The sequence below is a fragment of the Bradyrhizobium sp. JYMT SZCCT0428 genome, from assembly GCF_018131075.1.
Classification (GTDB): Bacteria; Pseudomonadota; Alphaproteobacteria; order Rhizobiales; family Xanthobacteraceae; genus Bradyrhizobium.
Genome location: NZ_JAFCLS010000015.1, coordinates 1 through 56,460, shown reverse-complemented (window position 1 = coordinate 56,460; position 56,460 = coordinate 1). Strand labels below are relative to the sequence as shown.

Annotated in this window: 57 protein-coding genes (1 of these 57 only partly in view); 35 read left to right on the top strand and 22 right to left on the bottom strand. The window is 61.7% G+C overall.

Annotated features, from left to right (window positions below):
• Positions 1-854, top strand: the 3' portion of a protein-coding gene (locus tag JQ575_RS17275) for an ABC transporter substrate-binding protein (RefSeq protein ID WP_212034430.1). The gene continues 175 nt to the left of window position 1, outside the view; the window shows 854 of its 1,029 coding nt (coding positions 176-1,029); the start codon falls outside the window, past its left edge; it ends in the stop codon at positions 852-854.
• A 43-nt stretch (positions 855-897) separates the two neighbouring features.
• Positions 898-1,608, top strand: coding sequence for an NUDIX hydrolase (locus tag JQ575_RS17270; RefSeq protein ID WP_212034429.1), 711 nt, complete (start codon positions 898-900; stop codon positions 1,606-1,608).
• A gap of 26 nt (positions 1,609-1,634) precedes the next feature.
• Here JQ575_RS17270 and JQ575_RS17265 read toward each other — a convergent pair whose 3' ends face one another.
• The gene (locus tag JQ575_RS17265) at positions 1,635-2,462 is read right to left on the bottom strand and encodes a FadR/GntR family transcriptional regulator (protein ID WP_212034428.1); all 828 of its coding nucleotides are present in this window, start codon (positions 2,460-2,462) and stop codon (positions 1,635-1,637) included.
• Positions 2,463-2,732: 270 nt separating this feature from the next.
• Between JQ575_RS17265 and JQ575_RS17260 the strand changes: the two genes are divergently transcribed.
• From JQ575_RS17260 to JQ575_RS17235, 6 genes are read left to right on the top strand one after another with little or no spacing between them, the layout of a single operon-like run.
• Complete coding sequence (locus JQ575_RS17260; RefSeq protein ID WP_212034427.1) at positions 2,733-4,043, top strand: ABC transporter substrate-binding protein; 1,311 nt, start codon at positions 2,733-2,735, stop codon at positions 4,041-4,043.
• Between the two features lie 18 nt (positions 4,044-4,061).
• Positions 4,062-4,829, top strand: coding sequence for an ABC transporter ATP-binding protein (locus tag JQ575_RS17255; protein ID WP_212034426.1), 768 nt, complete (start codon positions 4,062-4,064; stop codon positions 4,827-4,829).
• Between the two features lie 2 nt (positions 4,830-4,831).
• Positions 4,832-5,536, top strand: coding sequence for an ABC transporter ATP-binding protein (locus JQ575_RS17250; protein ID WP_212034425.1), 705 nt, complete (start codon positions 4,832-4,834; stop codon positions 5,534-5,536).
• Between the two features lie 12 nt (positions 5,537-5,548).
• Positions 5,549-6,430, top strand: coding sequence for a branched-chain amino acid ABC transporter permease (locus JQ575_RS17245; protein WP_192737948.1), 882 nt, complete (start codon positions 5,549-5,551; stop codon positions 6,428-6,430).
• Positions 6,427-7,419, top strand: a complete 993-nt coding sequence (locus tag JQ575_RS17240) for a branched-chain amino acid ABC transporter permease (RefSeq protein WP_312015950.1) — start codon at positions 6,427-6,429, stop codon at positions 7,417-7,419. Before JQ575_RS17245 ends, JQ575_RS17240 begins: the two co-directional genes overlap by 4 nt.
• Complete coding sequence (locus JQ575_RS17235) at positions 7,416-8,342, top strand: polyphosphate kinase 2 family protein (protein ID WP_212034423.1); 927 nt, start codon at positions 7,416-7,418, stop codon at positions 8,340-8,342. The genes JQ575_RS17240 and JQ575_RS17235 overlap by 4 nt, the downstream gene beginning before the upstream one ends.
• Positions 8,343-8,430: 88 nt before the next feature.
• Here JQ575_RS17235 and JQ575_RS17230 read toward each other — a convergent pair whose 3' ends face one another.
• The 3 genes from JQ575_RS17230 to JQ575_RS45710 all read right to left on the bottom strand — a co-directional run bounded on the left by JQ575_RS17230 (position 8,431) and on the right by JQ575_RS45710 (position 9,505).
• Positions 8,431-8,688 (bottom strand): hypothetical protein, encoded by a 258-nt coding sequence (locus JQ575_RS17230; RefSeq protein WP_192737945.1) that lies wholly within the window; start codon positions 8,686-8,688, stop codon positions 8,431-8,433.
• 110 nt (positions 8,689-8,798) lie between these two features.
• Positions 8,799-9,248 (bottom strand): MgtC/SapB family protein, encoded by a 450-nt coding sequence (locus JQ575_RS17225; protein WP_212034422.1) that lies wholly within the window; start codon positions 9,246-9,248, stop codon positions 8,799-8,801.
• Between the two features lie 125 nt (positions 9,249-9,373).
• Positions 9,374-9,505 (bottom strand): hypothetical protein, encoded by a 132-nt coding sequence (locus tag JQ575_RS45710; protein ID WP_283842621.1) that lies wholly within the window; start codon positions 9,503-9,505, stop codon positions 9,374-9,376.
• Between the two features lie 527 nt (positions 9,506-10,032).
• Between JQ575_RS45710 and JQ575_RS17220 the strand changes: the two genes are divergently transcribed.
• Positions 10,033-11,595 (top strand): 2-isopropylmalate synthase, encoded by a 1,563-nt coding sequence (locus tag JQ575_RS17220; protein ID WP_192737943.1) that lies wholly within the window; start codon positions 10,033-10,035, stop codon positions 11,593-11,595.
• Between the two features lie 215 nt (positions 11,596-11,810).
• The gene (locus tag JQ575_RS17215) at positions 11,811-12,014 is read left to right on the top strand and encodes a hypothetical protein (protein ID WP_212034421.1); all 204 of its coding nucleotides are present in this window, start codon (positions 11,811-11,813) and stop codon (positions 12,012-12,014) included.
• Positions 12,015-12,111: 97 nt separating this feature from the next.
• On the opposite strand, the gene JQ575_RS17210 is transcribed toward JQ575_RS17215, so the two are convergent.
• Positions 12,112-12,426 carry a hypothetical protein gene (locus tag JQ575_RS17210; RefSeq protein ID WP_212034420.1) on the bottom strand — a complete coding sequence of 105 codons (315 nt, stop codon included), beginning with the start codon at positions 12,424-12,426 and terminating at the stop codon, positions 12,112-12,114.
• Between the two features lie 49 nt (positions 12,427-12,475).
• Entirely contained in the window at positions 12,476-14,005 is a 1,530-nt protein-coding gene (locus JQ575_RS17205; RefSeq protein ID WP_212034419.1) for a DHA2 family efflux MFS transporter permease subunit, read from the bottom strand.
• A 74-nt stretch (positions 14,006-14,079) separates the two neighbouring features.
• On the opposite strand from JQ575_RS17205, the gene JQ575_RS17200 reads away from it, so the two are divergent.
• From JQ575_RS17200 to JQ575_RS17190, 3 genes are all read left to right on the top strand, one after another.
• The gene (locus JQ575_RS17200; RefSeq protein ID WP_212034418.1) at positions 14,080-14,601 is read left to right on the top strand and encodes a MarR family winged helix-turn-helix transcriptional regulator; all 522 of its coding nucleotides are present in this window, start codon (positions 14,080-14,082) and stop codon (positions 14,599-14,601) included.
• Positions 14,598-15,674 (top strand): HlyD family secretion protein, encoded by a 1,077-nt coding sequence (locus JQ575_RS17195; RefSeq protein WP_212034417.1) that lies wholly within the window; start codon positions 14,598-14,600, stop codon positions 15,672-15,674. The genes JQ575_RS17200 and JQ575_RS17195 overlap by 4 nt, the downstream gene beginning before the upstream one ends.
• A gap of 142 nt (positions 15,675-15,816) precedes the next feature.
• Positions 15,817-16,020, top strand: coding sequence for a hypothetical protein (locus JQ575_RS17190; protein ID WP_212034416.1), 204 nt, complete (start codon positions 15,817-15,819; stop codon positions 16,018-16,020).
• Positions 16,021-16,070: 50 nt separating this feature from the next.
• On the opposite strand, the gene JQ575_RS17185 is transcribed toward JQ575_RS17190, so the two are convergent.
• Positions 16,071-17,057, bottom strand: a complete 987-nt coding sequence (locus tag JQ575_RS17185; protein ID WP_212034415.1) for a DUF808 domain-containing protein — start codon at positions 17,055-17,057, stop codon at positions 16,071-16,073.
• A gap of 311 nt (positions 17,058-17,368) precedes the next feature.
• On the opposite strand from JQ575_RS17185, the gene JQ575_RS17180 reads away from it, so the two are divergent.
• From JQ575_RS17180 to JQ575_RS17160, 5 genes are all read left to right on the top strand, one after another.
• The gene (locus JQ575_RS17180; protein ID WP_212034414.1) at positions 17,369-18,673 is read left to right on the top strand and encodes a sorbosone dehydrogenase family protein; all 1,305 of its coding nucleotides are present in this window, start codon (positions 17,369-17,371) and stop codon (positions 18,671-18,673) included.
• Positions 18,674-18,835: 162 nt separating this feature from the next.
• A complete protein-coding gene (locus JQ575_RS17175) occupies positions 18,836-19,591 on the top strand; it encodes a hypothetical protein (RefSeq protein WP_212034413.1) in 756 nt (251 codons plus the stop codon).
• Positions 19,592-19,713: 122 nt separating this feature from the next.
• A complete protein-coding gene (locus JQ575_RS17170; protein ID WP_212034412.1) occupies positions 19,714-19,902 on the top strand; it encodes a hypothetical protein in 189 nt (62 codons plus the stop codon).
• A gap of 267 nt (positions 19,903-20,169) precedes the next feature.
• Positions 20,170-21,453: a cystathionine gamma-synthase family protein gene (locus JQ575_RS17165; protein WP_212034411.1), complete on the top strand. Its 1,284-nt coding sequence runs from the start codon at positions 20,170-20,172 to the stop codon at positions 21,451-21,453.
• A 231-nt stretch (positions 21,454-21,684) separates the two neighbouring features.
• Positions 21,685-23,598, top strand: a complete 1,914-nt coding sequence (locus JQ575_RS17160; protein WP_212034410.1) for a diguanylate cyclase — start codon at positions 21,685-21,687, stop codon at positions 23,596-23,598.
• Positions 23,599-23,655: 57 nt separating this feature from the next.
• On the opposite strand, the gene JQ575_RS17155 is transcribed toward JQ575_RS17160, so the two are convergent.
• The gene (locus tag JQ575_RS17155) at positions 23,656-24,471 is read right to left on the bottom strand and encodes a bifunctional 2-polyprenyl-6-hydroxyphenol methylase/3-demethylubiquinol 3-O-methyltransferase UbiG (RefSeq protein ID WP_212034409.1); all 816 of its coding nucleotides are present in this window, start codon (positions 24,469-24,471) and stop codon (positions 23,656-23,658) included.
• A 107-nt stretch (positions 24,472-24,578) separates the two neighbouring features.
• Between JQ575_RS17155 and JQ575_RS17150 the strand changes: the two genes are divergently transcribed.
• From JQ575_RS17150 to JQ575_RS17140, 3 genes are all read left to right on the top strand, one after another.
• Positions 24,579-26,246 carry a sulfatase-like hydrolase/transferase gene (locus JQ575_RS17150; RefSeq protein ID WP_212034408.1) on the top strand — a complete coding sequence of 556 codons (1,668 nt, stop codon included), beginning with the start codon at positions 24,579-24,581 and terminating at the stop codon, positions 26,244-26,246.
• Positions 26,247-26,457: 211 nt separating this feature from the next.
• Positions 26,458-27,612: a hypothetical protein gene (locus JQ575_RS17145; protein WP_212034407.1), complete on the top strand. Its 1,155-nt coding sequence runs from the start codon at positions 26,458-26,460 to the stop codon at positions 27,610-27,612.
• On the top strand, positions 27,582-27,815 hold the full coding sequence (locus JQ575_RS17140; protein WP_192737929.1) for a hypothetical protein: 234 nt from the start codon (positions 27,582-27,584) through the stop codon (positions 27,813-27,815). The genes JQ575_RS17145 and JQ575_RS17140 overlap by 31 nt, the downstream gene beginning before the upstream one ends.
• Before the next feature lie 257 nt (positions 27,816-28,072).
• Here JQ575_RS17140 and JQ575_RS17135 read toward each other — a convergent pair whose 3' ends face one another.
• Both JQ575_RS17135 and JQ575_RS17130 read right to left on the bottom strand, forming a co-directional pair.
• Entirely contained in the window at positions 28,073-28,351 is a 279-nt protein-coding gene (locus JQ575_RS17135; protein WP_212034406.1) for a hypothetical protein, read from the bottom strand.
• A gap of 236 nt (positions 28,352-28,587) precedes the next feature.
• The gene (locus JQ575_RS17130; RefSeq protein WP_212034405.1) at positions 28,588-32,040 is read right to left on the bottom strand and encodes an AAA family ATPase; all 3,453 of its coding nucleotides are present in this window, start codon (positions 32,038-32,040) and stop codon (positions 28,588-28,590) included.
• Positions 32,041-32,123: 83 nt separating this feature from the next.
• Here JQ575_RS17130 and JQ575_RS17125 point away from each other — a divergent pair, with 83 nt between their 5' ends.
• On the top strand, positions 32,124-33,053 hold the full coding sequence (locus JQ575_RS17125; RefSeq protein WP_212034404.1) for an NAD(P)-dependent oxidoreductase: 930 nt from the start codon (positions 32,124-32,126) through the stop codon (positions 33,051-33,053).
• Positions 33,054-33,186: 133 nt separating this feature from the next.
• Here JQ575_RS17125 and JQ575_RS17120 read toward each other — a convergent pair whose 3' ends face one another.
• Positions 33,187-33,807, bottom strand: coding sequence for a nuclear transport factor 2 family protein (locus JQ575_RS17120; RefSeq protein ID WP_212034403.1), 621 nt, complete (start codon positions 33,805-33,807; stop codon positions 33,187-33,189).
• Positions 33,808-33,889: 82 nt separating this feature from the next.
• Between JQ575_RS17120 and JQ575_RS17115 the strand changes: the two genes are divergently transcribed.
• Positions 33,890-34,705, top strand: coding sequence for a sugar phosphate isomerase/epimerase (locus JQ575_RS17115; protein WP_212034402.1), 816 nt, complete (start codon positions 33,890-33,892; stop codon positions 34,703-34,705).
• A complete protein-coding gene (locus JQ575_RS17110; protein ID WP_212034401.1) occupies positions 34,702-35,478 on the top strand; it encodes an IclR family transcriptional regulator in 777 nt (258 codons plus the stop codon). Before JQ575_RS17115 ends, JQ575_RS17110 begins: the two co-directional genes overlap by 4 nt.
• Positions 35,479-35,617: 139 nt before the next feature.
• Here JQ575_RS17110 and JQ575_RS17105 read toward each other — a convergent pair whose 3' ends face one another.
• Entirely contained in the window at positions 35,618-35,839 is a 222-nt protein-coding gene (locus JQ575_RS17105) for a hypothetical protein (protein WP_212034400.1), read from the bottom strand.
• Between the two features lie 158 nt (positions 35,840-35,997).
• Between JQ575_RS17105 and glgC the strand changes: the two genes are divergently transcribed.
• The 3 genes from glgC to JQ575_RS17090 all read left to right on the top strand — a co-directional run bounded on the left by glgC (position 35,998) and on the right by JQ575_RS17090 (position 39,915).
• Complete coding sequence (gene glgC, locus JQ575_RS17100) at positions 35,998-37,257, top strand: glucose-1-phosphate adenylyltransferase (RefSeq protein WP_212034399.1); 1,260 nt, start codon at positions 35,998-36,000, stop codon at positions 37,255-37,257.
• On the top strand, positions 37,254-38,705 hold the full coding sequence (gene glgA, locus JQ575_RS17095; RefSeq protein ID WP_212034398.1) for a glycogen synthase GlgA: 1,452 nt from the start codon (positions 37,254-37,256) through the stop codon (positions 38,703-38,705). The genes glgC and glgA overlap by 4 nt, the downstream gene beginning before the upstream one ends.
• 217 nt (positions 38,706-38,922) lie before the next feature.
• Positions 38,923-39,915, top strand: coding sequence for an LLM class flavin-dependent oxidoreductase (locus JQ575_RS17090; RefSeq protein ID WP_212034397.1), 993 nt, complete (start codon positions 38,923-38,925; stop codon positions 39,913-39,915).
• A 1-nt stretch (position 39,916) separates the two neighbouring features.
• Here the strand turns inward: JQ575_RS17090 and JQ575_RS17085 are convergent, their stop codons facing one another.
• Positions 39,917-40,420 (bottom strand): hypothetical protein, encoded by a 504-nt coding sequence (locus tag JQ575_RS17085; RefSeq protein ID WP_212034396.1) that lies wholly within the window; start codon positions 40,418-40,420, stop codon positions 39,917-39,919.
• Between the two features lie 160 nt (positions 40,421-40,580).
• Positions 40,581-40,898: an antibiotic biosynthesis monooxygenase gene (locus JQ575_RS17080; protein ID WP_212034395.1), complete on the bottom strand. Its 318-nt coding sequence runs from the start codon at positions 40,896-40,898 to the stop codon at positions 40,581-40,583.
• Between the two features lie 270 nt (positions 40,899-41,168).
• On the opposite strand from JQ575_RS17080, the gene JQ575_RS46435 reads away from it, so the two are divergent.
• The 4 genes from JQ575_RS46435 to JQ575_RS17060 all read left to right on the top strand — a co-directional run bounded on the left by JQ575_RS46435 (position 41,169) and on the right by JQ575_RS17060 (position 46,663).
• Positions 41,169-42,629 carry a hypothetical protein gene (locus JQ575_RS46435; RefSeq protein ID WP_212034394.1) on the top strand — a complete coding sequence of 487 codons (1,461 nt, stop codon included), beginning with the start codon at positions 41,169-41,171 and terminating at the stop codon, positions 42,627-42,629.
• 281 nt (positions 42,630-42,910) lie between these two features.
• The gene (locus JQ575_RS17070) at positions 42,911-43,375 is read left to right on the top strand and encodes a hypothetical protein (protein WP_249166700.1); all 465 of its coding nucleotides are present in this window, start codon (positions 42,911-42,913) and stop codon (positions 43,373-43,375) included.
• An 88-nt stretch (positions 43,376-43,463) separates the two neighbouring features.
• A complete protein-coding gene (locus JQ575_RS17065) occupies positions 43,464-45,245 on the top strand; it encodes a type I secretion system permease/ATPase (protein WP_212034392.1) in 1,782 nt (593 codons plus the stop codon).
• Positions 45,242-46,663, top strand: coding sequence for an HlyD family type I secretion periplasmic adaptor subunit (locus JQ575_RS17060; RefSeq protein ID WP_212034540.1), 1,422 nt, complete (start codon positions 45,242-45,244; stop codon positions 46,661-46,663). Before JQ575_RS17065 ends, JQ575_RS17060 begins: the two co-directional genes overlap by 4 nt.
• Before the next feature lie 13 nt (positions 46,664-46,676).
• On the opposite strand, the gene JQ575_RS17055 is transcribed toward JQ575_RS17060, so the two are convergent.
• Together JQ575_RS17055 and JQ575_RS17050 are read right to left on the bottom strand one after the other, a co-directional pair.
• A complete protein-coding gene (locus JQ575_RS17055; RefSeq protein WP_249166699.1) occupies positions 46,677-47,528 on the bottom strand; it encodes a response regulator transcription factor in 852 nt (283 codons plus the stop codon).
• 182 nt (positions 47,529-47,710) lie between these two features.
• Positions 47,711-48,013 (bottom strand): hypothetical protein, encoded by a 303-nt coding sequence (locus tag JQ575_RS17050; RefSeq protein ID WP_249166698.1) that lies wholly within the window; start codon positions 48,011-48,013, stop codon positions 47,711-47,713.
• Between the two features lie 667 nt (positions 48,014-48,680).
• Here JQ575_RS17050 and JQ575_RS17045 point away from each other — a divergent pair.
• A complete protein-coding gene (locus JQ575_RS17045; RefSeq protein ID WP_212034391.1) occupies positions 48,681-49,778 on the top strand; it encodes an alpha/beta fold hydrolase in 1,098 nt (365 codons plus the stop codon).
• Between the two features lie 116 nt (positions 49,779-49,894).
• On the opposite strand, the gene JQ575_RS17040 is transcribed toward JQ575_RS17045, so the two are convergent.
• Positions 49,895-50,275, bottom strand: a complete 381-nt coding sequence (locus JQ575_RS17040; protein ID WP_212034390.1) for a hypothetical protein — start codon at positions 50,273-50,275, stop codon at positions 49,895-49,897.
• Positions 50,276-50,581: 306 nt separating this feature from the next.
• On the opposite strand from JQ575_RS17040, the gene JQ575_RS17035 reads away from it, so the two are divergent.
• Positions 50,582-51,049, top strand: coding sequence for a hypothetical protein (locus tag JQ575_RS17035; RefSeq protein ID WP_212034389.1), 468 nt, complete (start codon positions 50,582-50,584; stop codon positions 51,047-51,049).
• A 121-nt stretch (positions 51,050-51,170) separates the two neighbouring features.
• Here JQ575_RS17035 and JQ575_RS17030 read toward each other — a convergent pair whose 3' ends face one another.
• Complete coding sequence (locus JQ575_RS17030) at positions 51,171-51,362, bottom strand: hypothetical protein (RefSeq protein ID WP_212034388.1); 192 nt, start codon at positions 51,360-51,362, stop codon at positions 51,171-51,173.
• A 340-nt stretch (positions 51,363-51,702) separates the two neighbouring features.
• On the opposite strand from JQ575_RS17030, the gene JQ575_RS17025 reads away from it, so the two are divergent.
• Positions 51,703-52,065 carry a nuclear transport factor 2 family protein gene (locus JQ575_RS17025; RefSeq protein ID WP_212034387.1) on the top strand — a complete coding sequence of 121 codons (363 nt, stop codon included), beginning with the start codon at positions 51,703-51,705 and terminating at the stop codon, positions 52,063-52,065.
• 227 nt (positions 52,066-52,292) lie between these two features.
• On the top strand, positions 52,293-52,835 hold the full coding sequence (locus tag JQ575_RS17020) for a hypothetical protein (RefSeq protein ID WP_212034386.1): 543 nt from the start codon (positions 52,293-52,295) through the stop codon (positions 52,833-52,835).
• A gap of 171 nt (positions 52,836-53,006) precedes the next feature.
• Here JQ575_RS17020 and JQ575_RS17015 read toward each other — a convergent pair whose 3' ends face one another.
• The 4 genes from JQ575_RS17015 to JQ575_RS17000 form a co-directional block, all read right to left on the bottom strand.
• A complete protein-coding gene (locus JQ575_RS17015; protein ID WP_212034385.1) occupies positions 53,007-53,345 on the bottom strand; it encodes a hypothetical protein in 339 nt (112 codons plus the stop codon).
• A gap of 263 nt (positions 53,346-53,608) precedes the next feature.
• On the bottom strand, positions 53,609-54,013 hold the full coding sequence (locus JQ575_RS17010) for a host attachment protein (protein ID WP_212034384.1): 405 nt from the start codon (positions 54,011-54,013) through the stop codon (positions 53,609-53,611).
• A gap of 142 nt (positions 54,014-54,155) precedes the next feature.
• Positions 54,156-54,908, bottom strand: a complete 753-nt coding sequence (locus JQ575_RS17005; protein WP_212034383.1) for a sulfite exporter TauE/SafE family protein — start codon at positions 54,906-54,908, stop codon at positions 54,156-54,158.
• Between the two features lie 227 nt (positions 54,909-55,135).
• Complete coding sequence (locus JQ575_RS17000; protein ID WP_212034382.1) at positions 55,136-55,669, bottom strand: isoprenylcysteine carboxylmethyltransferase family protein; 534 nt, start codon at positions 55,667-55,669, stop codon at positions 55,136-55,138.
• Between the last annotated feature and the right edge of the window lie 791 nt (positions 55,670-56,460).

Sequence of the window (56,460 nt, the reverse complement as noted above, 5' to 3'; positions counted from 1 at the left end):
TCGAGCTGGTCGATCTCAAGGGCGGCTCGGATGCACTCAAAGCCGTGCTGGGAGGCAGCGCCGACGTGGTTTCGGGCTATTTCGACCATTGCGTCAATCTGGCGGCCAAGAAGCAGGAGCTGGTGTCGTTCGTGGTTTATGACCGCTATCCGGGGCTGGTGCTCGTCGTGTCGCCCTCGCACAACAAGGAAATCAACTCGATCAAGGATCTCGCCGGCAAGAAGGTCGGTGTCAGCGCGCCGGGATCCTCGACCGACTTCTTCCTGAAGTATCTGCTCAAGAAAAACGGCCTCGATCCGACCAGCGCCTCGGTGATCGGCGTCGGCCTCGGCGCCACCGCTGTCGCGGCGATGCAGCAGGGCCAGATCGACGCGGCCGTGATGCTGGATCCGTCGGTCACGGTGCTGCAGGGCAGCTATCCCGACCTCAAGATCCTCAGCGACACCCGCACGCAAAAGGATACGCTCGACGTGTTCGGCGGCGAATATCCGGGCGGCTCGCTCTACACGACGGCGGCATGGATCAAATCCCACGAGAAGGAAGTGCAGGCTTTGACCACGGCGATCGTCAACACGCTGACCTGGATTCACTCCCATTCGCCGGAAGAGATCATGGCAAAAATGCCGGAAGAAATCGTCGGCAAGAACAAGGAGCTGTATCTGGCGGCCCTGAAGAACACGATCCCGATGTATTCGTTGAACGGCAAGATGGACCCGAAGGGCGCGGATGCGGTGCTGGCGGTGTTCAGCGAGGGCTCACCCGAGGTGGCAAAAGCCAACATCGACGTCACCAAGACCTACACCAACAAGTATGTCGATCAGGTCAAGAAGACGACGGGATCGAGCACCAAGTAAGTCGTGAAATAGTGCGTGACGCAATGTCGGAAGTGATGCGGCGATGAATGGCACGGCGCCACCGGTCATTCATCGCGTTACCTCGCTCGACCTGCCGGTCGAATCCTGGTCCTGGCCGTTCGCCGCCGCGCGGCGGGCGGAGATTTTGGCGCACTTTGCCGAACTGCAGCGCGACAAGCCGAAATTGTGGAACGGGCGTATCCTGATGGGGCGTCATCCGGTGTTTGCCGGTGGGCGCCTCAGCGCGAGCTATTTCGAGACCGATTTCGCCAGCTTCCTGGCCTGGCGCGACTGGGAGTTTCCCGACAAGGACGTGTTCAACGGTTTCGGGATGGGCGCGCTGCGCTGCGCCGACGGCGCGTTCGTGCTTGGCGAAATGGGAAGCCACACATCCACCGCCGGACGAATCTATTTTCCATCAGGCACGCCCGATCTCGACGACGTCAGGGATGGCACGCTCGACATATCCGGCAGCGTGGCGCGCGAACTCGAGGAAGAAACCGGTCTCGTGCCGGGGGAATACCGGAGCGATCCGGATTGGCACTGCGTCTACACCGGCCCAGCGCTGGCAATGATCCGGCTGTTGCACGTCGATATGTCGGGCGAGGCATTGCGCAGCCGGATCGAGGCCAATCTCGCCTTACAGCAATCGCCCGAATTGTCGGCCATTCATCTGGTGCGCGGAACGCGCGATCTCACCTCGGCAATGCCACGCTTCGTGACGGCGTTCATTGAGGCGCAGTTTGCGGCGTAACTGGGATATGGATCGAACGCTTCATACTACGACGCATGGCGCTTTTTCTTTTTGTTGGCGCCCGCTTTCTTGACGACGACTCTCTTCGTTGAAGCGCTTGTGGTTGTGCCGGCCGACCGTCGCTCGGCCGCGGTCGCCGCCTTGCGGCTCGACAGCTTGAATTTGGTGTAGCCAAGCACCCGCTCCATCGCGATCCGCGCCTTCTCGGCGTCGCCGCTCTCGATCGCGCGTGCGGCGGCGGCATGGTTGGGCAAATTGTCCCGGAACCAGCCGGCGCTGCCCACGGCGACAATGAAAACCGTGCTCAGGATGGTGTCGATGGCGCCACGGAAGCCCTGCAGCACCGGGTTATGCGTGGCGTCGAGGATCGCGAGATGAAACGCCTTGTCCGCGGCGATGGTGCTGGCCTGGTCCTGCGCGGTTTCCATCGCGGCCAAAGCCGCATTGATCCGCCAGCGGTCGTTCTTGGTGGCGCGCTCGGCGGCGAGCGCCGCGGCCGCCGGCTCGATGATCGAGCGGACTTCCTGGATGGCTAGCAGAAGATCGCGGCCCGGCTCGTCCTTGCCGACCAGCCAGCTCAGAACGTCGCGGTCGAGCAGGCTCCATTCACTGCGCGGCAGCACGTGGGTGCCATGCCGGGGGCGGACGCTGACCAGTCCTTTGGCGGCGAGCGTCTTGATGGCCTCCCGCACCACGCCGCGTCCGACGCCGAAGCGGGTTTCGAGATCCGGCTCCGGTGGCAGGGCCGCTCCGACCGGAATGAGATCCTGCGCAATTTCGCGGCCGAGTGTCGTCAACACGTTGCGAATGCGCCCCGGCTTGACACGCTTGTCGGCGCTCTTCGGCTTGGCCACCCCCTTCTCCTCTTGACGTTGTTGAGATTTGGCTGAGATTTGCGATTTGCTAGCATGGGTGATGTATGCTAGCAATCATCCGATGTTTAACATCCGATGAATGAGCGCTACGCGCATCGGTTGTGCTGCGAGTGATATTTTCGGATGCCGAGGTGCCGCGACAGTGTAACCTCGGTTATTGCCTTGACATCACACGGCGCTACCCGTGTGATGTCGAAAAAAGAAGACAAAAACAAAAAGGTGCATCGCACCATATACAGGGAGGATTTGATGCCGGGGCACAAGGTTGCGCGCCTGTTTGTCGGGCTGTCCGCCGCGGTGGCGGTGCTGGGGATGGCGGTTGCCGCCGAGGCCCAGGAAAAGAAGATCAAGATCGGCGTGATCTACGACCTGACCGGCCCGCTGGCCGGCGGCGGTTCCGAGCTGCAGTACACCGGCGCCAAGATCATGCTCGACCATTTCAGCAAGACCGGCGTCGAAGGCTACAAGATCGAGGCGGTTTACGCCGACGCGCAGAGCAAGCCCGATGTCGCCATCAACGAGGCGATCCGCCTCGTTGAGCAGGAAAAGGTCGACATGCTGCTCGGCTTCTTCTCGTCGGCGCAATGCGTGCCGGTGGCCGCCCGCGTCGAGCAGCTGAAGAAGTTCATGTGGATCACCACCTGCATTTCCTCGGCGGTGCTCGCCGACAAGAATTTCAGGTATATCTTCCGTCCGCAGGCCAGTGGCGATCAGTTCGGCCTGATGACGATGGATTTCATCGCCCAGAACTCCAAGGAAAAGTTCGGCAAGGAGCCGAAGGACCTGCGGGTTGCGATCATCCATGAGGACGGCGCCTATGGCGTCGACGTGTCGAAGGGCAATGAGGCGGGCGCCAAGAAGGCCGGCTTCAACGTCGTCCTGAAGGAGGGCTATTCCGCCACCGCGCCGGATCTGTCCGCGCTCGTCACCAAGCTGAAGCGCGGCCGGCCCGACGTGGTCTTCCACACCGGCTACAACCCCGACATCACGCTGCTGCTGCGCCAGGCGCGCGAGCAGGGCCTGAAGTTCGGCGCGCTGGTCGGCCATGGCGCTGGCTATGGCGTCTACGAGAAGCTGAAGGAAGGCCTCGGCGCCGACGTCAACTACGTCTTCAACACCGACCCGATCTCGATCTGGCTTGCCAACCAGAAGTCGATGGATCCGAAGCTGCCGCCGATGATCAAGATGGTCGGCGAGGAATTCGACAAGGCCAAGCCCGGCGTCGCCATCCGCTCCGCCCATGTCGGCATGGCCGCGTCGAATACCTACGTCTTCATGACCGAAGTGCTGCCGCGCGCGATCAAGAAATATGGCGGCGTCGATCCCGAGGCGCTGCGCAAGGCCTCGCTCGAAGTCGATTTGCCGGAAGGCGGCACCATGCTCGGTTTCGGCGTCAAGTTCTACGGCGAAGGCCAGCAGATGGCCGGCCAGAACGAGCGTTCGTTCCCGGTGGTGATCCAGTATGTCGACGACAAGTCGTATGTGGTGTGGCCGAAGAGCCAGGCGCAACGCGAGGCCGTGTTGCCCCTGCCGAAGGGCACCACCTTCAGCAGCCAGTAGGTTAGCGGAGTATCTGGGGTGCTGACGGTGAACGGGTTGGTGAAGCGCTTCGGCGGCTTCACCGCGGTCAACAACGTATCGTTCCGGGTCGAGCAGGGCGAGATTCTCGGCCTGATCGGGCCGAACGGCTCCGGCAAGAGCACGATCTTCAACATGCTGTCGGGCACGCTGGTCCCGACCGCCGGTTCGATTCTGTTCGACGGCGCGGAGATCGCGGGCGTCGCGCCGCATCGCATCATCAACCGCGGCATCGGCCGCACCTTCCAGATCCCGCGGCCGTTTCACCGGCTCAGCATCTTCGAAAACGTGGCGCTGGCCGGTTACTACGGCCAGGGCAGCCACAGTCGTGCCAAGGCCAACGAGGCCGCCGAAAAGGCGCTTCATATGGTCGGCCTGACCACCAATCGCCATGCCACCGTCGACGGCCTCGGGGCCGCCGGCCTGAAGAAGCTCGAACTGGCGAAAGCGCTGGCGACCGGGCCGAAACTTCTGCTCGCCGACGAAAGCCTCGGCGGCCTCGACGAGAAAGAGATGGATGCGGCGGCGGACATGCTGCGCAAGATCCGCGACGAACTCGGCATCACCATCATCTGGGTCGAGCACATCATGGGCGTGCTGATGCGGGTGGTCGATCGCGTCATGGTGCTCGATCACGGCGAAAAGATTTCCGAAGGCTTGCCGAGTGCGGTGTCGAGCGATCCCCGCGTGATCGAGGTCTATCTCGGCACCGATGCGGATTCGACCCAGGTTGCGGCCGGGGAAGCGCGCCGGCGGGCAGGGGACTAGGCATGCTCGAATTGAAATCGGTCGATGCGGGTTACGGCACCTTCCAGGCGTTGTTCGGCGTCAGCCTCGACGTCAAGGCGGGCGAGGCGGTCGGCGTGATCGGCCCCAACGGCGCCGGCAAGACCACGCTGATGCGGGTGATCTCCGGCCTGATCCGGCCCACCAGAGGCTCGATCTCGATGGAAGGCACCGACGTGCTGGCGACCCCGGCGCATCGCATCGTCAGCCTCGGCATCGCCCATGTGCCGGAAAACCGCCGGCTGTTTCCGCGGCTCACGGTCGACGACAATCTGAAGATGGGCGCCTACATGGAAGGCGCCCGCGCCAAATATGCCGAGCGGCTGGAATTCGTGTTCGACCTGTTTCCGCGCATGAAGGAACGCCGCAGCCAGATGGCCGGCACCATGTCGGGCGGTGAACAGCAGATGTGCGCGATCGGCCGCGCGCTGATGTCGAACCCGAAACTGCTGCTGCTCGACGAGCCGTCGGCGGGCCTGGCGCCGGTCGTGGTTCAGCAGGTGTTCGAACTGGTGAAGCGGATCCGCGCCAGCGGGCTGACGGTGCTGATCGTCGAGCAGAACGTGCAGCAGGTGCTGCGCGTGGTCGACCGCGCCTACCTGCTCGAGGCCGGCAGCATCCGCGCGTCCGGCACCTCGGCGGAGATGATGAGCAACGACACGATCAAGCAGGCATATCTCGGCGTTTAGGACAGACAAGCGATGCAGGGATTTCTTGATATCTTCGACATCTATCTGCTGGAAGCCGTGGTCAACGGCATCCTGCTCGGCGGGGTGCTGGCGCTGCTGGCGCTGGGGCTCAATTTGATCTTCGGCGTCATCGACGTGACCTGGATCTGCTATGCCGAGCTGGTCATGATCGGTATGTACGGCATGTACTATCTGGTCCAGTTTTACGGCCTGCCGTACTGGGCGGCGGCGCCGCTGACCATCCTGCTGGTCGCGCTGCTGGGCGCAGCATTGCACTACATCGTGATCGCGCCGCTGCTCACCGCGCCGCCGATCAACCAGCTGCTCGCCACCGGCGGCGTGCTGTTCATCCTGCAGAGCTTTGCCACCGTCGCCTTCGGCATCGACTTCCGCAATCTCGGCATCCGCCTGCCGGTACTGGCGCTCGGTGAGATGCACTTCAGCTATTCGCGGCTGTTGTCCTTTGCCGCCGCCCTGATCGGCATGGTCAGCGTCTATTTCTTCATGACCCGCACCTATACCGGCACCGCGATCCGCGCCATCTCACAGGACCGCCAGATCATGTCGCTGATGGGCGTCGACACCAAGCGCATCTACCTCGTCACCTCGGCGCTGGGCGGCGCGCTGGCGGGGCTGGCGGCCTGTCTCCTCGTGCTGCAATACGACGTGCATCCCTTTGTCGGCCTGTCGTTCGGGCCGATCACCTTCCTGATCTGCGTGCTCGGCGGGCTCGGCAACTTCGTGGGCGGCTTCATCGCGGCGTTCGTGTTCGCCGAGATCATTTCGCTCGGCGGCCTGTTCTCCGACCTCGAATGGGGCTACGTGCTCGCCTTCGCCTTCTTCATCGTCATGATGTTCATCCGGCCCGCCGGCCTTTTCGCGAGGCGCTCGTGAACGCACGAACCATTGCCTGGGCCGTCGGAATAGCGGCGCTGATCGCGCTGCCCTTCGTCTATCGCGACCCCTATCATCTGCACATCCTGGTGCTGATCCTGATCTGGTCGTTCGCCTACACCTCGTGGTCGATCATGGGTCGCTTCGGCCTGGTGTCGCTCGGCCATGGCGGCTTCATGGGCGTCGGCGCCTATGTCACGGCGCTGCTCTGGAACCATCTCGGCGTCTCGCCGTGGATCGGCATTCCGCTCAGCATGGTGGCGGCGGGCGTGCTCGCGGTCATCGTCGCCTATCCATGTTTCCGATTCCGCATCACCGGGCATTATTTCGTGCTGGTGACGCTGGCGCTGTCCGGCATCGTGCTGCAGGTCATCACCGCGACGCGCGACTATACCGGCGGCTCGCTCGGCTACACGCCGAACCGCACCAAGGGCAGCCAGTTGCTGGCGCTGCAGTTCGACGACAAGACGACGTGGTATCTGATCGCGCTGTTCGTCTGGGTGGTCGGACTTCTGATCTGGCAATGGGTCGACCGCAGCATGAGCCGCTACGCCATGGAGGCGATCTCGGACGACGAGGACGCAGCGGCCGCCGCCGGCGTCAACGTCACCTTCGAAAAACTCAAGATCACCATCATCAGCGCGCTGATGACGGCGCTGGCGGGCGCGCTGTACTGCCAGTACCAGATGTTCATCTCGCCCGACACGGTCAGCGGCATCGCCGTGTCGCTGCAGATGGTGTTCGCCGTCATCGTCGGCGGCGTCTACGTTTCGTTCGGGCCGACGGTCGGCGCCATCATCACGATCCTGCTTGCCGAATTTCTGCGCATCTGGTTCGGGACCAAGGCGGTGGGCTGGGACAACCTCGTTTATGGCGTGCTGCTGGTGCTGTTCATCATATTCCTTCCCAAGGGCATTCTTGGTAGCGTCATGGATCGGTTCAAGACGCAACCCAAGAAATCTGGGGAGCAGAAGCCCGTGGCCTCATGAGCAAGAAATCACAGCAACCGCTTGGCGATACCCTGAAACCCTTTGTCGCCCCGTTTCGCGTTGACGGGACAAGCGAATTTCACCTGAAATCGCACAAGACCAGCGAGAAGGGCGGTCTCGACAAGGACAAGGGCGAGAAGATCATCGAGGCCAACCGCAAGCGACTGAGCGATTATCAGGAAAAGCTCTACGCGCAGGACAATTGGTCGATGTTTCTGGTGTTTCAGGGCATGGACGCCGCCGGCAAGGACTCGGCGATCAAGAGCGTGTTCGACGGCATCAACCCGCAGGGCTGCGAGGTCACGTCGTTCAAGCAGCCATCGACCAGGGAGCTCGACCACGATTTTCTCTGGCGCAGCATGATCGCGCTGCCCGAGCGTGGCCGGATCGGCATCTTCAACCGCTCCTACTACGAGGAATGCCTTGTCGTGCGCGTGCACACCGAGATTCTCGGCAAGCAGAAGATTCCGAAAAAACTGGTGACCAAGAACATCTGGCGCGAGCGGTTCGAGGATATCTCCAGCATGGAGCGTTACCTCGCGCGCAACGGCACCGTGATCCTGAAATTCTTCCTCAACATCTCCAGGGAAGAGCAGCGCGAGCGCTTTCTCGCCCGGCTGGACGAGCCCGCCAAGAACTGGAAGTTCTCGCTGGCCGATATTGCCGAGCGCAAGCTGTGGGCAAAATACCAGGCCGCCTACCAGGACATGATCCGTCACACGTCGGCGCGCCACGCGCCATGGCATGTGGTGCCGGCCGACCACAAATGGTTCGCCCGCGTCGTGATCGGCTCGACTATCGTCAGCGCGCTCGACAGGCTGGATCTGCGTTTCCCCGAGGTCGACAAGGCCGACCGCAGCGAGTTCAAGCAGGTACGCGAGGCGCTGCTGGCGGAGGAGAAGGGTGAGGTTGCGAAGAAGTAGGGTGGGTAGAGCGCAGCGAAACCCACCATTTCATCCGCGGCGCAGAGAGCGATGGGTTTCGCTGCGCTCTACCCATCCTACTGACCCTTCAGTCCCGACCGCCCTCCAGGCCATACTCCCGGTAGATCGTCTCCGGGTCGGTTTGTGGGAACAACCGGCACTTCGCCTGGGCCAGATGCAGACCCTCGCTACCGGGGGCGCAGCCGGCAATCAGGAGTTTTCGCAAGTCCTCCATATGGGGTCGCGGCTGAATCTTCTCCGGAAGCTGTTCGAGCGCGACCAGGGCCGTGGCGAGTGCCTGGGTCACCACCCACTCGTCATGGCCCGTTACCCCCTTCTTTGGCATGGGACAGCCTCCTGTCGGATCGGTACCCGGCAGCTTACGTCCATAAACCGGCTTTACGCAAAAGTTGAGGCAGCGGCTAACGCAACAAGGCACCTTCAGCTGTCACCCCGTCAGGTCCGATCGGGTTTGCCACCTTCGCCTTCATCGCTCTCGTCCTTGACGAGCGTCAGGAGGCGCAACGTCAGGAAGGTGAAAATGGCAACCGTGACGGCGACGTCATAACTGCCGAGGCCGACGGAAACGCCGATCGCACCGGTCGCCCACAGGCTTGCGGCGGTCGCGGTGCCGTGAACGGAGGTGCCCTGTTTGAGAATGGCGCCGCCGCCGATGAAGCCGATGCCGGTAATCAGCCCTTCGATGACTTTCGCCATGCCGTCGGGTGAATGCACGAGCAGGTTTTCGCTGGCTTGCACGAAGCCGCAACTGGCCAAAGCGACGAGCGGAAAGGTTCGCAACCCGGCGCTTCGCGCCCGCTTCTCGCGATCCCAGCCGATCGGCACCGCGAGCGCGAAGGCGGCGGCGAGTGCAATAAAGTGACTGCCGATCTGAAACCTGTCCAACCGCGTGCCTCGTCCATGAACCGATCACCGGTCATACAGTCGGCATCCACGCATCACCATGCGGCTTTAAGCGCTCAGGGATGGTGGAACAAATGTGACATCAGCGTAAGGCGTATCCGGTCCGCTCAACCCCGGTGCTGCGGTTGCGTGATCGCGGACGTTTGGATGTGCAGCTGCCGGACCGTCGTGAGCGTTGCAAACAGAACCGCAAGGCCAAAGGCCGCCAGCAAGGTCAGCAGGAGAAACCGAGGGCTCATGCGCCGCTCCATTTTACAAATCTCCACCCTCGCTAGAGATGGTTCGCGCGGCCTGGCTTTCAACCCGGCGCAACGACGGGGAAGGAGAGGTCGGTCCCCTCACGGGTGCGTGTCCCGGGGGCTGACGGCAGGATGCCGTTTACCCTGCGGCGCGTTTGGCCCGTTAGGTCATCCATCCTGACCATCTTTTGGCATTGCGGCCGGCTATATTTCTCGTCTAGAACGGCCATGGAACGTAGTCCCGGCAACGAACCGTCAATGGTTTTGGCTAAGGATTTCGTCTCCTCAAGGGTCTGGCAATGCTGATTCGCAGCGAAAATGTTGGAGTTCAGGGTGGATCGGCCTCGGCCGTTCGTGCTCTCGCGATTCCGGCTGCGTCCTTGCCCACCCTCCTTATTGGCGGGCTTCTGCTTCTTATCGGCCCCTGAGGGCCGTCTGGGCGGTTGCGCCTGGGCACTCAGGGGTTGCGTGAGATCAAGGAACCCTTCAGCGCCCAAAAACGGCGCACCACCCAAAGGAAGTTGCAGATGACCACAGCCAATAAGTCCGAGAAGGACCGCGTAATCGTATTCGACACCACCTTGCGCGACGGCGAGCAGTGCCCCGGCGCCACCATGACGTTCGAGGAAAAGATCGAGATCGCCGAGATGCTCGACGACATGGGCGTCGACGTCATCGAGGCCGGTTTTCCGATCACCTCCGAAGGGGATTTCCAGGCCGTCAGCGAGATCGCCCGCCGCTCCAAGAATTCCGTCATCGCAGGCCTGTCGCGCGCCAATCCAAAGGACATCGACCGCTGCGCCGAAGCGGTGAAATTCGCCCGGCGCGGCCGCGTCCACACCGTGATCGCGACCTCGCCGCTGCACATGCGCGTCAAGCTGAACATGACGCCCGAGCAGGTGATGGAGCTCTCGATCGCCAACGTCACCCGCGCCCGCAACCAGATCGACGACGTCGAATGGTCGGCCGAGGATGCCACCCGCAGCGAGATGGACTATCTCTGCCGCATCGTCGAAGCCGTGATCAAGGCCGGCGCCACCACGGTCAATATTCCCGACACCGTCGGCTACACGACGCCCGAGGAATACACCCGCTTCATGCGCACGCTGATCGAGCGGGTGCCGAATTCCGACAAGGCGGTCTTCTCCGTACACTGCCACAACGACCTCGGCATGGCGGTGGCGAATTCGCTGGCCGGTATCGCCGGCGGCGCGCGCCAGATCGAATGCACCGTCAACGGCATCGGCGAGCGGGCCGGCAACGCCGCGCTGGAAGAAGTCGTGATGGCGATGAACGTCCGCAACGACGTGTTTCCGTGGTGGAACAAGATCGACACCACCATGCTGACGCGGGCCTCGAAACTGGTGTCGGCGGCAACCTCGTTCCCGGTGCAGTACAACAAGGCGATCGTCGGCCGCAACGCGTTTGCCCATGAAAGCGGCATCCACCAGGACGGCGTGCTGAAGGACGCCTCGACCTACGAGATCATGCGCCCCGAGATGATCGGCCTGAAGAAGTCGTCGCTGGTGCTGGGCAAGCATTCCGGCCGCCACGCCTTCGTGCACAAGCTGGAGGAGATGGGCTACAAGCTCGGCGCCAACCAGCTGGAAGACGCGTTCGTGCGGATGAAGGCGCTGGCCGACCGCAAGAAGGACATCTACGACGAGGACATCGAGGCGCTGGTCGACCAGGAAATCGCCAACTCGCATGACCGTATCAAGCTGACGTCGCTGACTGTCATCGCGGGCACCCATGGGCCGCAGCGCGCTACCATGAAGCTCGACATCGGCGGCCAGATCAAGATCGAGGAAGCCGAAGGCAACGGCCCGGTCGATGCGGTGTTCAACTGCATCAAGGCGCTGGTGCCGCACGAGGCCAAGCTCGAGCTGTACCAGGTCCACGCGGTCACGGAAGGCACCGACGCTCAAGCCGAGGTCTCAGTGCGGCTCGCCCATGAAGGCCGCTCGATGACCTCGAAGGGGTCTGATCCGGATACGCTGGTGGCTTCGGCAAAAGCCTATCTCGGCGCACTCAACAAGATCGTCATGAAGCGCGAGCGCGACATGCCGTCGTCGGCGGTGGCGAGCTGATCGCTACGCACGTGACGAATGAGCGATAGCGAAACGCGGCGCCTTGGCGCCGCGTTTTTGCGTTGGGTGCTCGGGTTGAACGCAGTGGCGGGCTGACACCGTGATTCCAGTCACAGCGCAAACATCCGGTTTTGGCCAGCCTCGATGCCGACCCTCGACGATCTCAGGCCCTTGAATGGGCGTCGGGGGGTGGACGGCCTATTGAGGAGACAATGATGGCCAACACGCAAGCAACCCTGAACGCCGACGGTCTTGCCCAGTTGTCTGATGCCAGACTGGACCAGGTCAGCGGCGGCTGGTTTCCCTTCATCGCCTTGGGCGTTGCATTGGGAATTGGCTACTGCATCATGGATGGAACGCTCGACCCGAAGCCCGGCCCGAAGGGTGATTTCCCGATCGGCCCGAAGAACGTGGGTTGATCGGTCAGCCAAGGTTGCCGCGAAGCGACGCCGTGCCTAACAGGGTGCGGCGTCGTGCGTTTGGGCGGCACGAGAGCGCGACTGGCCGAAGCCCGTTCTACTTCCGGCTGGCGGCAGGCAGCTGGACCGGGACGTGCGGCGAGGTGCTGATCACTCTTGTGCTGCCGTCCGAATAGGTCGGACTTCGCTCGGCCTCGCTCCGGAGGGTTTCCAACAGCAGAAAGAATTTTTCTGAAAGCATGGCGTGTTCCACTTCGTTGAGGATGCCACCGCTGGTCTGGTGAAATTGCTTCTTCAGTAACGCCTCAGTATGCCTGACAATGGTTTCAGGAAGTGTTCGCCAGATCACTAAAATGGCTTCGTTGGTGGACAGAATTGTTTCATCAAAGCCGGTTTGCGAAACACTTATCACGGAAACGCGACGGCCGGCGTCCGTAAGAAACCGGTGATCTTGCCTCGCATCAAGCCGCCGTCTTGCGGCCCCGGACCATCAGGACGAACAGGACGGCGAGGCCCGACGTCACCGTGTACATCGTGAACGCGTTCAGATAGCCGATCATCATCGACTGGCGGGCAATCTCCTTGGCTACCTTGGCAAGGCCCGGCACGGTGTCGAAATTCCACCCGCCGGTCAGGCCCGGCGTCGTCAGCGCGCGGTTATAGGGTGAGATCATCTCGGTCATCCGGCTGTAATTGGTGCCTGAGGTGCGCACGATTTCGGCGATCGAAAGCGAGATGAAGAAGCTCGATCCGATATTGCGCAGCAAATGGAAGATGGCGGACGCTTCCGCATAATGCTTGGCGTCCAGCGTGCCGAACGCGACCGCCGTGATCGGCACCCAGACGACGCCGACGGCAAATCCCTGGATCACGCTGTTGATGACCAGGATCTCCATCGTGACGTTGAGGTCGAAGGTCAGCATCCACAGCCCCGCCACGGTCTGCAGGCCAAAGCCGAAGGCCATGGTGAGGCGCGGATCGAGCCGGTTCATCAAGCCGGCGAACATGAAACCGACCAGCATTCCGAGGCCGCGCGATCCGATCACCTGTCCCACCAGGGCGTCGGGATAACCGGCCTGCTGCTGCAGCAGCGGCGGCAGCAACACCATCGGCGTGAAGTTCAGCATGCCGTAGATCGTCACCAGCGCCAGCCCGATCGCATAATTGCGGTCGGTCAGGAGTTTCAGGTTCACGAACGGATTGCGGGCGCCGAGGCTGTGAATAAGGAAAACATAGAACGCGATGCCGGCAATCAGGCATTCGACCACGATCTCCGTCGAGTCGAACCAGTCCAGCCGCGCGCCGCGCGCGAGCACCAGCTGGATGGCCGCCAGCGCGGTCGCCAGCGCGATGAAGCCGGTCCAGTCGAAGCGGACCTTGGTCAACTGGTTGTCGGAAGGCAGCGTCCAGGCCATTCCGATGGTGGCCGCGATCCCGATCGGCACCAGCATGTAGAACGACCAGCGCCAGCTATGCGCCTCGGCGAGATAGCCGCCGTACACCGGGCCGAACACCGGCGCGACCGCGACCGCCATGCCGAAGATCGACATCACCATGGAGTGCTGGCGGCGCGGGAAGGTCGCGAACAGGATCGACTGCGACAGCGGTACCAGCGGCGCCCCGGCGCCGCCCTGCAGGATGCGCCACAGCACCAGCCCCTCGAGCGATTGCGCCATGCCGCAGAGCAGCGTCGCCAGCGTGAACCATCCGACCGACCACACCATCACGCGCCTGCTGCCGAAGCGGGACACCAGCCAGCCCGTCATCGGCGTCACGACAGCGGTCGCCAGGATGTTGAAGGTCATCACCCAGGCGACCTCGTCCTGGGTCGCCGACAGCGCGCCCTGCATCTGCGGCAGGATGGTCGATGTCGTCAGCAGCGCCGTGCCGTACAGCGAAGAGCCGAGCACGACCGTCATCAGCGTCAAATACCGCTGCGCCGTGGACATGGTCCCGGCAGGGTCCTCGGCCTCCATGCTGGTGGAACTCAAGGCGATGTCCCTTGCGGCAGCAGCTGTCAGATACTAACCTAGCTTACTAATTTCAGGGCGGCTACAACAGCGCCATGTCGAATACCGATGAATATATTGGGGTTGTGATTTCGGACGTTGCCCGCCTGTTGCGGACCGAGTTCGATCGCCGCGTGCGCCGCCTCGGCATCACGCGGGCACAATGGCTGGTGTTGACCCGCCTGCACCGGCGCCCCGGCGCCTCGCATTCCGAACTGGCCGAGATGATGGAGGTCGAGAAGGCCACCGCCGGCCGCATGATCGACCGCCTGGTGGCCAATGGCTGGGTCGAACGCCGCACGCAAGCGGACGACCGCCGCGTCAAGCGCGTGTATCTGACCAAGGAGGCCGAGCGGGTCCACAAGCGGATCTGGCGTATCGCCGAGGATACGGTCGATGCCGGGCTGGCCGATCTCGCCGGTCCCGAACGCAAACAGCTGATGGCTTTGTTGCAGCGCATCAAGAAAACCCTGGTGTCGGCGGATGACGGCGAGGGTGCGCAGCGGGAGTTGGCGGCGGCCCCGCGAAAGCGGGCTCCCGTGGCGACAAGCCGGCTCAACGGCAGGGCCGTGCCATGACCAAGCGGATGAAGCGATTGGCGCTGGTTGGCGTGCCTCTATTGGTCCTGGTGGGCGCGCTGGCGTTCTGGCTGCAGGGCGGCCGCCACATCTCGACCGAGAACGCGTTCGTCAAGGCCGACATCGCCCAGATTGCCAGCGAGGTTCAGGGACGCATCACCGAGTTGCGGATCCACGATCATTCGGCCGTCGCCGCCGGTGACGTGCTGCTTCGCCTCGATCCGACGCCCTACCAGTTGGCGCTCGCCAAGGCCGAAGCCGAAATTGATTCCGCGCGCGCCGCCGTCGAGCAGCTCAAGGCCAGCCTGCGCGAGATCCGGGCCGAGACAAAGGAAGCGGAGAACAAGCTGTCGTATCTCCAGTCCCTGGCGAGGCGCCAGCGTGAATTGTCCGGACGCGGCGTCGCCTCGACCGCGAAGGTCGAGCAGACCAACAGCGAGGAGCAGGAAGGCGAAGATCGCGTCGCCGTGCTGCACCAGCGCATCGCGCGCGTCGAGGCAGCCCTCGGCGGCAGGCCCGACCGGCCGACCGATGCGTTCGCGGCGGTGCGCGAAAAGCTGGCGGTACGCGATCGCGCCGCGCTCGACCTTGCCTATACCGAGATCAAGGCGCCGAAAGCGGGCGTGGTGGTCAATTTCAAGCTGCAGCTCGGCGAGCAGGTCAAGGCGCAGACACCGCTGTTCGCGCTGGTCACCGACCGCAGACCCTGGCTGGAGGCGAATTTCAAGGAGACGGACCTGACCTATGTGACGGTGGGGCAGAAGGCCAAGGTCGTGCTCGATATGCACCCCGAAATCACCTGGGACGCCGTGGTGGAAAGCATCAGCCCGGCGACCGGCGCGGAGTTTGCGATCCTGCCGGCGCAAAACGCCTCGGGCAATTGGGTCAAGGTCGTGCAGCGCCTGCCGGTGCGGCTGCAGTTGGTTGCGCGGCCCGGCGAGCCGCCGCTGCGCGCCGGCATGACCGCCTATGTCAGCATCGACACCAGGCGCGCCCGCAGCCTCGCAAGGCTGCTCGGCGGCGGACCTGCGGTTGCGGCGAACCCCGCGCAAGAGACCACCAAGGCGGAATAACCCGGGGCGCGCGGCCCTGGCTCGTCCGGCAAGCAGGTCGGCGCCGGCATTCGTGACATCCATCACGGCAGCAATCCTTGCAGCACCCTAACGTTGCAGTCGTTGGAGGTCGGGAATTCCCCCGCCGATTTGGGAGCGCGACATGAGCAATGCAATCAACGAACTGAGCATGGACGAACTCGATGCCGTGAACGGCGGCGCCGTCACCGTCGTTGCCGACAAGGGCTACGTCGGAATCGAAATTAGGGTTGGAGGCTACGGCTTTGGGGTCTGGGTTACCGGTGGTTCCGTCTGCGGCGCGTTATTTTATCCGGGGCACACTGGCGGTACCTGCATTCCAAAATAGCGATACGCAAGTCGCCCAGGGCTGAGCGATCAATCCTGGGCGTTTTGTTGTCAGCCCGGCAGAAGCTGTTTCAATCGCTTCCACGCCGGCGCAACGGCAAATCCAATGATCGGGATCGAGGCAGCGCCGACCACCAGTCCAATGATCCCGGATATGGCCGCCTCGACGATCCATTTGAGCAAACCGGCGACCGCCGGCAGGGCATGGGCCGCAGCGTCGGTCGCGGCGTGGACGCCATGACGGATGGACGGCGGGCCGTACACCTCCATGCCGTGCAAGATGATGCCGCCGCCGACCCAGATCATGGCGGCGGTGCCGATGGCGCTGAGAAAGATCAGGAAGATGGGCATGCCCCGGACAAGGGCGTGTCCCAGACCGCGGCCGATACTGGCGATTGCTGAGACATTGTCGTTGCGCGCCAGCGCCACACCGGCGTCGTCGGCCTTCACGATCAGCGCCACCAGGCCATAGACCGCGACAGTGATCACGATTGCGACAACCGCCAGCACGACGGCCTGTTTCAGGATGCTGCCAGCGGGCAGGGCCGCCAGTGTGATCGCCATGATCTCCGCCGAAAGGATAAAGTCGGTCTTGATCGCGCTCGCGACCTTCTGGTCCTCGAGCGTCTGCGCCTGCAACGCCACCGTGCCGAGCTCGGCCTCATGCTGGTGCGCATGATGGGGCATGACGGCTTCGTACAGTTTTTCAACGCCTTCGTAGCAGAGATAGGCCCCGCCAAACATCAGCAGCGGCGTGATCGCCGAGGGCAGGAAGTAGCTGAGCGCCAGTGCAGCGGGAAGCAGGATCAGGAGCTTGTTGCGAAGCGATCCCGCCGCGATCTTGCCCACGATCGGTAGCTCGCGCTTGGCCGCGAATCCGATCACGTAACCCGGCGTCACCGCGGTATCGTCGATGACGACGCCGGCCGCCTTTACCCCCGCCTTGGCGGCCTGGCTGACCACATCGTCAAGGGAAGCCGCTGCCACCTTTGCGATCGCCGCGATATCGTCGAGAAGGGCGATCAATCCGACGCTCATCGATAAATCCCGTTCATGATTCGCGGGTTCCTCGCCGAGCGTGACCCTCCGCAGATTGAGCTTTGACAGCGGATCGGCTTTTACAGCATTGGGCTGACTTTCACGATCTGCTTTTTCGACGCAATCCAGACCTGCGGTTCAGCGCGCGAGGTTTCAACGCGCGGAGACGTCGGCTATAGCGTTTTCGAGCGAAGTGGATACCGGTTCGCGTCAAGAAAACGCGTCAAGAACAGAGATCTGGAGCAAGATCGGTTCTGATTTGATCAGAACCGATCTTGTTCTAGTGTGCGCACGATCCAATGGGGAATGACATGAACTTTTCTGCAATTTTTGCGCGTATCGTCGCGCTGATCGGCGCGGCTGCCTTGTTTTGGCGCAAATTGCAGGGCGCGGCGCCTGCACCTGCCTGGGGCAGCACGCCTGTGGTGCCGGAGGCGAAGCCTCAGGGCGCCATTCCGACGCTCAAGATGCCGTCGGCGAGGGGCTGGGACAAGGGGCAGAAGCCGACGGCCGCACCGGGGCTCAAGGTCAATGCATTTGCGACCGGCCTGAAACATCCGCGCTGGATCAACGTGATGCCCAACGGCGACGTCCTGATTGCGGAGTCGAACCAGGTCCCAGGTCCGGTCAGAAACGTGTTCGGCTATGCGATGCAGGCGACGATGCGGCGGGCCGCGGCGCTTGGCGAAAGCGCGAACCGCATCACGCTGCTCCGCGATGCGGATGGCGACGGCGTCGCCGAAAAACGCGGGGTCTTCATGGAGGGGCTGAACCAGCCGTTCGGCATGGCGCTGGTGGGCGACAATTTCTATGTCGGCAACACCGATGGCGTGGTGGCATTCCCCTATGTGGCGAATGCCGACCGCATCACGGCAACAGGTCGCAAACTCGTCACCTTCAAGCCGGGCGGACATTGGACGCGGAGCCTGCTGCCGAGCCCGGATGGCAAGAAGCTCTACGCTGGTGTCGGCTCCCTCACCAACATTGCCGACAACGGCATGGAAGTGGAAGAAGGCCGCGCCGCGATCCACGAGCTCGATCTCGCCGGCGGCTCCAGCCGTATCTTTGCCGGCGGCCTGCGCAATGCGGTCGGTATGGCCTGGGAGCCGCAGACCGGTGTGCTCTGGACTGTGGTCAACGAGCGCGACGGCCTCGGCGACGAGACCCCTCCTGACTATCTGACCTCGGTGCGCGAGGGCGGCTTCTACGGCTGGCCCTATTGCTACTGGGGCCAGACGGTGGACGATCGCGTGCCGCAGGATCCGGCCATGGTCGCCAAAGCGATCACGCCGGACTATGCGCTCGGCGGGCACACTGCTTCGCTCGGTCTTTGCTGGGTGCCCGCTGGCACGCTGCCGGGCTTTCCCGATGGCATGGCGATCGGCCAGCACGGCTCCTGGAACCGCAGCACGCTGAGCGGTTACAAGCTCGTTTTCGTGCCGTTCGAGAATGGGCGTCCGTCAGGGCCGGCGCGGGATATTCTCTCCGGCTTCCTCGCGCCCGACGAGAAGGAATCCTATGGACGACCGGTCGGGGTGGTGGTCGGTCCCGACGGCCGGTCGCTGCTGATGGCGGACGATGTCGGCGACGTGATCTGGCGCGTCACCGGCGCGTAGCAGACTGCACGCCCGCGACGGCTGGATCGGCGAACGAAAGGGCCGGCCGGCCGTCACCGGATCTGGCGGCAATCTTGTGTTGCGCAGCTTGCCGGAAGCGTTGAGAATTAGCGCTCACGTTTAGCAGTTGAATTTGGCCCGTGTGGTGGAGAAGGCCTGTTAGTGCGCGTTGCCGGATGGATATTGCTGATTGCCGGGGCTCTGCTTTGCGTCACGCTGGTATGGGCGACGGTTGGGTTCCTGCTGATGGGCGTCGGCCTGCTGTCACTCCTGGTGGCAGAGAACAGGCGACGGCGGGTCAGTGTCTCAACGTTAAGCCGGGCTCCGGCCGATGAGAGCATGGCGCAGCCTCCGGTTCCTGAACCGCTCGTCTCTCGCGACCCCCCGAAGCCGATAAGCCCACCGGCGGTTTCCTATGACATGCAGGCATGGCGTCAGCTTGTTGAAAGCGATGTCGATCTCGCGCGGGTAACCTCCGTGTTGGCCGACTACGGCCAGCAATATGTCGACGAGTTAGCCGGCGAATACCTGGCTGACATAGACAAGCAGCGCCTTCCCGCCATCGTTGAGGGCATCATCGGAAGAGCAAGCAAGAGTGTTGCGCCGCATGGCGATGGCAGGCTGGCTGACGACGCCAGGCCGCCCAATCCGGCTGGCAGCTCGACGACAGCCCGTCGGCCGCCGAGCCCTCTGCCGGAGTCGACATTAAAGCTTTCCGAAAAATCGCCCGATTCCGCGTCCTCGCCGGTCGAACCGGCCAGACAGGCAGCTGCCGGCACACCCGCCGAGCCGTCAACTGCAGTGGATCCTGCAGCGGGCGAGGCAGACAGCAACAAGACGATCATCAGCGCCGATGAGGAACTCACCGCCATGCTCGGCAAATTGTCTGCGGACGCGGCCACGCCAAGCAAGAGCTGAGCGCTGCCGCGGTCCAGCCATCACATTGCCGGGATCGGCCGGCCTATCTTGCATTAGCCACACTTCGACCACGAGCCGCTGGCTTGATTTGCGCACACCCGAAAACAAAACGGGAGATCGCAATGAAGCGAGACATCGGGGTGATAAGCGGCGCGACGCTCGCGATTGGCGTGGTCATGTGGGCGTTTGTGGGCAATCCGGCCAACACGAAGCGAACCAATATAGCGCAGCACGTGACCCAGACGATGGACGTTGCGCCGGAACTGAAGCAGATATCCGAGCGCAGCCCGTATATGCGGTCCGAGCGCTGACCAGTCTGGGTCGAAGCGACGAACTTTCTTGCCTCATTTCTTGCCTTGTGCCGCTTTTGCCGGCCCGGCTGCGACAGCATCTCGCACGGGCGACGTGATCGCCTTGCCTGCGAACGCAGTGAATTCATCCCCGGATGTTGCTAGGCTGCTCCAGAGATCGGTGACCCGAGTCGTTGGACGCCGTCACGTCCCAACGCGACCGGCGCGCCGTCTTTGACGACCCCCACAAAGGGGAACGTTTCTGAAATGCAGCCAGCGAGGCAGGCCATGGTGAAACCGTTTCCGTCCAAGACCCATATCGGCAACCACATGCTGCATCCGGAAACCTTGATGCTGAACTACGGCTACGATCCGCAATTGTCGGAGGGCGCCGTCAAGCCGCCGGTGTTCCTGACCTCGACCTTCGTGTTTCGGACCGCCGAAGACGGCCAGGATTTCTTCGATTTCGTCTCGGGCCGGCGCGAGCCGCCCGAGGGGATGGGCGCCGGCCTAGTCTATTCGAGGTTCAATCATCCCAACAGCGAGATCGTCGAGGACAGGCTTGCGGTCTATGAGCGCACCGAGAAATGCGCGCTGTTCTCGTCCGGCATGTCGGCGATCTCGACGGCGATCCTCGCCTTCGTCCGCCCCGGTGACGTCATTTTGCACTCGCAACCGCTGTATGGCGGCACGGAAACCCTGTTCACGAAAACGCTTGCGGGCCTCTCGATCAGCTCGGTGGGTTTTGCCGACGGCATCGACGAAGCCGCGGTGCAGCTGGCGGCGGAGGACGCCATGCGCAAGGGACGGGTTTCGATGATCTTCATTGAGACGCCGGCCAACCCCACCAACGGCCTCGTCGATATCGCGATGGTCCGCCGCGTCGCCGAGAACATCGGCGAGGCGCAGGATCACACGCCGATCGTCGCGTGCGACAATACGCTGCTCGGGCCGGTGTTTCAGCGGCCGATCGAACACGGCGCGGATCTGTCATTGTACTCGCTGACCAAATATATCGGGGGCCATTCCGACCTGATCGCGGGCGCGGCGCTCGGCTCAAAAGCCTTGATGAAGGACATCAAGGCGCTGCGCGGCGCGATCGGCACCCAGCTTGACCCGCATTCCTGCTGGATGCTTTCCAGGTCGCTTGAGACCTTGAGCATCCGCATGGAAAAGGCCGACGCCAACGCACGGCTGGTGGCGGATTTTCTGCGCGACCACGCCAAGGTGGCGCATGTCCATTACCTCGGCCATCACGATGTGAACTCGCCGGCCGGGCGTCTGTTCGCGGGGCAATGCACCGGCGCCGGCTCGACGTTCTCGTTCGACATTGTCGGCGGCCAGGCCGCCGCCTTCAAATTCCTCAATGCGCTGCAGATCTTCAAGCTGGCGGTCAGTCTCGGCGGCACCGAGTCGCTGGCCAGCCTGCCGGCGAGCATGACCCATTCCGGCGTTCCAGCCGACATCCGCCAGAAAATCGGCGTGCTCGACTCCACGATTCGGTTGTCGATCGGCATCGAGCATCCGTCCGATCTGATCGCCGATATCGCGCAGGCCCTGAACGCGGCGTAGCTGTGCGCCTCGCCTGGTGCCCGCTCGTGCCGGGGGACGACGTTCCCTCTGGGGCAGCTTGCCGCGGGCCGTGCCCAAAGCGACCTCCATGGTTAATGAAATACGATCACAATTCCTAACATCCGATCCAGCGCGAGGGTGAAACGCTCACCCACTCTGCTGTTGCTGTCGTAGAGGCAACGCGGCGTTAAGCCCTCCATGGAAATTTGCTCGGATCGGAGCAGCCTTAAGATGATCACCAGCCGCCGGGAAATTGGCAAAGCACATATCCCGTTGTGGGCGGCGGGATTTGTGGCGTTGGCTTGCGTTGCAATTCTCGCGCTAAGCGGCTGGCGCGAATGGGAGTCCCGGCAGGTCGACCTGAAGAACGCAGAAGTGGACATGGCCAATCTTGCCCGTTCGCTGACGCAGCATGCCGACGATACGTTTGACCTGGCTGACACCATTCTAACCGGAATGGTTGACCGCATGGAGACCGGCGGAACCAGCCCCGCAGCACTCGAAAAGATCCGGACGTTTCTTCAATCGCGCAAGTACAACCGGCAACGTATCCGCGGGATCTTCGTCTATGATGAAACCGGCCGCTGGCTCGCAACCACCGAAGACGTCAATCTGGCCGGTCTCAACAACGGCGATCGCGACTACTTCCAGCAACATCGCGCTTCCACCGAGCGCGGGACGCTGATCGGCCGGCCGGTCAAGAGTCGTTCGGGAGGACAATGGATCATCACCCTGTCCCGTCGCTTCAATCATCCCGATGGCAGTTTTGCCGGCGTGGTGTTGACCAGCATCGACGTGGCCTATTTCACGCAATTCTACCGGCGATTTGACATCGGACCGAACGGCTCGGTGTCGCTGTTGAATGCCGATGGCATCATGCTGGCGCGCAGCCGTGACGAAGACGGCAGCAATGTCGGACGCGATATGTCCAAGTCGCCATTGTTCCGGACCCTGAAAGACCGCCCCAGTGCCAGCGTCTATTACTTCAAATCGCCGCTGGACGGACTTGAGCGGTTGAGCTTCTACCAGCTGAGCAGCCGATATCCCATCCTGGTTCTGGCGACCAAGGCGCAGGACGATGTGCTGGAGCCATGGCGCCAGCAATCGTTCACACGGCTGGCTGTCGTCGCAGGCCTCTTGCTGGTGATTGCGCTGACCGGCTTTGCTTTCGTGCGTTACCTGCTGCAGCGCCAGCGCATGGCGGCAGCCCTTGTGGCCAAGGAGGCGGACTTTCGCCTGCTGGCCGAACAGTGCAGCGATGTGGTGATGCGTATCGGGCTGGATGAGCGGATTCTCTACGTTTCGCCATCATGCGCCCGCGTTTTCGGCCACGACCCCGCCAAGTTGCTGGGAGCGCCGGCCCTTGCGGCAATCAATGAGGAGGACCGGCTGCGGGTTGAGCAAGCCATCGCTTCATTGAAAAACGGCGAGGCCGAAGAGGCGCGGCTCATCTATCGCGTCCGTCACCGCGAGAAGAACGAAATCTGGGTCGAGACGGCGCTGCGCGTGACGCGGGCGGCCGAGACCAACAAGATCGACGGCGTGGTCGCAATCTCGCGCGACATGACGGAGCAGCAGGATTTGCAGAACAAGCTGGCGGCCCTTGCCACGTCCGATGGATTGACGGGATTGGCCAACCGACGGCATTTCGACGAGCGCCTGTCGGAGGAATGGGCGCGCGCCAGGCGCGATGGCACGCCGCTATCGCTGTTGTTGATCGACGTCGACCATTTCAAGAAATTCAATGATCACTATGGTCATCAGGCCGGAGACGCCTGCCTGCGCGCGCTGGCGCGGATCCTGGACGCGCAAATTCGCAGGCCGGCTGATCTGGCAGCCCGCTACGGCGGCGAAGAGTTCGTGCTGCTCCTGCCCAACACCGATTCGGAAGGCTGCATGCAGGTCGGCGAGAAGGTGCGTGAAGCGCTTCTTGAACTCGGCATGCTGCACGCGCTCAACCCGCCTTCCAAACTCATTACGGTCAGTCTCGGCGGTGCGACGAATGTCCCGGCCCAGAGCATGACCGAGCACGCGGCCCTGATTGCCGCAGCGGATCGGGCGCTCTATTCGGCCAAGAATGGAGGACGTGATCGGCTGGTCATGTCAGGACAAGTCGTCGCCTGGCCTGATGTCAAAAGCGCTTGATACAAGACCGCGTGAGGCGAGACGCGTCGCCATTTTCGATCTGGCGCTTGGCTGACTTCACGAAGTCTTTTTGGCCCTGACCGAATACGACAACGGCATGCGCGGCACGTCATCGGCAAGCCGCCACAGCCTTTCCGATGCCGGCACCAGGCTTGGCAGGCCGCGCCAGGGCAACACTTCGTGCTCCCTGAACATCGTAATCGTCAGTCCGGCATCAATCAGGCCGCCGAGCACGGCCGAAAGCGAGTGGATCCACTCGCGGGTCGATCGATGCGACATGATCGTGGGATCGCCGGTGTAGGTGGTCTCGTTTGCGAATTGCAGCGGCCGGTCGGCAGGCGTTTGAAAGTCGTAGGTGGGAACAAACCTGCCGGCGAATTCTTCCATCACCGTGAAGCTGGGATGCGCGTCCGCGAAATAGAGCTCGCCACCCGGCGCCAGCACGGTCGCAATGGTCTGTGCCCATTTCTTCATATCGGGCAGCCAGCAAATGGTGCCCCAGGTGGTGAAAACGAGATCGAACGGGCCGGGCGTCAGGGCAGGGGCCTGATCGACGGTCCCCTCGACGAAGTCAGCCTTCAGCCCGGTCTCATTGGAGAGGCGCCGTGCCACATCCAGCGCGGGCGGGGAAAAATCCAGCCCGGTAACCGTCGCGCCGCGCCGCACCAGGCACAGCGTGTCGCGGCCGATATGGCACTGCAGATGCAGGACGCGCTTTCCCCTGATGTCGCCGAGTTCCGCCACTTCAATCGCACTCAGCGCATCCTCGCCCGCCCGAAACCGGTCGAGCATGTATTCACCGTTGGTATCGCGTGCATGAATGACGGTGCGCTCGTCCCAGTTCCGGCGATTGATGTCGAAGGGGTCGGTCATGTCTGCTCCATCGTGATGACCCCTAACAGATTTCAATGTGCTTCGCGAATGTCCGCTTTGCGATCGTGGACGCCAAATCATTCCTCTGGCATCCTATCGAGATGTCGTTGGCCCTGATCATCCTGATCGCTCTCGCCGTGCTTTGGTTGGCGGAACGCAGCCTTGAGCATCTTACTTTGGCTGCGGCTGCGCTGTGTTTGTGCACCGCAATGCTGCTGTTTGTCGTTGGCGATCTGGAACGCGCGATCCTGTTGTCATCCATCGTGGCGGCGGCAATTTTCGGAGCATCGAGAGTCAAATATAATCACAGCGGGATCAAACTCATTGCAACCGATTTGCCGCTGGCTTTTGCGGGAACAGTTCCATTTTTATTGGTGCAGTATCCGCTTGCACTGACGGCTGCTCTGGCGGGAAGCATCACACTCATGCTGGCCGCGGTCGCGACCGTGATTTACGTGCGCGGACCGCCAGTGCCGTTTGAACTCCAGATCCTGTTTTTCGGCGTGGCTTGTATTGGCCTGGCGGCAGCCTACAAAGCGAGCGGCGGGCCGGTAACTTTCCAGCGCAATGCGGCGTTCCGCCGCTGTTTTCTTTCCAGCTTCATCGCTTCGCTGCTCAACCCGCTTTCCTGGCGGCCGTCCGGCGGGCTCGCGCTGAGCGATATCGCCAAAGACCCGCTGCCGCTGATGGCGGCGGTGCCGGCGCGCAGCCTCGACTATCCCGACATCATCGTGATCCAGCACGAGTCGATCTTCGATCCACGCCTGTTTGGTCTCCCGGTTGAGCCGATTGTCGAGTCGTTTCTGTCACCGAAAGACGGACTCCATGGCAGCCTCAACGTGGATATTTTCGGCGGAGGATCGTGGCAATCGGAATTCAGCCTGCTGACCGGCCTTTCAAGCGCGAGCTTCGGTTCGAACGCCTATTTTCTCTTCAAGCGCGGGGCCGGCCGCTTCCATAGCAGTCTTCCAGGGACGCTTTCGGCGCTTGGATACAGAACAATGCTGACTTCGAGCTGCCGTCGCAGCTTTCTCAGCTATGACAGGTTCTACCGTTCAATCGGGATCAACGAACGTCTCTTCACGGATGATTTTGAGCCGCCCTTCGACGTCGATCGTTTCGAAACCACACATTCCGATGCGTTGTTTCTGGGTGCCGCGCTCAATGCGCATATGAAAGGCATGGCCGACGATGCCTCACCTCGCTTTCTATATGCGCTGACCAACTTCAATCACGGCCCGCACAACCGAAACCTGGTTGCCGCCGGGCGCTTTGAAGGCGAGCGGGCGTTTGCTGCCGCGAGCCTTCCCGATGCACATTATACCGAGTATTACGCGCGGCTGGTCGAGACCGCCGTGACCTGGAATAAGCTCAAGTCCGAGCTTTCCTCCCGTTTTCCAAGGCGGCCGACTCTCATTGTGCACTATGGCGATCATCAGCCCGTCATGACGCGGCGGATCGAGAGAAAACTCAAGCTCGGCCCGGACGCGAGGCGGCAGTTCCGCACGTTCTACGCCATCGAAACCTTGAATGACTTCCCCGATCGAGTTCCGCGTGGACGCGGCCCGGATCTGGATATCGCCTTTCTCGGCACCGTGGCTTTGCAGCATGCCGGTCTGCCGCTGGATGAGATCTTCGCGACGCGCGCGAGCCTGCTTGATCAGTGCGGCGGCGCCTATTTCGCATCGTCGTCGGAACGGAAACGCCGGTTTCACCGTACCCTGGTTGATCTGGGCGTGATCGACGTGGCACCGGCCGTGCGATACCAGCGCTAAACCTTCCCAGCAGGGGCCCACATCGCCCGCTTGCCGAACGTCCGCTGCTGCGCCAGCAGCCTCGTCCCGTTGCGAGCTTCGCGAATGCTTGTCGCTGTGGGATACGGCCCGTGCTTGGTTGCTTCAGCAGGATTTGTTGCATACCCTCATAAGGTTCATCGTTAGCTTCCTTTCAGGCGAGATCATAGTTTAAGCGATACGGGAGAAGTTGGTGGCTGCGCGATTGCTGTTTACGAGCGCGGGTAACGGTTCGAGTAACAATTTGGCCCGCAGCATCCGGGCCGGCGCCGGCTCTTCCTTCATCGTTGGCTGCAACGACGACCAGTTCGCCCTGAAGAAATCCGACGCCGACAGGAATTACCTCGTTCCATCAGCCGATCACCCGGAATGGAGCGAGGTGCTGCGCTGGATCATGAAGACCGAACGCCTGCATCTCATCATTCCGACCGTTGATTCCGATGTCGAGAGCCTGTCGCGCGCACGGAAGACCCTCGGCGAATATCTGTTCCTGCCGAGCGAGGCCGTGCTGAGTGTTGCCCGCGACAAGTACCGTCTCGCTTCACTGTTGCGCCGCAACGGCATCGACGCGCCCGAAACCTATCCGGTGCGAGATCTGAACAACGTCACCAAAATCTTCCAGCAGCTCAAAGGCGGCAGACCGTTGTGGTGCCGGGTTCGGAGCGGGGCCGGTGCGCTCGGCGCGCTGCCGGTCCAGACCGCCGAGCAGGCACGGAGCTGGATCAGATACTGGAAGGAGATGCGCGGCGTGCCGGTCGCGGCGTTCTTGCTGTCGGAGTTTTTGCCGGGCCGCGATTTCGGCTGCCAGAGCGTCTGGAGGGACGGCGAGCTGGTGCTCGTCAAGACCTACGAACGGCTTTCCTATCTTGGCATGGGCAGCCAGCCGTCGCGGGTCTCCTCGGTGGCGGGGCTGGCCAAGACGGTCTTCGAACCGAAAGTCGTGGACACCTGCGTGCGGGCCATCAAGCTGCTTGATGCAAGGGCGTCCGGCGTTTTCAGCGTGGATCTCAAGGAGGATGTGCGCGGCATTCCCTGCATCACGGAAATCGGCGTCGGCAGGTTTACGTCTTCGACCAACATTTTCGACATGGTCGGAAAGCACAACATGGCCCGCACCATTGTTCAGCTGGCGCGAGGCCTGAAGGTCAAAATCGAAGACAGCTACGAGGCCACGCCGGACTGGTACATGATGCGAGACCTCGACAGCGCGCCGCGCATCTTCCACGCATCCCAATTCGCTGATAGCATTCGAAGTACTTGGCAAGGGGCAGCCTCGGATCGGGGCCGCCTGAAAACAACGGGAAGGGGCAAGAGCGGATGGCGTACATTCAAGTCAACAAGAAGATAAGCACCACAGGCCGTACCTATATTCGGGTGGCGGTCACGCCGAAGAGCGCCGAAGGGAAGGCGATGCTTCGTCAGTTCGTCGCGGGAGTGAAGGATTTTGAGAAAAAGTGGAAAGCGACCGCGGCCGCAAAAAAGGACCGTCTTGCAAGGGAAGCAAGAGCCAAGAAGCGAGCTGCCAAGAAAAAGAAGGCCGCCAAGAAGTAAGTCTCCCGAGATCCGGGATCCGGTCGTCACCGTGCTCGCAATCGATGGAGGCCTCGACAGCCATGAGCTCGAGGCCCTTCAACTCGAGCTGCGAGCGCTGGCCAGCGCTTGCGGACTGGAGGTCACCGCCCTGGAAGTTGCCGCCCCGGAAGCCAAGGCTGCGAAGCAGCTCCGCAAGCCAAGGCTGCGAAGCGCCGCTAGGACATGATGCGCTTAGGTCGGAGCCGATACGAAAAGGCTCCCCTCCAGGGGCGCCTTTAAGCCACCAGCGCTTGAAGCTGAACCGCCTGTTCCCGGCTATGCAAGGCAATAGCGGTGTGACTATAGAGGGCATTCGACTGAAGGGTAGCGAGGCGGTCAAGCAAACTGCCGCCCTTGACGACGTGCAGACCCATTCCCTGTTCCGAGGGGAAGATGCCCAAAACAACATCATAGGCCGCGACCACATCCCTCAATGCGGCGGCCGGGTCATTTGAGTTTTCAATGAATGTGCGAACGTCCGCCGCGAGGTCGCGCAGCTCGTCAAAATTTTCCAAAGCGGTACTCCAACGCAACTAACTGCCGGAATCTTGAATGCAGAAGATTACCGAACCATCAACAAATCCCTCGTAAGGGGGGTTTGCGCCGGATATGGCGTCTTCCTTTTCCGGCTCCCCTTTTCGAGCCTGGACTAGAGCCTGTTCCGTTCCGATGGAATCGGAACGGGGCTCTAGCTTCTTTTTTTGACGCGTTTTCTTCACGCGAACCGGTGTCCACTTCGCTGGAAAACGCTCTAGGACAATGAAGCAAGCTGCGACTGCGTCTGCTCCAGCCAGAATTGCATGCCAAGTTGCTGGAACAGGACTGCGGCCGCATTGAGGTGCTGCTCGGCGCTTCCGCTCTGGCCGGCCGATCTGTAGCGTTTTCCGAGCCCGAGGTGACATTGAGCCGCCAGGGGACGCAGCTCGAACGCCTCGGCCTTTCGGAGGGCTTCGTGAAAATTGGTTTCGCTCTCGTCGAGAGGGGAGGGGTCACTCAGTCCAAGCTCGGCAAGGAGTCGGAGCGCGTAGGCTTCAAAACCGTACTCTCCTTGTTTGCGCGCAATCAGGAGCGCTCGCCGGGCGGTTCGCTCTGCGTCGGCCGTGCGGGCGCCCTGTAGATAGGCTTCGCCCAGGCGAACCAGAATCATGGCGTGGCCACCGAGGCGATGCATGGTGTTTCCGTCGCGTTCGGTTTCTTCCAGCAGCGCGATCGCCTCGTCCGCTCGATCCGCCAGGCAATAAGCGTGCCCGAGCGCTAGGCCGATGAGCGGCAGCACCAGGGGAAGCGTCCACGAGCGGCCGAGATTGAGGGCCTGCTCAAGCACCACGATGCCTTGCGCCACGTTGCCCTGCAGCGCCAGAACGGTGCCCTTGCAGTAATAGGAAAAGGCAAGGCTGTAGACCTGGTTCGCGCTTTCGGCGATTTCGACGGCCTCCTTGGCGAAAAACGCAGCGCGTTCAAACTCGCCGAGTTCGGCGAGCGAGCACGCAAGATATCCGCGCATGAATACGCCAAGAACCCCCGTGGTGCCCATCATCTCGGTGGCAATGTCGCCGCGAAGGCGCTCAACGGCCGCGTCCAGTATCTCTGCTGCGCGACGGTGATTTCCCCTGGCGGCACACAGGGCCGCAAAATGTCCGCTCACCACCATCCGCAGCGGCAGTTCGTCGAGCTCTTCCGCGATCGCCATGGCGCGTTCGCCGGCTTCGGTGGCGGGATCGAGCTCCCCCATCAGGCGGTAATACTGACACAGGAACGATGAAGCCTGGCCAAGTCTTCGCTTGTCGCCGAGCTGCGTGGCCTGCACCTGCACCTTCTGAAGGTGATCCAGGCATCGCTCGAGGTGGCCCAGCGGGTGAAGCGAGTTGCGCAGATCGAACCGGATATCGATGGAAAGTTCGATATTCTCCCTGGTTTCGGGCACTTTCTCGAGGATGGAGAGGGCCTGTTCGAACCAGACCCGTCCGTTCTCGAGCGCCGAACGCGACAGCGCTTTCTGTCCGGCCTGCCGGAGGTATCGAACAGCTTTCTCCAGCAGCTCACCACGAACGGCATGCTGCGCCAGCCGCTCGATATGTTCGCCGAGCCGGTCCCGATACAAGGTCTCTATCGCGTTGACCAGTCGCGCATGGAGCGAGCTCCGCCGTGCCCGCAGCAGCCCATTGTAGGTCACTTCGTGCGTGAGCGCATGCGTGAATGAATATTCAACGTCCGGGTAAAGTCCGGTCTCAAAGAGAAACTCGGCCGTCTGCAAATGTTCGAGCGCATGCTCAAGTGCTTCTTCGGTGAAATCGGCCATGGGCCGAAGCACCGCCAACGGAATCTCCCGGCCCACCACGGACGCGATCTGCAGCAGATTTTTGTCGCCGGGGAGAAGCCGATCGATGCGCGCCGCCAGGATGGCCTGTACCGTGGGTGGAACCTGAATGTTTCCAATCGGGCGCATCAGCCGATAGTGACCTCGTTCTCCCGACAAGGCCTGTGTTTCCACCAGGGCACGGACAGTTTCCTCGAGAAAGAACGGATTGCCGCCGCGCCCCATAAGAAGCTGCTTGAGCGGATCAAGTTCGGGATCCCGGCCAAGCAGCACCTCCAGCAGATCATGGGTGTCATGGGTCGGCAGCGCGCTTAACCTGACCTGACGGTAGTTTGGCCTGGAGCCCCAGACATCCTGGTAGCCGGGACGATAGGTGACCAGCAGCAGCAGGCGAGCCGTACCCAGAGCGCCCGCGAGCGCGTCGAGCAATGCTTGCGTCTCGTTGTCCACCCAATGAAGGTCTTCGAAGATCAGGAGAACCGGCTGTTTGCGAGCTGCCTGCAGGATCAGGCCTCTTACGGCGTCAAGATAGCGGCGCCGGCGCTGAGCCGGATCGAGCGCGTGCCAGCCGGCGTCATCGACGGGGATGTCGAGCAGCGCCAATAGCGCGGGAAGCGTCGGTTCAAGCCCTTCGTCGAGCGCGATTGTTTTCTCGACTACCTTGCGGCGTATTTCGTGCTGCTCATCCCGGTCCTGGATCGCAAAATAGCTCTTGAGAAGCGCGACCACGGGCAAGTAGCTCGTTCCTCGTCCAAGCGAGATCGCTGTGGTCTCGAGAACCAACCAGCCAAGCAGCCGATGCGAGTGGGTGAACTCATAAAGGAGACGCGACTTGCCAACGCCGGCCTCGCCGATAACCGCGACCAATTGGCCCGCCCCGGTGGCCACCGGTTGCTGGGCACGGCGGAGCTGATCCAGTTCGGTCTCGCGGCCAACGAACTGGGTTAGCCCCCGAATGGTTGCCGCCTGCAAACGGGTGCGTGCGGGGCCTGCGCCAACGAGTTCATAGACCTCCTCGGGCTCGGCAAGTCCCTTGATCGGCATCGGACCGAGAGGCCGCGCGGTGATGTATCCTTCCGCCAAACGGATGGTCTGCGTTGTCGTCAGGATCGAGCCGGGCCGCGCCATCTGCTCCATACGAGCCGCCAGATGCGCGGTCTCGCCAACGACGGTGTATTCCATATCGAGATCTTTACTGATGGCGCAGACGACAATTTCCCCGGAGTTGATCCCAACGCGGATTTTGAGCGGCTGTTCGGCACGATCCGCCATTTCTGCGGCAGATTCCTGTATCATCAGCGCGGCGTAGCAAGCGCGCACGGCATGATCCTCGTGGGCCAATGGCGCGCCGAAGATCGCCATGATCCCGTCACCCAAAAGCCTGTTGACCGTCCCCTCATAGTAATGGACGGCTTCAATCATCTGCTCGAGCACGGGATTGAGGATCGCCTGCGCGCTCTCGGGATCCCGGCCGTAGATCAGTTCCAATGACCCCGTGATATCAGCGAACAGCACGCTGACCTGCTTGCGCTCGCCCTCGACTTCGGCTCTGGCCGTGAGGATCCTTTCGGCGAGGTGGCGCGGGGTCGGCGGTCTCAGCGCCAAAGAGCGCGAAGACAAGAACGTCGGCACACTCCGGCCCGTGGGGTGACCGCAATGCGAGCAGAACTTGGCCGTGGGTGAATACTGGGCGCCGCAATTCGTGCAAGCAGGTGCCAGGGCGAAAGCGCATTCCTCGCAGAATTTCGCTTCCGCGCTGTTTTCGTGCTGGCAACCCGGGCAGATCATTTGAGCTTCCAGGAAAAAATAGGGTAATCGAAAAATCGGGCAATCAAAGGTAGCGTCCAGCACCACTGGCAACAAGTCAGTATTTCGGGTGTAGCTCAATTGGCGAAGGCGGCCGTCCGAGGGGGAATTCGGATTGAGCCGGCACCGCGAAGCACCACCAGTGATATGATCTCCTACGTGGGGTGAGAATCGTCGAGCGAGAGTTGGTTATTGGCAGGAGTCAACAGGCTGGAGGTCACGTGACAGATCGGACAGTGGGTATCATCGGACTGGGCATCATGGGGGGCGCCATCGCCCGCAACCTCGCCACGCGCGGCTGGGCCGTCGTCGGATTCGACACCGAGCCGGCGCGCAGGAGCGAGCTTGCGCTTGCCGGCGTTGATATCGTCGATGGCACCAGCGCCGTCGCCGCCCGCGCCTCGACGATCATGACGAGCCTGCCCAACGCCGGGGCTGCCCATGCGGTTGCTGCGGAAATCGCCGCGTCTGCGCAGGGTGAGCGCATCGTCGTCGAACTCAGTACGTTCACCATCGCTGACAAGGTGCGCTTCAAGCAACTTCTCGAGCCTGCAGGTCATGTCGCGCTCGACTGTCCACTCAGCGGCACCGGTGCCCAGGCTGCGGTCCGGGACCTCGTCGTCTATGCGAGCGGCGCTAAAGCCGCGATTGCGCGCTGTGGCGGTCTGTTTGCCGACTTTGCCAAGCAAAGTGCCGATCTCGGGGAATACGGCAATGGCAGCCGGATGAAGTTCGTCGCCAATCACCTGGTCGCCATTCACAACGTTGCCTCGGCGGAAGCGATGTTGCTCGCGGAACGGGCCGGCCTCGATTTGAACCAGGTGATCGAGATGATCGCTCCCGGCGCGGGCGGTTCACGGATGTTTCAGATGCGGGCCCCGATGATGGCAAGCCGCCTCTATGAGCCGGCAACGATGCGGATCTCGACCTGGAAAAAGGACATGGCCATTATCGCGGAGTTCGCCAGCGAGGTCGGCTGTGAAACGCCGCTCTTTGCGATGACGCAACCGGTTTACACCCAGGCCATGGCGATGGGATTGGGCGATCAGGATACGGCCGCGGTGTTCGAAGTGTTGAAGGCGGGCGGCCCGTAACGGGTCAGCGCCGAACGGCCGCCTGGCGCCCGGACTGTGCCTTTGTGCGAGCCAGGCCTCGCGTTGCTTCCGCTGGTTTCAGGCGCATTTCCCCGTCGTCGCGTTAGCATCAACCTGTTCTTTTGAGGCGACGTTACTCCGGCCCAACCCCCAACGGTTTTCCTTTCAGCCAGCCAGCACCTTGAGCGTAGAGACGCTCGACCTCCGGACCCGTCAGTCCGGGCATGTCTCGCTTCACCGGATATCCAATGCCGGTCTGCAAATAGGCGAGGTGGCGATAGCCGATGGGAAAGCTCATCAGCCGATCGCGATCCAACTGGAGGGAGGCGGAGGGATCAACGGGATCAATCCGATCCTTCTCGTAAATCGGCTGACGCAGAACGACGCCCCATTGATCGCCTCGCTTCTCAAGAAAATCGTAGAAGCGCCCGGTGCAGACGACATCGCAATCGACACCGTCGACCGACGCACGCTGGCTGATTGTCATCTTGGTCTGTCCAATCGCGCGCGTACCCGCGATATCGATCGAGATCCCGCCAAGGAAATGCAGAATGCGGACGCCGCGCTCAAAACCCTCTCGGCTTACCGCAATGAACTCGTCGGCGGTGCCCTGGAACCAGGTTGCCATCATGCGCCCGTCGTCGTGCCAGACGGTGCGGAAGCGTTCCCAGTCGCCGGCATCGCGCCAAATCGCCCAGTTTTCAAGTACTTCGCGGATCGCCAACCGGTCGGCTGTCTCTGTGGAAAAAGTCATTGTTCACCCTCACCGTTCGCTAACTTGTTTCTTGGTCGGAATAGTTCATATATATAAACAATTCACAAGGGCAGAAGGCATTATGCGGCGGATGTCACTCGCTCATTTGACGGTCCTTGATGCCGATCCCATCGGCCTGATCGATGCCGGCAAAGAAGGCGGGTTCGACGCGGTCGGATTGCGGGTCGTCCCACCACTGCGCGGTGACACGATCATCCCCGTTGTCGGGGATGCAGCACTTCAAAAGCGCATCAAGCAGCGCCTTGGCGATACCGACATGGAAATCCTCGACATCGAGGCCATCTGGATTCAGCCTGACACCAATGTCGCCTCATTACGCGGAGCACTGGAAGTCGGTCGTGATCTAGGCGCCCGGTATGTTCTGACCGTCGGATTTGACGAAAACCGCCAGCGCCTTGCCGAGAATTTCGGTGCATTCTGCGAACTTGCCCATTCGTGCGGGTTGCGCACCATGCTGGAGTTCATTCCATATGCGACCATCGGCACGCTCGCAGAAGCGCACCAGTTGCTTCAATCCGTAAAGCCTGACAACGCCGGGCTGTTGGTCGACGCGCTTCATCTCAGCAGGTCTGGTGGCCATCCCCGCGACATTGCAGGCTACGATCCGTCGCTGTTTTCATACATACATCTTTGCGACGCCCGCGCGAATGTTCCTTCACCTGGTGAAATCAAGGCGGAGGCGCGGGGCGGACGAATGTACCCTGGTAACGGTGAGCTCTGGCTCGATGCATTCCTGGATGCGTTTTCGGACGGGACCCCGGTTGGCGTTGAGGCCCCAGATGCTTCGCTGGCCACTCTGCCCGTGATCGAGCGGGCGCGCCTTGCCGGGGCCGCGACTCGTGACTTGCTCCGTCAGCACGACGGTTCAGCATCATGAACGGTCCGCTCGAGCATTCGCCCACCGCGGTAAAATCAGCGGACCGGGTCCTGGACTTGTTCGAGTTGCTTGCTCGCCGCAGCAATGGGCTCCCTCATCAGGAGATAGCCGAGGCGCTCGATATTCCAAAGAGCAGCCTGACGCAGTTACTCAAGACGGTTATTAGCCGCGGTTACGTTTCCTACTCTGGCAGCGACAAGCACTATCATCTTGGCGACCGCTTCACGAGCATCGTACGCCAGATATCTCGACCGTTGGACCTGGTGACGCAGGCGCTTCCGATTCTGGAGGAGATCACCGCCAAGACGCGCGAATCCTCGGCCCTCAATCTGCTGAAGGGGAATCAGGCTGAAGTTGTCGCGACTGTCAGCGGTTCGCAACGGCTTGGGTCACATATGCGGACGGGCGACTTGGCTCCGCTCTATGCGACTTCCGGCGGCAAAATCATCCTGGCGCACATGCCGGACGCATTACGGGAAAAGTATTTGGCGAAGGTCGAGTTCGAAGCCGCGACCAAGAAAACGATCTCCTCGGTAAAAGAGCTGCGACGTCAGCTCGTCAAGGCAAGGCAAACAGGGATCGCCTATGCCTTCGAAGAATTCACACCGGGAATCGTGGGATTGGCCAAGGCCATTTTGTCCGAGGGCGGCGAGCCGCTTGGTTCAATAAACGTCGCGCTTCCGGCCGTTCGATTTGACTCGAAGATCGAGAAGTTGGTGACGGAGGCGCTGACAGAGGCCAAGCTTGAGCTGGAGCGCCGCATCCGCTTTTGATATTGGCCGCGCGGCAGTCCGGTCGCACGATACACCCCAAACCAAGGGATAGCCGGCTCCATCCCAACCGGGTAGCGGCAGGCTACCTCGGGACGGCCGAACCATACCCGCGTGCAATGGTGCTCGCCGACGCGTCGCGCTACCAATCCAGCACGACGGAATGCAAAGCAACGGAACAGGACCCCCGAGCCGGCAGTTGCAAGACAAGGTCGGCGGCGTAATGCCCGCCGGCCTTTTTCTTTTCATCGCGCGGCACGCCGAATTTCTCGCCATCGTGCGATTCATGATGCGTTCCTGATTGCCTGCATCGAACGCCCGCCTTGCGCACCAGCAGCAGCCACTCGGCCCGGTGGAACGGCACCACTTCCGTGGAAGGAACAAACTTCAGAACTCGGCCGTTTTACATACCACTTTCCGATCAACCAATCGTCCAGCTACTATCGGTCCCGTGGCCCGACCCTGCCTTCCGGACAAGAGAAGGCGTTGGGGCATGCGTTGTGGTTCCCAGGGAGAACAAAGATGGCCATCGTCAACGAACCGCTTTCACGCCATGCGCTCGCCTTCGTTCTTGCGGGCGGTCGTGGAAGCCGGCTCCTGGAGCTGACCGACAGGCGCGCCAAGCCGGCGGTCTATTTCGGCGGAAAATCGCGCATCATCGATTTTGCCCTCTCCAACGCGGTGAACTCCGGAATTCGCCGGATCGCGGTTGCAACCCAATACAAGGCCCACAGCCTGATCAGGCACCTGCAGATGGGCTGGAATTTCTTTCGCCCGGAGCGCAACGAGAGTTTCGATATCCTGCCGGCGAGCCAGCGCGTCTCGGAGACCAACTGGTACCTCGGAACGGCGGACGCGGTTTATCAGAACATCGACATCATCGAGTCGCACGATGCCAGGTTCATCGTGCTGCTCGCCGGAGATCACATCTACAAGATGGACTATGAGCGCATGCTGAAGCAGCACGTCGAACAGCGCGCCGACGTCACCATCGGCTGCCTGGAAATGCCGCGCGCGGAATCCAGCGGCTTCGGGATCATGGACGTGGACGACGATGGCATCGTGAAATCCTTTCTCGAGAAGCCGGCCGATCCGCCGCCGATGCCCGGCAAGCCCGACAAGTCATTGGCCAGCATGGGGATCTATGTTTTCGACTCGAAATTCCTGTTCGACGAGTTGCGGCGCGACGCGAACGACCCGAATTCGAGCCATGATTTCGGCAAGGATATGATACCCTACCTCGTCAAGAACGGCCGGGCGGTAGCGCACCAATTCTCGACCTCCTGCGTCAGGTCCGACGGCGATCCACGGAGCTATTGGCGGGACGTCGGAACTGTCGATGCCTACTGGGCCGCCAACATCGATCTCACCGACGTTCTACCCGAACTTGATATTTACGACCGTGCATGGCCGATCTGGACCCATGCCGAGATCACGCCGCCCGCCAAATTCGTTCACGATGAGCAGGATCGGCGGGGACAGGCGGTGACTTCGTTGGTCTCCGGAGGATGCATCATCTCCGGCGCCGCATTGCGCCGCTCCCTGCTGTTCACCGGGGTGCACGTCAATTCCTATGCAAACATGGAAAATGCCGTCGTCATGCCTTATGTGAATGTGGGCCGGTATGCGCGGTTGAAGAATGTCGTGATCGATCGCGGTGTTCGAATCCCGGAAGGTCTCGTGGTCGGCGAAGATCCCGAACTCGATGCGAAACGGTTTCGAACCACGGCGCAGGGTATCACGCTGATCACGCAACCGATGATCGACAGGCTGGATGCATGACGGAGCTTCGCGTCCTTGCGGTCGCCTCTGAAATCTATCCGATCGTCAAGACAGGAGGTCTTGCCGACGTCGTCGGCGCGCTCCCGGTTGCGCTACAAGCGCATGGCATCGAAACGCGGACTCTGGTGCCGGGATATCCCGATGTCATCAAGGGGCTGACGGTCGCGGAGGAGTTCCTCCATGTGCCGGAGTTTTTTGGCGGTCCGGCCCGCTTGCTCGGTCGCGTGCATGGCAACCTCAATTTGCTCGTGCTCGACGCGCCGCATCTCTTTGCGCGGCCCGGCAACCCCTACGTCACCCCTGATGGCAAGGACTGGCCTGATAACGGCGTGCGCTTTGCCGCGCTTTCGAAGATGGCGGCAGAAATCGGCCAGGGCGCCATTCCGTCGTTCGTGCCTGATGTGGTGCATGCCCATGACTGGCAGGCTGGCCTCGCGCCTGCCTATTTGCACCTCACCCATCAGCGCCGGCCCGCCACCGTGATGACGGTCCACAATCTGGCCTATCAGGGCAAGTTTCCGCATCACATGCTCGGTGCGTTTGGCTTGCCACCCGAGTCTTTCTCGATTCACGGCGTCGAATATTATGGTGAGATCAGCTTCCTGAAAGCGGGCCTGCAATTCTCCGATCGCATCACGACGGTTTCGCCGACCTATGCGCGCGAGATTCAGACAGATGAGGGAGGCATGGGGCTGGGTGGGTTGCTGCGCGAACGGTCACAGGTCCTGAGCGGCATCCTCAACGGCATCGATATGTCGGTCTGGAATCCGGAAACCGACCCCGACATCGCCGCGCGTTTCAGCGCGACCGAGCTGGATCCCCGTGCGGCGAATAAATCGGCCCTGCAGCGCCGGTTTGGTCTTGATCCATCGTCAAACGCCCTGCTGCTCGGCGTGGTGAGCCGGCTGTCCTGGCAAAAGGGGCTGGATATCCTCTTGGAGAACCTCCCGACCATCCTCGGTGAGGGGATGCAACTTGTCCTGCTCGGGAGCGGAGAGGCGGGCCTCCAGCATGCTTATCAGGCCGCCGCAAAGGCGCATCCGGGGCGGATAGCGGTTCTGATCGGCTACGACGAAGCTATCGCCCACCTCATTCAAGCCGGCGCCGACGCCCTGGTCGTGCCGTCGCGCTTCGAACCATGCGGCCTGACCCAGCTTTGCGCCTTGCGATATGGCGCCGTCCCGATCGTATCGCAGGTCGGCGGCCTTGCGGACACCGTCATTGACATAGGTGAGGCCGGTGGCGCTGCAACCGGCTTGAAGTTTGGACCCGTCACGGCCGAAGCCCTCGCTGGCGCCCTGCAACGAGCCAATATCCTGTGGCACGATCAGCAAGCCTGGCGAAGGTTGCAATACAATGGCCTGTCGACGGATGTGTCATGGCGCAATCGGGCGAGCCGCTACGCTGCCCTGTACCGCGATGTCGTCGCGTCCCGCCGGAATCAATAGCGCCGCATTGGCTGGACGGCCGCTTTAGCGTCGTCGGCGCGGCGACGCGCCCGGCGCTATCGGTTGGTCGCCATTCGATATCGGCAGATTGACCCGCACGGGGACAGTATCCATATGGGAAGCAAGAATCGGATGAAGCCAGCCGTTTCGGACTAGCAAGCATGCGGCCTTGTAGCTCGGGCGGCGTCATTTCAAGTGGTTTCGTTCGGGAGTTTTCATGACTGCACTGTCTATCCTCGATCTCGTCCGCGTCACCGAAGAGACCGATGCGCGCGGCGCGCTCTATAACGCCCGCGATGTCGCGGTTCATGCCGAGGTTTGGGGCTATCGCCGCATCTGGGTGGCGGAGCATCACAACATGGCCGGCATCGCGAGCGCCGCGACCTCGGTCGTGATCGGTCATATCGCAGCGGGAACAAAGACCATCCTCGTCGGTGCGGGCGGCATCATGCTCCCGAACCATGCACCCTACGTCATCGCCGAGCAGTTCGGCACGCTGGCGCGGCTGTTTCCCGGCCGCATCGACCTTGGGCTCGGCCGCGCGCCCGGCACCGACCAGCTCACGCTGCGCGCCTTGCGCCGCACGCCTGAAGCGGCCGAAAATTTTCCGCAGGACGTTCTGGAGGTGCAGGCGTTCCTGGCGCCGGCTGGTCCCAATCAGCGCATCCAGGCGGTGCCGGCGGCCGGAACGGAAGTGCCGCTATGGATTCTGGGATCGAGCAATTTCGGCGCGATGCTGGCGGGCGAACTCGGGCTTCCCTATGCCTTCGCCTCGCACTTTGCGCCCGAGCTCCTGATCCCGGCGCTGCAGATCTACCGCAGCCGCTTCAAGCCGTCCGAGCAGCTCGACCGTCCTTACGCGATGGTCGGCGTCAACATCATCGCCGCCGACAGCGATGACGAAGCGCGCCGGCTGGCGACGACGCAGCAGATGTCCTTCACTAACATCTTCCGCGGTGCGCGCGGCCTCAGCCAGCCGCCGATCGACGACATCGAGAGCTATTGGTCGCCGGCGGAAAAGAGGCAGGCGATGGGCATGCTCGCGCGCTCCATCATCGGATCGCCCGAGACTGTTCGCGCCGGCATCGATGCGCTCGTTGCGGAAACCGGCGCCGACGAACTCATGATCGTGTCCGATGTCTACGATCACGCCAAGCGGCTGCGCTCTTTCGAACTGATCGCGCGCGCCGCAGGGATCGCAGCTCGCTGAACTAGATTTCGCAGCCGGCTGTATTCAAGGCTTTGCGCAAGCCACCAAACGCGCTCAGCCGGCAGTGCAGGGGCTCGCTGGCGGCGGCTTTTGAACGCTCGGTACTGGTAGCGCGCCTGATATCGGCAGTTCGCCTGATATCGGTGGCCTTTGGTTTCGGCTTGGGAAGGGCAGCGGTAGTGACCTTCTTTGATTTGGGATCTTGCCGGTGGTGGTTAATCCTGGGGGCCTCCGAAGGCCATATGAAGGTGGCTTCCGGAGGCGGCGAGGGAGAAACGCGTTCGTTGACCAGAGCAGGCTGCGCTGGCGTCTCGGTTTTCGCATAGTTAACTTCGAGCTTATCGGCCTTCGCCAACGCGCCATGTGAATCGGAAATGTCGACGGTTGTCTCGGCAAGGGGCTGAACGACCGCTGTTGCAGTACGCGGCGGAGTTCTAAGTTCCATGGCGGCAAGTGCTCCTATGCCCAACGGGATGAGGAGGCCCAACAACACCATTCTCAACATGATGCTTCTCCGGCCATGATAGTGCCGGTGCAAATTCTCCGCTCTAATGGGGCAATCTGGCGGCGGTCCACGCAGGAACCTCACCCGCGTGCAGGATGTTTGCCGACAGGGTTAACCGCCCGCCGATGTCGCCTTACCGAGAGTATCAGCCGATCAAGGATCAGCCGATCAAATGGATTGTCGGCGCGCCCTCCACACCGGCCTTTTGCATCGCAGCCTTCAAATCATCACTCGCCGTCCAGGCGCGCGCCTTGGCCAGGTCCGCCACGTTGGCAACGATTACAAGGTCGTTGGCGTCTTCCGTGTTGCGGTAGACGCGGCAGTTCGTGACTCCAGCCGCGGTCCGGCTCGATTCGTGGGCGTCATAGCCCGGACGCCATGCTGCGTAGTCGCGGACTCTGTGATGGATAATCATCGAAGCCATCGGTCCCTCCCGCATGTTGTTTTCCAGCGAAGGGCTGCGCCAATCGCCGATCAAGATCGTAAGCTTCTTTGCAGCTGGCGTCTAATGGATGGCCTGCTGCACTGCAATTGCGGGCCGATATGGCGCTTCGATCAGCAATGACGCGCGCCGCGATTGGAGCGGACCCTCCGCCCGAACGGGTATAGCCGTTATGACGTCTATCATCCGAAGCGCTGCAATCCGAATTGACGACTCGGCTTTTGACTGGCGCAGGGTGACATTCCTTCCCTGGGTCGGGAGAGTCCCGTCGGGTTGTGCAGTGCGATTGCGACGAGGGAGGCGACCATGAATTTTTGGCAGATGTCCGACGGAATCCGGCTGCATCATCAACAGCCCCCTCACCATGACGGGTACGATGGCGAAGGCGTTCGAGACGTGGCATGGCTGGATCCTTCACTGAATTCCGCGATCGGCACCGGTTACAATAGCGCTGGCGACGGCGGCTATGGCTTCTTCGTCGGCGCGATGCATCCGCCTGTCGCGCGTTCTGATTGGCTTGATGCCGGACACGGGGGTATTCAAAGCAACGCCGATGCCCAGTCCAATGCGGTGCACGCCGATCAACATGCCGGCCAGACGGGCCGCAATGATGGAGGCGGCAGCGCGACGACTGGCGCAGAGGTATCAGCCCTCAATTCTGGTTCCGGCCCAGGCCATGGCTGGCTTGATTCCACCACGATCCAGAGCGGGGCCAATCAGGCCGGCAACGGCGGAGATGGATATTTTTATGGAGGCACCATCCACGCCTCCTTCCTCATTTATCAGCCGATCAACATCGCGATCGCGATTGGATATGGCTCCAGCGCCCACGCTGAGCAAACCAACAATGTGAGTATCGATCAATCAGCCGTTCAGATCGCCGGCGTCGGGGGAAACGGCGGCAATGGCAACGCCGCATCGGGGGGAAACGTCGGCAGTTCTTCTTCTGGCGCCGACCTGATCGCGACCGGCGGCAATGGCGCCGGCAATGGCGGCGACGGCTACTTCTTCGGGAGCCTGGTGAATGCTCCTGTCGTTATCTACCATCCCGTAAATATTGCCATCGCCGGCGCTGGAGGCACGGCCGAGGCTACTCAGTCCAATACGGTTGAGATCGATCAATCCGCCGTCCAGATCGCCGGTGTCGGTGGCAATGGTGGTAACGGAAATGCGGCAGGCGGCGGCAACGTGTCGATGCTCGGACACACTTCCGGATCGGGCTACGGCGGGACTGACTCGCTCATACATACTGGCGACAACCATGCGGGTAATGGCGGCGACGGTTACTTTTATGGAGGCCTCGTCCACGCATCCTTCGCGATATATAATCCGGTCAACATTGCGGTGGCCGGGTATAATTCCAGCGCGCATGCCTTCCAGGCAAACAACGTGCAGCTGGATCAATTCTCCTTTCAGATGGCCGGCCTCGGAGGAAATGGGGGCAACGGCAATGCCGCAGCGGGCGGAAACGTCTTCTCCGGCTTCGGAGGTGGCTCCATCGCAACCGGGGACAACACTGCCGGCAACGGAGGCAGCGGCCATTTCACGGGCAGCATGATCGATGTCAACATCGCGATTTATGCGCCGATCAACATTGCGATCGCTGGCCCCAATTCAACGGCCGAAGCCGACCAGATCAACAATGTGATGTTCGACCAGAGCTCGGTCCAGATCGCGGGAATCGGCGGGTACGGCGGCCACGGCAATCTTGCGCTGGGTGGTGATGTCGCCACGCATCTTCTGTCTGAACTTCATTTGATAGGATAGGGCGAGAGTTCGCTGCCGCTCCGATGGTGAGGCCGAAGCCGCTCGCGGCCCGCTGATCGACCAGGCGCGCTCGCAGCTTCGCCATGCTGCGTCGCCATCGAGGGGCGCCAAGGCATGTAAAAGGCATGTAATCCTTTCGTGTGTAACGCCTACCGAACAGGATGGCACTCCATTTGCCATCTATCCGCCTCATGCAAGTGGGGATCAGACTTGTTGACACATCCGCTATCCTGATCCGGACGGATGGTGCGTGAAATCAACACAGGACGGAGGCTGATATGATGGCCAAGGCAAAGGGATTGATCAACGTTTCCGACTCCATCGAATTCAAATCGATCAACACCGGGGGCAACAACGCCGGAAATGGCGGCGACGGCAGCTTCTCGGGAAAAATCGTCAACCAACCGAGCATCAGCTTCGATCCATACAACAAGGCGAGCGGTGCCAGCGTGGACGTGAAAACCGGCGATCACGTCAATCAAAAGGCGGAATGGGATGCCGGGGGCGCAAACGGAAAGGCTTCGTGGTTTGCGAAGGCCGAGGGAGGAAAGGCCACGTCGAACGGAAACCAGGACTCCGACAGCGGCCATAATACCTCCAAGGTATACGCCAACACGACGGCGCAGCAGTCAAACTCGCTGAAGGCGGACATGCATCAGGAAGTGGTGGCTGGTATCGGCGGCGACGGTGGAAACGGCAACATCGCGCTGGGTGGAGACGTGAACTTCGTTTTCGATACCTTCTGATCGGCAGCTTGTCCGACTGGCAAGACCGGCGGCAGCGGCCGCCGGTCCACGACCCGGTCGAATCCTCAGGGCTCTGGCGGTGACGACAATGCTGATGCCGCCCCTCCGACTAAACCTCGCAGCACGGCCACAGACGAGGCTGCAGGCGGCGCTCTGGGCCTGTGCCGGCACGCTTGGCATCGTGTTCGCATACAGTTGCAGCTACAATCTGCTGCTCTTCGCTCCGTCCATCTACCTGCTTCAGATCTATGATCGGGTCTTGTCGAGCCGGAGCGGCCACACGCTTCTGATGCTCACCCTGATCGTCGCGCTCACCGTTGTGGTTGGTGGCGTACTTGACGCGCTGCGCCGCGCCGTGCTGGGGCGGCTCGGGGCATGGCTCGACGATCGCCTTCGTCCCTCCGTGCTCGCGGCCAGCCTCGAATGCGCCAACCGCGGCAACCCGGCGCAGGCATCGCAGGCGTATCGGGATCTCACTGTTCTGCGTCAGTTCGTCGAATCCAATGCATGCCCGATGCTGTTCGACGCGCTCTGGGTACCTTTGTTTCTAAGCGTGCTTTTTCTCGTACATCCATTGCTGGGAGTGATAGGAGCCTGCAGCGTGCTCTTCCTGTTCGGCGTCGCTCTTGTCGGCGATGTCCTCACCGAGGATGCGCAGGCCAGGTCCGGAACTACCTGGGCCAGGAGCCATAGCCGGTTCGCGACGGCTGTCGATAATGTTCAATTGATCCATGCCATGGGGATGCGCGACCGCGCCGCGCGCCTGATCTGCCAGGGCGCGCAGGATGCGCGAAGCGAGCACGACGAGGCCCAGCGGCGATACGAGATCATCATGCTTGTCGCAAAGCCGGCACGCGCATTGTCGCAGGTCCTGATCATGGGAGCCGCCGCGTGGCTGGTACTCGACTACAACAGAAGCCCCGCCATTATCTTTGCCTCGACGCTGCTGTTCAGCCGCGCGCTCGCACCCGTCGAGGGTGCCATCGCTGGCTGGAAAGCTTTCGCGACGGCCTTGAGCGCCTACCGGCGGCTCACGGACGTCCTTGTCGTCATCCCCGCTGTCCCGGAGAGCGCGGGCATTGCGTCGAACCGGGGCCGTCTCGTCGTCGACAATGTCGGCGTGGTATTGCCAGGCTCCGGCGGGTTCCTGCTGAGAGAAGTCTCGTTCAGCCTCGCGCCTGGTGAATGCCTTGGCATTATCGGTCCGTCCGGTTCCGGCAAATCAATGCTCGGCCAGATCATTGCCGGAATCTCGACGCCAACTCAGGGGCGCGTCCTGCTCGACAACGTCGACGTTTCGGTCTTGCGTGAGGGAGGGGGCGATCGTTACCTCGGATATCTGCCGCAGGACATCAACCTGTTCGGGGAGACCATAACGGACGTCATCGCAGGGCTCGATGATAGCGATCCGCGGAAGGTTATCGCAGCCGCGAAGCTCGCCGGAATCCATGACACCATCGTAGGGCTGCCACAGGGGTATGACACCGTCATTCCCGGCGGCGGCTGTGCTTTTTCGCGCGGGTATCGCCAGCGTCTCGGCCTTGCGCGGGCTTTCTTCGATGACCCGCGCCTTGTCGTGCTCGACGAGCCGAACGCCAGCCTCGATTACGTGGGCGAGCGCGTGCTGTTCGATGCCATCGAGCAGCTGAAGAAAGCCAACATCACGGTGATCATCATCACCCATCGAATGGGGATTCTCGCGGCCACGAACAGAATTGCCATCATGCAGGGCGGCGCCGTCACGGCATGTGGCGAAAGCGAGGAGATTTTCGAGAGGTATTTGAGCCGACCGCAAGTCGCATCACAGGTCACGTTGCCCGAGAGTACCCCCGCAGCCGCCAACGTGTCATCGCAGCGAGTTGTCCCGTGACCGACGTTCCAGACAAGCCGCCGCATTCGTCGTCCCTCGTCCCGGAACGGGGAACCAAGGTCGTGATTACCGCGATCGACGATATCGAGCCTCTGGAGTTTGCATGGTGGACGGCCCCGACGCCGGCCTCACCTCGCGCCGCGCTCCGCGGCTTCACCTGGGCAGGCAATCTGCTGGTCGTCTGCTTTGTGCTGGGCCTCGGGATCTGGTCGGGCTTTGCGCCGCTCGAGAGTGCCGCGATCGCTTCCGGCGTCGTGGAAACGGAATCGAGCCGGAAGACGATTCAGCACCTTGAGGGCGGCATCGTCAGGGAAATTCTGGTTGCCGACGGCGACGCGGTGCGCGCCGGGCAGGTGCTGATCTGGCTCGACGACACCAGGGCCCGCGCCGAGATGCAGAGCCTTCAGGGCCAATTGTGGGACGCGACGGCACGTGAAGCAAGGCTCCAGGCCGAGATGCAAGGGCAAGAGCAGGTGTCGTTTCCCGCCAGCATGGCGACTGCGGGGAAAGAGAATTCATCGGCCGCAGATGTCCTCACCGCGCAGCGAAACATCTTTGAAACGCGCCGGCAGGTCTTCAGGTCTCAGCTCGCCGTCGTCCGGGAGAAGAGCCTCCAGGTCGACAAGGAAATCCTGGGCCTCAAGGCGCAGGAAACCGCCGTCGCGCAGCGGGCCGCAATCGCCCGCGAGGAACTGGAAATGGTGGCCACCCTCGTCAGCAAGGGGCTCGAGCGGCGGCCGCGCCTTCTGAGCCTCGAACGGGAAGTGGCTGAAATACAGGGGCGGCGGGGCGAGATCGCCGCGCATATTTCGCGCGCCGAGCAGGTCATCAGCGAATCGCAGGCGACGCTGCTCAAGCTCGAGAACGACCGGCAAAACGAAATCGCGCAGTCGCTGCGCGAGGCACAAAACCAGATATTTCAGCTACGCGAGCGATTGCGGGCGGCCGTGGACCAGCTGTCACGAACCGAGGTCAAGGCTCCCGAGGACGGCGTGGTAACCGACCTGCGGATTCATACCCCCGGCGGCGTGATCGGGGCAGGTGCCCCGCTTATGGATATGGTGCCCCGGCAGGATCGCCTCATCGTGACCGCGCGCATCAAGCCGGAGGATATCGATGTGGTTCATCCCGGACTGAATGCCGACGTGCACCTGCTGCCCTACAATCAGCGCCGCGCACCGCGTCTCAGTGGGACGGTGACGCACGTATCCGCCGACCGCCTAATCGACAAGCGTACCGAGCAGCCCTACTACGCAACCAAAATTCGCGTGCAGGATGCGCGGATCGCCGAGCACGACATCCGGATCATCCCCGGAATGCCGGCACAGGTGTTCATCACAACCGGGCGCAGCACCGTGGCACTCTACGCCCTGAGGCCCCTGCTCGACAGCTTCAACGGCGCGTTCAAGGAGGATTGAGCTACGAACTGTCTCAAGATGCGCCTGTGCCGGTATCGCGTTCATGCCCCGACAGCCGGCCGCTCCAGCGGAGCACCGCCTCGGTGCGGTTGCGAGCGGCACACTTGCGCATGATATGATGATTATGCATTTTAACGGTGTTTTCCGAAAGGTTGAGTTTAGCGGCGATCAGCTTGTTCGGAAGACCGAGCTCCAGTTCCGCAAGCACGTGTTGCTCGCGAGGCGTGAAATCGATCAGGTGTTTTTCCGGCGCGTCTTTCGGAGCGTCAGCGGCCAAATATCCCGACGACAACTCGGCAGCAGAGAGTAATTCCGCCGCTGTCGTGCCATTTTGCGCGATGATCGGAAGTGGTCTGTAGACGCCGCCGGCGAGAACAAGACGCAGGCCGGCAACCGCGACCTCGACCGGGATCGAGGTCGGGAAGAAGCCTCGTACTCCCCTGTGCATTGCGGCCAATGCCGTAGCCTCGTCATCACGGTTCGACAAGAGCGCGATGGAGGCATTGGGGCAGTAGTCCACGAGGAGAGCAAGATCGTCCTCGACAGACGGATCGGCGATGGACTTGTCCCCGGTACTCAGCGCCACCAGGCAAACATCTCGCCCCGACACGAAATCCAGACCGTCCGTGGTCGCCATTTCGACGATTTCGAACCCCGGCAATTCCCGCCGGAGAATGCTTAGAATGCAGGTACGCGTTAACGTGAGAGGCTCGATGATCACCAGGGCCGGCATTTGCGGCGATCCATTGAGCCGTTCAGCGTGGTTGACGACTTGGTCCATAATAACCCCGAATTCAAAAAGCTGTTGGGCCACCCCACTGATTCCAAATTTCCACCGATCGTAATTGCCTGGCACCATGTCCATGAGAGACGCCCGATTGAGCAATCGGTGCTCAAAGGTCTCAGGGATATCCACGACGCCGCAGTTGCAGGAGGAAATTCTTTCCACGCAATTTCACAGCCGGGCACGATGCGATTTCATCGCATCGCGCGCATTCTGGGCTTCTGAGCATGATAGAACCGGTATCCGCAATCCCGGATCATGCCTTAGTTGCAGATGTTACGATACGCGATCGCCGCCGCTGAATCTGCCTTGCCAGCAACGACGTATGCATCATCCTCCTTCACGAGATATAGAAACGGCCTGTCTCCGGTATCTGAACCGGACGCATTCTTCCCTCTGACGTGACCGCAGATGGTGTCCACCGGACGCCCCCACATATTCAGTCTGATGGCCCGCTTCATGTCGCCGAACTCGGCAGATGCCGGATCGTCCATCTTTGCGGCGACTGAGATCTTTGCCTTGGCCAGGACGGGATCCGGGCTTTCGGCGGATCGATGGGTTGGCAAGGCGGGGCTCCTCGACGACGCGTGCGCGGTTTTGACGACGTGAGCCCGTCCGCGGGACCCGGCCGATGATGGTTTCTTGGACTTGACCGCAGCGGACTTCGCTCCAGCTGTTGCAGGATTTGGCCTGAGCGCCGTTGACTTCTGCGCCATCGGTGGACCGGTCGGGGGTCCGTCGAGGCAGCCTTGTGGCGCGCACTCCCGGAGGCTTGCCTGCGACGGGCCGAGCCCATAGCCGATCAGGAGTCCAGCCAGTACGCCAATGAAAAGCAATCCCATGCAATTCCCCTCCTCGAGGGCGGAATTCCCATTGCACTCTTGCCGCAACTTCTTGATTTTACTGCTGAGGAGTTATCTGTTGCGCAAAAGCGTTAAGCGCTCATTAAGCGCTCATTAAGCGTGCATCCCGTGCGAAATCACGCTCCCGCATGGTTAACGTTGACGCACCGCCGAGCGGTCGATTGCCCGACGGATCCGTCCGGTCAATTCAAATCTGACCGGCTGTCCGGTTTTGCTTTGCTGGGCCGTTGCGCCATCGGCCGAATAGCCGCTCGCTGCGACATCCTCGACCCGTCATGGCCAATGGCTGAGCCCGGTTGCGCCATTTCCCGGCTCGATGCCCGGCGAAAAGTGCTAGCTTATCGCGTGGGGCGCACCGGACATCTTTCAAATGGATCGGTATCCAGGCGATCAATTCCCTTATGCGGCGTTCTTCTGGCCTGCGATCGTCGCTGCATCGGCCGCTGAAACCGCCTCGTCCGTCGCGGCGCAGCTTCTTGGATTCTCTGCCGACGCCGCCACTCCTGCGCAGGAGCCTGAAGGCGCCACGCCAAGCTCGATCGCGCTGGAGCTGCATGCCGTTCGGCTTCGTGACTTTACGGTGGGGGGAAGCGGCGTTCCCGCCCTGCTGTGCCCACCGCTCGCGCTGCATGGAGCTGCTATCGCTGACCTTGCAGCCGGCCACAGTCTCGTTGCGGCCCTCCGTGGCGCTGGAATTGAACGGCTGTTCATGGCCGATTGGCGTTCTGCCAGCGCTGACATGCGATTTCTCGGAGTCGACGAATATCTTGCCGATCTCAATGTCCTTGTCGATCATCTCGGCGGCCGGGTCGATCTTGTGGGGCTGTGCCAGGGCGGCTGGTTATCCCTGGTCTATGCGGGACGCTTCCCGGCCAAGGTACGCAAGCTTGTGATGGCCGGCGCGCCCATCGATATTGCCGCGCAGCAGTCCGGTTTGTCTGTTATCGCCGAGGCGACCCCACGGTTCGTGTTTGAGAGCCTGGTCAAGTCAGGCGATGGTCTCGTCATCGGCCGCAAGGTCGCGCCGTTCTGGGGGAACGAGACTGACCCGAACGATATCCGAAACTCTCTGCAGACTGTGCAGCCGATCGAATCGCCGGAATTCACCCGACTCGAAGCCATCTTCAAGAACTGGAATTCCTGGACGATCGACGTTCCCGGAAAATACTACCTCGAAGTCGTCGAGAAACTGTACAAATGCAACGCGCTCGCCACCGGAAACTTCGTCGCCCTGGGACAAGAGATCGACCTCTCGCGGCTGCAGCTTCCGATGTACCTTCTGGCCGGGAGCGCCGACGACGTCGTCGCCCCGCAACAATTGCTTGCAGTGCAACGACTGGTAGGAACGCCGGCGGAATCCCTGCGCCACGCGGTTGCCCCGTGCGGCCATCTAAGTCTGTTCATGGGCAGGCGCACGCTTGAAGAGCATTGGCCCGGGATTGCGCGCTGGATGAAGGAGGCTGAATGAGCCCGGTGCTCATCCGCGAAATGCCGAAGCGCCTGGCGCGGCAGTGAGCACCTCACAGAAAACGAAGAAGGCCCCGTGGGGACGGGGCCTTCAGACGCACAAAAACTGCTCTCGTCTTACTTCTTTCCCTTGGCCGCCGGCGCAGACGCGATGGGCGCACTGGCGCCTGCGTTGGGCGGAGCGGCGCCTGCTTTGTGCGCGTAATCAGCGCCTGCCATGGGAGTCGGTTTCTTGGCTTTTGGATCAACCGCGATGGGTGCACTGGCGCCTGCGTTGGGCGGAGCGGCGCCTGCTTTGTGCCCGTAATCAGCGCCTGTCATAGGCGTCGGTTTCTTGGCTTTTGGATCAACCGCGATGGACGCACTGGCGCCTGCGTTAGGTGGCGTGGCGCCTGTCTTGCTGGTTTCCTTCCCCATCATTGGCGCGGTCTGAGCCAACGCCAATGACGATCCAAGCGCAAAGAACGAAATGGCTGCCGCCGTAACGAGTTTCTTCATGTCCGCCTCCCATTTAATAAGTGATCAAGAAAGGACAGTTTGTTCCACGGCGGCGCGGCGGTCAAACTTGATTTTGCGGACCAACGGTCGCAGCACGACATCATTGCGACCGGCACCAGGCCAGGCCAGGGCAACGACGGAATTGCCCGTGGCCTCGGCGTTGCGGGACCGTCAGCGCCGCCGTGCTGCAGCAGCGAAGCAGGGTTCAGGCTGCTATCGACGCCCCCGGTTGGGCCCGGTACGATGTGGATTAATGAGGCGGCGGAAGACCGCCCGGTGGCGGCAAGGAGACAAAGGGGGGCGGCAATGGTGCGGCTGCAACATGCGGTGCTGGCGGCGGCGATGATGGCGGCGATGGGCACACCCGTCGCGGCGCAAGTGCTCGACGCCACCTATCGCGGCACCATGGTCTGCGACAAGCTGCCGTATACCAGCGACAAGATGCGCGAAGCCATCGAGGTCACGATCAGCGGCAGCACCGCGCGCTACACCCATGTGGTACGGCTGCGCAAGGCCGCCGTCGAGGCCACCGCCGAGCAGGGTACCGGAAAAATCGACGGCCAGAAAATCGACCTTCAGGGTACCTGGAAAGGCGGCAGCCGCGAGTACCAGGCGAAATACAGCGGCAGCTTCGTGCGGCGCAGCGCCAGGCTGAAGGGCACGCAGACCTGGACCGACGGCGGCAAGACCGTCACCCGTGCCTGCGCCGGCGCGATCAAGCGACCGCTCAAGCCATTCCTGCCGCGCGACAACAAGCAGGGCGCGGCGAAGTGAGGTTGTGCTTTCCTGTCGCGCCGGAAGCCAGCTTCCTGATGGACTGTCGGGCGCCGTGAAAGACCTCGCCTCCCTGGCAGGGGAGGCGAGATCAGGCAATTCAGCGTTCGGCTTGCAAAAATCAGCTGCGCGGGATCGGCGGGCTGAAGCCGCCGTTGAACGAAAGCAGCTTTTCGATCTGCTGCGGCGTCAGCAGGTCGTGATTGCGGGGAATGTGCGGATGCGCAATGGTGCTGGTGCGGATCAGGGAAGTGACGCCGCCTGAAGCGGTCGCAAGCTCGGTGTCGTTCAGAAGTCCGGTATGGCTGGTCATCGGTTTGCTCCGTCGTGTCCGACCGGGGCGATCATCGCTCCGTTTCATCGGTGAGCAGGACAATGCGCAGGTCTGCCACCCCGCGCTGTTCCCTGGGGAACAAGCCTAGCGTTGGGCGCAGTCCGCCTTTGGCAGAGCGGCATTGGGCCACTCATCACTTCTCCCGCATGCGCGCACGCACAACCCCGACTGACCTTCGCGGCACGGCGAAGACTTCGCATGAGGAAGAGGAGAGGCACCGTGTTTCTACGGGGTGCGAGGCTTGGGCCGTTCAAGGTGCATTCATCATGAACTGCCTATGCAGCGCCGGGGGCGGCAGACTGTTTATGATGGGACCGTTATGTCGTTTGCCCCTGATGACTTCGATCCGCTGGCCGTTGTTATTGACTGGCTCGACGCATGTCGATCAGGCGACCTCGACGCCTTGCTCGATCTCTACGACGAGCGCGCCACGCTTGAATGCGATTGCGAGGGTGCGCGCCTGACCGGACGAGAGCCGTTGTCGGCTTACTGGACCGGCAAACTTCAAAACCAGCTCCCGGCTGCCTTTACCCTCGACGATCTCACGGTGACGGAAGACGGCATTCGGGTTGATTATCGGAACAACAAAGCCAGTCTGGTGCGGGCGCATTTTCGTTTCAGCCCGGCAGGCAAGATTGAGCGCACCCTCTGCGGGCCGGTGAACCGACGTCTGTCGGCATAACCGACATTCGCGAACCGTCGATGATCGCTATCAGGTTCAAAGCGGACGGCGATTAAGCGACAGACTTTCCCGAGAGTATCCTACCGGGAACAAGTGGCAATCCGGGACGTTGGTGCCGACGCTAATACGCTCGCAGACCCTCGATGGGCCACCAAGGTCCCCGCTTGCCGTCCGTCGACTTCTCTGCGTGAGCCCTGCCGAGCACCCGCTCGGCGGGGCTTTTTATAATGTTCGGCAGCGCTGCCAATCATCGTGACGACGAGTTTTTCGGACACTGCATCAGCGTTCTCAAACGAGGCGAAAACTTCAAGCGCGTGCGGGCAGGGGGTGCAGCGGCCAAGGAAACGCCGGTTACCTATTTTTCCCGGCCCGGAACATATCGCGAGATGACGGTGTTGACGTGCATTCTTGGAGACACGGTCATGGCATCGAGCGCGCGCATTTTTTTCGCAGGGGTGGGAACTACTTTTGTCATCCTGGGAGTTGGCTTTGGCAGCGGACTCCTGATGGCTAACTCGGCGCTCAAGGAGCGCTCCGGCTACCAGGCACGTACGGCCGCGGAACTGCCGTCCCCCGTCAGGGTCATTCTGCCTACTACGGCCGAGGCGGCCCAGCCGCCGCAACCGCCCCAACAGACATCGCAGCAGGCTGCCATGGTGGACCCGGCACCCGCCGAACCGGTGCAGGCAGCGCAGCCGGAAAAACGCGCTGAGAAGCCAGACGCGAAGAAGGCCGAAGCCGAAGTGCGCGCGCCGCAAACGCTACGCTGAACGCAAATCCAGGCGCGAGGCTGCCCGGGCGAAACAGCGACTGGAACCACGAGAGCAAGAAGCAGCCTCGGTCATGGCTTTTGGCGGTGACGCCACTTCGCGCCTGGTGATGTTCGGCAACTAGGCGCCGCGAACGCTTGAATGCGTGAGCGGCTCCTCAAGCCCGTCCGCCTATTTGTCCGTAAAAAACGTCAGTAAGACTTTGCCCTTTTCGCCGATCAGGCAGAGAAAGGTTCGGCGCGTGTCCTGCTTGCCTTTTTCGAGATAGGCATCGCCAATAACAATGGTTTTGATGGGCGTGTCCTCGACCTTCGTATTGGCCTTTGCAACCGTCATTCCGTCAACGTCGAGAGTCACGTCCTTGATGCCAGGATTGCGCTCTCTCAGTGCAATCAAACCCGTCGACCGGCACGCCTCCAGTTCGGGGTTCGCAACTTGAGCAGATACATTTCCGACGGAAATGCCGATAAACAATGTCGCGAGAGCGATTGCAATTTTTCCAACGCGCATTTTGGTCTCCAACATGAAGTTTCAATACGAACAAGTGCCGGGGTGTCGCCGCTGCTGGCCAGGTGAAAGTTGTGGCTGTCACCGCGGATCCGTGTCAGACACGCGTGAGCGGCACCGTGGATGCCCGCTGCTGGTCCGGGGTGGATACCGCTTCGCAGAACAATCAAGTTTACGCAGATTGCGTAGACTTATCTGCGATAGAAAACGCGTCCAAGACAACAGTCTGGAACGTCGGTTCCGGTTCAATCAGAACCGATAAGCCTCTAGGCCGCAGCGATCGTCTTTTCGATATCATGCACCGCATGACCGGTAAGGTCCTTCGAGATCTCGCCGCGAAGAACTTCCGACAGCTTTTTGTGATAGCTCTTGCGAAGCTCGCCGAGGGTGCGCGGGGCGGCGATGATGATGAGATCCGAAATTTCACCATCCAGAACCCGTTTGTTGAGCAAATCCGCTATTCCGCCGGCGAAGCCGTCTTCCGCGGCCTGGCTTTCGTCAGGATTGGCAGAACTGCTCTGATGGCCCGCGCCGGACCCCTTGTTTACGTTTTCGATCTCCGATTCAGGCATCGCCGTCAGCGTTGGGCTGGCCTCATCGCCGGTATTGCTAAAAAGGTTGAACTTTTCTCCGTCGGCGACGGCCACGATTGTTCCCTTGGGGAGCAACATGAAATCTCCAGAGTGTGAGGAATGCACTGCGATGCAGGCGGTACGTCAATCGATCAGGGCGCGCTTGGTTCCGGAACCGGCATGAGGCGCGCCCCAACTAAACCTGCTATGTCCGCTGGGGATTGAGAGCGCCGGAATCTCCTCAGTTTCGACTTTGGGAGACAGGCATCAGCCCCGACGCCGAAGCGATCAGTGACACGCCCGCCAGGAGAACCAGTATCAACACCGCCTTGCGAAACGTATCGTCGTTGATAGTGCCATACAGTTTGAAGCCGATCCATATGCCGGCTACCATGAAAGGAAGCCCGATGCCGTACAATTTGACGGTTTCGGCGGTGTACGACCCTGCGACGAGTTGCGCGAGCGAGATGATCACAAACGCCGCAAATAGCACCGGTTGAAACACGGAGCGTTGCTTGTCCCTGGACCAGCCGCGCCACTGGCAGGAGATGGTGGAGATGATGCCGCCGAGACCGGTGAGACCTCCGAGCAATCCGTTGGAAATGCCGATGGCAACGTCGGCCGGCGTCCCGATCTTCATTGGCTTTATGGGTGGGCGTGCAAGGCTGTATGTCGCGTAGAGGACGAGCAGCACTCCGACGCCGAAGCGCAAGTAAGTCGGATTGATGTGTGTCAACAGCATCACGCCGATTGGGATGCCGATTGCCGTTCCGAGCGTCAGCGGCCAAATGTCTTGCCAGCGCAACTCATGGCGCAGCTTCGCGATGCCGTAACCTTGCGTGAGTAGCCCGTAGCCGGCAATCAGCGCGGCCGTCTGAATGATGTGCAGCCATATGCCTGATACGACGAGGCCCATCGCGAATCCGGAAAACCCGCTGACGAAGCCGCCAAGAAATGTTGCAAGAATAAAAGGAAGTACGAGGTTTCCATCCATGTTGCTCGCTCCATAGGAAAGCGAGCAGCGCTTGCATGGGGTCACCCACTTCACGGGGAGGCTGCGACGTCCCCAGGCAATACTCTATAGGCTTTGACTTCGGGTTGGCAACGGCAGCGATCCGATGATCGTCCTAGAGCGAGGGCCGTTAGCGTGTCTGCTCGCGGCGCCGGTGAAGCGTCCGAGACCGGTCGCGAACAGCGGCTCGCACAACCGCGGGCCACCGATCATTTCGACCGCCATGGGGTCATCCGCGGTATCCAGCGCGGGACGGCGGCGCGGAACGCCTCGTACTCACTCCCAAACGTCTGCTCGAGCGTGGGTTCTTCGTACGCCACGACGAAGACGTGGAAGGCGAGCCAGAGCAGCGCGCCGTAGACGATGAGACGCCAATCGCCCATCAGCATCGCTTGACCCAGGATGATGGCAACGACCGCGACGTATATTGGATTACGCACATAACGGTAGAGACCGGTCACCACGAGATTCCGGGTCGGCGCGATGGGTGCGGGGGTGCCGAGACCCTGCAGCGCGAAACGCGCAAATGCGTCAACGAGCCCAGGCACGCCTGCGAGAATCATTATCGCGCCGATGCCGCGCGTCAGCTCCAGACCAAGGAACGGCGGCCGGAGTTGCCAACCCGTGATGGACCATGGAACGAGCCCCGCCAGCGTACATGGGGCGACCACGAAGAAAACCGCCGAGCCCAGGACGGCAATGGTTCGTTGCACGGCGGTTCCCGACACTCGCGGCGAGCTCATTCCAAGCTCCCCCTTCATGGTTTCCCGTCGTCATCCGGGTGCCGATACGCTCGCCATGTTATCCCAAAAGCGGAAACCGCGCACGACTAAAGCCAGAATGCCACGGCGGCAACGAGGCACAGAGCTTGTGGGGCGGATTGGAGCCGAAGCCGTAATCCGCCATTCCGTGTCCCCGCAATTTTCCTCACCAGGCGTGACGACAAGTCAACGTCGCACGCAGGATAGCACAGCTACATCGGCGTTGGAGCCAAGGGTGGCGGATTACGCCTTCGGCTCAATCCGCCCTACGAACTGCGTCGCCTTGCGCGCAAGCGCAATCTTGCGACCGGCATGCGACAAAACAACCCGACGGGCAAATCACTTCTGATTGTCAGAATTCGTGTCAAGCCCAGAAATCAAAAATATTTCTGTTTTACGGAAGCAAAAATCAGTTTACATAATAGCCATCCCGTCCCACTCAGAGGGCGTCGGCCGTCGTCACGGACGTTGGACGGGTTGCGGTGGACGCTGGTTTACGCCTCGACGATGGCGTGGATAGGCGTACGGCAAAACCGTGTGGTCCTGGCGCCCGTTGCAGGCGTCAAGCTGTCGGAGAAGCGTGAGCGAAAACGGCAGCGACGGAGTCAACCAAGAACTCGTCTCCGGGGAGATCACGGCATAAGCCGTAAAGCCACTGCGCAGGGAATGTCGGATGTTCTCCGCTGCCCTGTATGCTCATGTGCAGCATTCTTATGCACAATCGCACATGAGACCGCGGGTGCAGCGCGCATCCGGCATTCCCTGCGCCCTCT

Bases quoted from the DNA above. Each gene is read 5' to 3' on its own strand.
- JQ575_RS17195 (WP_212034417.1), top strand. From the start codon at position 14,598: ATGACCAAGCGGATGAAGCGATTGGCGCTGGTTGGCGTGCCTCTATTG.
- JQ575_RS46435 (WP_212034394.1), top strand. From the start codon at position 41,169: ATGAATTTTTGGCAGATGTCCGACGGAATCCGGCTGCATCATCAACAG.
- glgA (WP_212034398.1), top strand. From the start codon at position 37,254: ATGACGGAGCTTCGCGTCCTTGCGGTCGCCTCTGAAATCTATCCGATC.
- JQ575_RS17000 (WP_212034382.1), bottom strand. From the start codon at position 55,669: ATGAGCTCGCCGCGAGTGTCGGGAACCGCCGTGCAACGAACCATTGCC.
- JQ575_RS17005 (WP_212034383.1), bottom strand. From the start codon at position 54,908: ATGGATGGAAACCTCGTACTTCCTTTTATTCTTGCAACATTTCTTGGC.
- JQ575_RS17270 (WP_212034429.1), top strand. From the start codon at position 898: ATGAATGGCACGGCGCCACCGGTCATTCATCGCGTTACCTCGCTCGAC.
- JQ575_RS17065 (WP_212034392.1), top strand. From the start codon at position 43,464: ATGCTGATGCCGCCCCTCCGACTAAACCTCGCAGCACGGCCACAGACG.
- JQ575_RS17085 (WP_212034396.1), bottom strand. From the start codon at position 40,420: ATGTTGAGAATGGTGTTGTTGGGCCTCCTCATCCCGTTGGGCATAGGA.
- JQ575_RS17090 (WP_212034397.1), top strand. From the start codon at position 38,923: ATGACTGCACTGTCTATCCTCGATCTCGTCCGCGTCACCGAAGAGACC.
- JQ575_RS17160 (WP_212034410.1), top strand. From the start codon at position 21,685: ATGATCACCAGCCGCCGGGAAATTGGCAAAGCACATATCCCGTTGTGG.
- JQ575_RS45710 (WP_283842621.1), bottom strand. From the start codon at position 9,505: ATGAGCCCTCGGTTTCTCCTGCTGACCTTGCTGGCGGCCTTTGGCCTT.
- JQ575_RS17030 (WP_212034388.1), bottom strand. From the start codon at position 51,362: ATGACCAGCCATACCGGACTTCTGAACGACACCGAGCTTGCGACCGCT.
- JQ575_RS17185 (WP_212034415.1), bottom strand. From the start codon at position 17,057: ATGAGCGTCGGATTGATCGCCCTTCTCGACGATATCGCGGCGATCGCA.
- JQ575_RS17215 (WP_212034421.1), top strand. From the start codon at position 11,811: ATGGCCAACACGCAAGCAACCCTGAACGCCGACGGTCTTGCCCAGTTG.
- JQ575_RS17025 (WP_212034387.1), top strand. From the start codon at position 51,703: ATGTCGTTTGCCCCTGATGACTTCGATCCGCTGGCCGTTGTTATTGAC.
- JQ575_RS17155 (WP_212034409.1), bottom strand. From the start codon at position 24,471: ATGACCGACCCCTTCGACATCAATCGCCGGAACTGGGACGAGCGCACC.
- JQ575_RS17110 (WP_212034401.1), top strand. From the start codon at position 34,702: ATGAACGGTCCGCTCGAGCATTCGCCCACCGCGGTAAAATCAGCGGAC.
- JQ575_RS17015 (WP_212034385.1), bottom strand. From the start codon at position 53,345: ATGCGCGTTGGAAAAATTGCAATCGCTCTCGCGACATTGTTTATCGGC.
- JQ575_RS17020 (WP_212034386.1), top strand. From the start codon at position 52,293: ATGTTCGGCAGCGCTGCCAATCATCGTGACGACGAGTTTTTCGGACAC.
- JQ575_RS17230 (WP_192737945.1), bottom strand. From the start codon at position 8,688: ATGCCAAAGAAGGGGGTAACGGGCCATGACGAGTGGGTGGTGACCCAG.
- JQ575_RS17120 (WP_212034403.1), bottom strand. From the start codon at position 33,807: ATGACTTTTTCCACAGAGACAGCCGACCGGTTGGCGATCCGCGAAGTA.
- JQ575_RS17140 (WP_192737929.1), top strand. From the start codon at position 27,582: ATGGCGTACATTCAAGTCAACAAGAAGATAAGCACCACAGGCCGTACC.
- JQ575_RS17045 (WP_212034391.1), top strand. From the start codon at position 48,681: ATGGATCGGTATCCAGGCGATCAATTCCCTTATGCGGCGTTCTTCTGG.
- JQ575_RS17010 (WP_212034384.1), bottom strand. From the start codon at position 54,013: ATGTTGCTCCCCAAGGGAACAATCGTGGCCGTCGCCGACGGAGAAAAG.
- JQ575_RS17235 (WP_212034423.1), top strand. From the start codon at position 7,416: ATGAGCAAGAAATCACAGCAACCGCTTGGCGATACCCTGAAACCCTTT.
- JQ575_RS17260 (WP_212034427.1), top strand. From the start codon at position 2,733: ATGCCGGGGCACAAGGTTGCGCGCCTGTTTGTCGGGCTGTCCGCCGCG.
- JQ575_RS17190 (WP_212034416.1), top strand. From the start codon at position 15,817: ATGAGCAATGCAATCAACGAACTGAGCATGGACGAACTCGATGCCGTG.
- JQ575_RS17180 (WP_212034414.1), top strand. From the start codon at position 17,369: ATGAACTTTTCTGCAATTTTTGCGCGTATCGTCGCGCTGATCGGCGCG.
- JQ575_RS17070 (WP_249166700.1), top strand. From the start codon at position 42,911: ATGGCCAAGGCAAAGGGATTGATCAACGTTTCCGACTCCATCGAATTC.
- glgC (WP_212034399.1), top strand. From the start codon at position 35,998: ATGGCCATCGTCAACGAACCGCTTTCACGCCATGCGCTCGCCTTCGTT.
- JQ575_RS17040 (WP_212034390.1), bottom strand. From the start codon at position 50,275: ATGAAGAAACTCGTTACGGCGGCAGCCATTTCGTTCTTTGCGCTTGGA.
- JQ575_RS17170 (WP_212034412.1), top strand. From the start codon at position 19,714: ATGAAGCGAGACATCGGGGTGATAAGCGGCGCGACGCTCGCGATTGGC.
- JQ575_RS17250 (WP_212034425.1), top strand. From the start codon at position 4,832: ATGCTCGAATTGAAATCGGTCGATGCGGGTTACGGCACCTTCCAGGCG.
- JQ575_RS17055 (WP_249166699.1), bottom strand. From the start codon at position 47,528: ATGGACATGGTGCCAGGCAATTACGATCGGTGGAAATTTGGAATCAGT.
- JQ575_RS17245 (WP_192737948.1), top strand. From the start codon at position 5,549: ATGCAGGGATTTCTTGATATCTTCGACATCTATCTGCTGGAAGCCGTG.
- JQ575_RS17200 (WP_212034418.1), top strand. From the start codon at position 14,080: ATGTCGAATACCGATGAATATATTGGGGTTGTGATTTCGGACGTTGCC.
- JQ575_RS17220 (WP_192737943.1), top strand. From the start codon at position 10,033: ATGACCACAGCCAATAAGTCCGAGAAGGACCGCGTAATCGTATTCGAC.
- JQ575_RS17165 (WP_212034411.1), top strand. From the start codon at position 20,170: ATGGTGAAACCGTTTCCGTCCAAGACCCATATCGGCAACCACATGCTG.
- JQ575_RS17035 (WP_212034389.1), top strand. From the start codon at position 50,582: ATGGTGCGGCTGCAACATGCGGTGCTGGCGGCGGCGATGATGGCGGCG.
- JQ575_RS17115 (WP_212034402.1), top strand. From the start codon at position 33,890: ATGCGGCGGATGTCACTCGCTCATTTGACGGTCCTTGATGCCGATCCC.